This window comes from Paenibacillus sp. LPE1-1-1.1, from assembly GCF_040676435.1.
GTDB lineage: Bacteria > Bacillota > Bacilli > Paenibacillales > Paenibacillaceae > Pristimantibacillus.
Window position 1 is genome coordinate 1,262,003 of record NZ_JBEGHY010000023.1, and the last position, 57,671, is coordinate 1,319,673.

Below are 57,671 nucleotides of genomic sequence, written 5' to 3' on the forward strand. Positions count from 1 at the left end.
TTTTCCATACATCCGGAATTCATCCATGGCACCGTTAAAGTTCTGATCCCAGAAGTTCCCTCCGATAAAATGCTCGTTAAAGCCCTGCGTTGTTCTGATGTCGGAATCGGCTTGGGCTGCCTGTATTCCGTTTAAATATAGCGACGTTTTCCCGCCAGGCACTACCGTCATCGCCACATGGGCCCATTCGCCGACTGGCAACGGGTTGCTGGTTGTTGCTGCAGGCTGACTGATAAACAACTGGTTTGTACCGTTCAATCCTAAATTCAAATAATAATTCAAGGGACTGTTCGCAGCCACAAACGTATCGCTAAAATATATACTCGACCAGGCTTGCGCCCAGCTTTGTGCAGCGCCGTTCCATTTCACCCATGCCGCCACCGTGTATGCTTGATCGCCAGCAATGAGATTATCCGGCAGCTTTACCGGAATATTGTCAAATGCCGAACCGCTCTCCGCCTTCAAAAATTGAGCGGCTTGATTATTTGCCGAACGGCCGGCAACATATTCTACCCGATTATTTTTGACCACTGCGTTTTTGTTGTTTCCGCTGCTGTCGTTAACGTTACCGTCAAAATCCAGCTTGATGAGCAGGCCGTCTGCTTCATCGAAGCCTGACGAAGCTTCGGTTACCGTAATCGAAGCGGTCGCTTTTTGAGTGGAATCTGAAATCGAAGCAGCAGTAATTACGGCATTCCCGGCGGATACCGCGGTCACCGTTCCGTTAGAATCAACGGCAGCTACGGTCTCGTTGCTAGAGCCCCATGTAACAGGGCGATTCGCCGTTAAAGTTACTTGCTCGCCGACTTTCAGCGATTTTGCGTCAAGATTAAGCGAAACCATGTTACCGATTGAAAAATCAGCAGCCACCTGTTGAGCCGTGAGCGCCTTGTTGTAGATTTTCAGCTCATCCACTAAGCCTTTGTAAGGCGTATCCCAATAGTTAACACCGATCCCGAATACGCCGCTTTCATTCGTAAACACGTTCGGAAAACCCGTTCCGGAAAACTTTTGGATACCGTTGACATAGACCTTGGCCGTTCCGTTATTTACGGTAAACGCGACATGCGTCCACTGACCAAGATTGATCTTCAGCCCGGCGCTGGCGTCATACCAAGCAGTCCCCGACCAAAGCATCGTATCATTATTGCCCGGACCTCTCGGTACAAGGCTGATCCAGCTTTCGTTCGTGCGGGATCCAAAGAAAGCAGCCGCAAAGTTTGTTGCCTCAGCCGGGTTCAGCCACATGGATACGGAATATACATTCCCGTTGATAATTCCGTCCGGCAGCCGTATGCCCGAACTTCCGTCCAGTACGGCCGCCGCCCCCGCAATGCCGGTCTCGTATGTGATGTTCCCGCCCATGTTATTAATACGGTTGCCAGTTATCAATCCGGCTGTCGCGCGGTCCAACGAATCGGCGAGACTACTCTCGAAAGCGTAATGCGCCAAATCGCCATCGGTTACATGGACCGTATAGGAAGCGGTATGATGTCCGTCATCCGCTGCCGCAGCCGTAATTGTAGCCGTTCCAATCGCAACTCCCGTTACCTGTCCCGTTGCTTCATCAACGGCAGCTATGCCGGAATCATCCGATGACCAAATCACCGTTTTATTCGCGGCGTTCACAGGCAGAATAGTCGTTTCTGGCGTATAATTCGTGCCCACCGCTAACATCTTCTGGGGAACCCCAAATTGAATGTCATCAACGAACACGGAAGAATCCGGCTCACCAAATGCCAGCCAACCGATTTTTTCGGCATTCAACGCCATTTCATAAATACGAACTTCATCGATCATGCCTTTATAAGGCGTATCCCAATAATTGACGCCAAGCGCAAACACGCTTTGTTTGTTGTTAAATAGGTTTGTCATGCCTGTTCCGCTATATTTTTGAACGCCATTAATATATACCTTGGTTTCACCGTTCTGAACGGTAAAAGCGACATGCGTCCATTCGCCCAAGTTTATTTTCATGCCGGTCGAGGCATCAAACCATGCCGTACCTGCCCAGAGCATCGTATTATTTGTCGCGAAATCATGGCCTCTCGGCAAGAAGCTGATCCAGCTTTCCTCCGTTTGGGCGCCGAAGAAGGCCGGGGCAAGGTTTGCTGCCTCCGCCGGATTCAGCCACATAGACACCGTATATTCATTCGTAGAAATCAAGCCGTCCGGCAAACGCACGCCTGTCGAGCCGTTTAAGCTTACCGCCTTGCCTTTTCCGTCCGTTCCTTCAACATAAGCGATTTCCCCGCCCGTATTATTAATCCGATTGCCCGTTACCTCTCCGGTATCGGACCTGTCAGCAGCTTCATTCAAATTATCCTCAAAATCGTATTGCGCAACTAATCCGTCAGCTAAAGCATCACCGCTTTGCTGCTGTACGATAACCGTAAACGTCTTGGATGCTGTCGCGCTTCCTATATGAATAGTTGCCGTTAGTAGGATCTCAGCATTTCCGTCACCCGCATCCGGACGCGTGACCGATCCGCTTGAGCTTACCACAGCAGCATTGGAAGATTCCCAAGTAATCGGCCAATTGCTAGCAGCCTTTGCGGGAAGCACGATATCCTTATACACCCGGCTCGTATCGCCAATCGTCAATATATTGGCAGCATTCGTCACCATCTCTTGATCAGAAAGCTGTTCCAGCTGGCTGCCCCACACCGAAATGCCCTCGCCCGACAAAGCGCTGAAAGCCATGGCATAAGCTTCCGAGGTAGGATCCCATTGACGGATAAATACGCCTTTGTACGTCGTTTGCACTGCTTGGTTATCAACCGTTTCATTTACGGTAAGCTTGGCAAAATAATCGTCTTCGATTTCCCATGTTCCTGTCACGGCTCCCGCAATCGTACCGTCTGCCAGAAGCTTGACATAAACAGAAGGCTTAATATCCTTCGTAATCTCTTTTCCATGGCTAATATAGTGGTAAGCGCCTACGACATCGCTTTCCGTAATTTTAGCGATCGTCTCCCCGCCGTAACGGTGCGGAGCGACTACCGGCCAGCCGTCCTGATTCAAGAACATCTGATGCACGCGAACCTCATGACCCTCCCCGCGGAACGGGAATCTGCTGTGGAAAATGTTAAACCACTTGCCTGTCGCCTCGTCATAATAGGTCGAGTTATGCCCCGCAGATACATAACCGTAGGTTGGGAAGTTTGTTTCCCCGTTGAGGTTGCTGAAAATAAAGTTGCCGAAAGCCTTCACGCCGTAGGGCGCAATGGCCGTATCCTCAAAAAATGTGCCTGCTGCTCCATGGGCATCGATCATATCCTGCCCTTTATAGTCGACATAGGGTCCGTCTGGGTTCAAGGAACGGGATATCCGCATATTGTAGCCCCCGATCGCATCCAGGCCGCCAAACGTAACGAATAAATAATAGTAGCCGTTAGACGGATTATATTGAATGTACGGAGCTTCGATCCGGCTGTGGTTTTGTCCCATTAAACGTTTGCCATGGCCTTGATTCGCTAACGGGAAGCCCGTTTCCGGATCCATTTGAAGGATGAATATGCCTCCCGAGTAAGACCCGTATACCATCCACAGCTTGCCGTCTTTATCAAAGAAGGTATCCGGGTCCACCGTATTCGGATGCTGTGTGCCGTTGTAAGCTGTACCGTCTGCACTGATGCCCTTGCCTGACTTCAGGAAAATCCCTTTATTGACGTAAGGGCCTTCAATGTTATCCGCTACCGCCACGCCCAATGCGGAAAGCGGTTGATCCCCTTTACATGCGTTGTAGTACATGTAGAACTTGCCGTCAGCCAGCTGAATAACGTCAGCAGCCCACAGCGTATCGGTTTCTGCCCATCCGAGCGCTTCAGCCAATTCTTTTTTGACATCGCTCTCTGCGCTTTTAAACAATTTATTCGTTTCGGTCACGCCGGAATCAATTAATGACCAGCTCATAAGATCCGTCGATTTGGCAGCAGCCAAATGCGATCCGAATACATAAAATGTGCCGTCAACTTTTACGACCGACGGATCATGTACGGATACGTTCTGAAAGACGGGAGCCGGCGATGCCGTCGGTGCAGGCGTAGCCGTAGGAAGCGGCGTGGCTGTCGGCACGGCCGTAGGCGCCGGCGTTTGGTTAGGAACAACCGGTGTCGAATCGCGATCCAGCTTCATTCCGTTTTGCGAATCGCTGGACACCTTCCCGCTGCCCGTAACCTTGATTTTACCGTCCGCTTGAATGACGATATCCTTGATTTCAGCAGCTTCATCAACATGCAAGGAAGCCTTCTGCTTTAAGATCATTTTGCTGATGATGCCCTTTAATACTTGGATCGACGGAGAAGTTAACGCGGAAACTTCAACCTCATCAAAATTGCCTGAAAGCGCAATCGTTGCATTGTTACCCGCTGCTTGGTCGACAATGACCTTGCTGAAGCCCGTGCCGGCCGATGACGCTTCTTCCTCTAACTTAACGCCGGATAAGACGAATACTTGGCCAACGGCAGTCGTGCCTTGCGTCAGGATCCGCAGCTTCCCGTTTTTCTTATCTACAAACATCTGCGCGATATCCGAATCGTTAACTTTAATGCTGTTCTGTCCGCCCCCGTACACCTGAATGCTGCCTTTCACGGTTACATGGTCAAGAGTGACATCCCCCTCGGCAATGCCTTCGGTTAAGTACAGATTGCCTTCGATTACCGTATCCTTCAATGTAATATTGGCTTTGTTGATGATCATGTTTTTGCTTTTAAGGCCGGTATACGTTCCCTCTTGGGTCAATATCTCACCCGAGATGTTATTCACAAGCCGAAGCGCCTCCGCTCTTGTGATTTTATTGGCAGGCCTAAAGGTATGGTCGTCATAGCCTGTAATATATCCTTCGCTTACAAAGGATTCGACGGCCTCCTTGCTCCATGCCGGCAGGCCAGCTGTATCGGTAAGTACGATCTCATTTGTCCCTGACTCTTTCATTTGGAAGGCTCTAAATAAAATAACGGCAGCCTCCTGGCGGGTTATCGGCGCGTTCGGCCGAATGGTTCCGTCACTGTAGCCGGATAAATAACCTGCTGCAACCGCTTTCTTTACTTCCGTATAAAATGAGCTGGATGAGGCAAGATCAGAGAAAGATACCTCTTTTTCCTCCACGAAATTAAAAAGCCGATTGATCAGCGTCATAAACTCCGCACGGCTAATCGCTTGATTTGGCTTAAAATTCCCGTCTCCATAGCCTTTAATCAACTGCTTCTCATACCAGGAATTAAAATCTTTTTCCGCCCAGTGGCCATGTATATCCGACTTTATGATATTTTTCAATGTATTCTCTTTGATGGCAAGCTCGGATTCCGCGCTCCCGCCTGCAGCCATAACGAGCTGGCCTGGGACTAGCATGACAGCTGTGAGGGCCATTGCGACCCATTTGTTCAATGATTTATTCACTTCTTATAACCCCTTTCGTCTCCAATTAGCGTTGATAATTCTTATAAGTCTTTAAATCGTAAATCCTTTCTCTCTCTCCCACCTCATTTCACTGTGCCGAATGTTAAATAAGCGCTTTCATTTGTATCAAAAAAAATTTCAGTCTTACTAATAAGCTGAACATTAATAGCAACGATGAAAATATAATTATTAACCGATTACTAATAATGTTAACGATTATATTGTAACGACACCGCCTGCATAACGTCAATAGATAAATCTCAAAAAAACATCCGAAACTTAGCAGCATTAACTGATTTACCAGCATTCTCATGAGGGTTCATATTCTCAGAAACAGAAAAAAGGACCCGTTCGGCAAAAGCCGGCAGGATCCTTTTCAAGTCGTATCCTCGTTATTAATAGGATAAGAATAAATTAATATTTCCATTAACAAATTATGGGCTATGAAACAAAAAAGCTTTCCCTATTTGCATTCATTGCTAAGTTTTTATATTCCGCATTCATTACCTTAAGCCAGCTGTCCCTGCGGCCTTCGGAGTAAATACTATCCTTTCGTTTGCAAGCAACGCCCTCTAAATCGGAGTTTTTCACAAGCTCGTACAAAGCCGAGCCTTCCCGCTCGACATACAGCATCTTTTTGAAATAAGCATTGTCCTCCAAAATATAGCTAAGCAGCTGCTTGCGCTCGAGCAGCGGATGCTGTCTTAGATCCACGCCGTTGTAATATAAAAGGTCAAACACAAAAAATAATACGGGCATCGAACGTTTTGCATCACGGATTCTCGGTTCTTTTTTCATACGGTAGCGTTCTTGAAGGGTATGGAACTCAAAAGCACCCGTAACTGGATTTACATAAGCCACCTCGCCGTCGAACAAAACATCGGCTGGCTCTCGCAAAGGTACATTATGTAACTCAGGATATTGCCTGGTAACTTCATTGCTATGCCTGGTATATAGTTTCGGCTTGCCCCCAATAAAGGATAGCTGCAAACGGTGTCCGTCAATGATCGGCTCAAACAGATAATTGTCGTCGTCAAAAGGCTTACCGTGCTCGGTTAAAAGCATAGGCTTCACAAACATACCGGCACCTCCTTCCGTGTATCCATTTTAGCATGAACCTACTCCGAAAATCGGCGGTAAATTCAGGTGGATATGGTGAATAATCTCCTGGTTGCTTATGCATAATAATCTCAAGAAGGAGGCTGAGAAAAGATGGCAAACCGGACAAATCAACTTCTTGTACCCCAAGCGCGCGCAGCGCTGGAGCAGCTTAAATTTGAAGCTGCCCAAGAGCTTGGCATTCAACTTCCGCAAGACGGCTACTACGGCAATATGACTACGCGCGACATGGGCTCCATCGGCGGATTGATTACTCGCCGGCTCGTACAAATGGCAGAGCAGCAGATCTCAGGTCGTCGATAATTTCCGCATAAATAAGCGCCAAGAGAGCAAAAATGCTGTCTTGGCGCTTATTTGTTTATGGCAAATCAAATGATTCCAAGCAAATAAATGCTATTGCTGCAGGCCAAGAACTTCCCTTCTGCGGCAAAAGTCGGTAAAATGGGATAGAGTTGTCCCGTTACATAACGCATCATTGCAAATTCCATTAAAGAAAGGAATATTCTAATATGATTATTCAACCGAAAACACGCGGTTTCATTTGCACGACTGCTCATCCGGAGGGCTGCGCCCAACAGGTGCAGCGCCAAATTGATTACGTTAACGCGCAGCCGAGCATCACAGGGCCCCGCAACGTATTAGTAATCGGCGCCTCGACAGGCTACGGCCTTGCTTCACGTATCGTTTCCTCTTTCGCAGCTGGCGCTAACACGATTGGCGTCTACTTCGATAAAGCTGCTGAAGGCGCCCGTACTGCTTCTGCCGGCTGGTACAATTCCGCGGCATTTGAGGAAGCTGCCGCTGCTGCGGGCCGCAAATCCTTCAGCATCGTGGGAGATGCCTTCTCCGATGAGATCAAAGCAAAAACGATTGACCTGATTCGCACAGAGCTCGGTCAAATCGACCTTGTCGTGTACAGCGTCGCCTCCCCACGCCGTACGCATCCAAAAACGGGCGAGACCTTCTCATCCGTCATTAAACCGCTTGGCGGCACATATACGAACAAAACCGTTAACTTCCACAGCGGAGAGGTATCGCAAGCTACGATCGAGCCTGCAACCGAGGACGAACTTCGCCAGACGATTGCCGTTATGGGCGGCGAGGATTGGCAAATGTGGATCGATGAGCTGGAACAAGCGGGCGCGCTTGCTGAAGGCGCAACGACCGTTGCCTATTCCTATATCGGACCCGAAATTACGCATGCGGTATACCGTGAAGGGACGATCGGCGCCGCGAAAAATGATTTGGAAGCAACCGCTAAGCGCTTGAATGAGCAGCTCAGCACAAACGGCGGCCGCGCCTTCGTATCCGTCAACAAAGCACTGGTGACACAATCCAGCTCGGCTATTCCCGTTGTGCCGCTCTACATCTCCGCGCTTTACAAAGTGATGAAGGAAAAAGGCATTCACGAGGGCTGTATCGAGCAAATGTACCGTCTCTTCTCCGAGCGTCTGTACGGAAAGAACGAAACGCTCGTCGATGAAAAAGGGTTGATCCGTGTCGATGATTGGGAAATGAGACCAGAGATTCAGGCGGAGGTAGCGGAGGTTTGGGCTAAGCTTTCTACCGAAAATGTGTATGACCTCTCCGATCTTGAAGGTTACCGCAGGGAATTTTTCCAGCTGTTCGGCTTTGAAACCGACGGCATTGATTATGAAGCAGACGTTAATCCGGAAGTAAATATCACAAACCTACGTTAAAAATGAAAAAGGCCGTTGTATCGGATTTCCGAAACAACGGCCTTTTTGCTGTTTTTCATGATGTGCTTAGGAAATTAATTTACCAGGTTTTAGAGACTTCATGTCTTTATTCGAATTGTTTAACGAGATAAGCATCTTCTCGCTTCTGACCATGGCTGAATGACACTGAAAGCACGCAGGCACATGATCGAATGCAAAGTCATCGCGTATCCAGCCTGTACAGCTTTCGTTCTCGCAAGTCCAGATGATTGTGTTTTCTTGAGGATGATCTTCTAACGATTTTCTGCGAAAATACATTGATTAATCCTCCTTTGTAATAAAAAAGAGCCCTTAACAAGTGTTAAGGGCTCTCGAACTGTAAATACTACAGTTTTACAACGTTTTCTGCTTGTGGTCCACGGTTGCCTTGAGTTACGTTGAACTCAACGCGTTGACCTTCGTCAAGGGATTTGAAGCCTTCGCCTTGAATAGCGGAGAAATGAACGAATACGTCATTGCCGCCTTCTACTTCGATAAAACCAAAACCTTTTTCTGCGTTAAACCATTTCACTGTACCTTGTTCCATTATAAAAACCTCCAATAATTTTTTTAACATGTTTTTTCCAGAAAAACTAAAAATCACACATTGAGAAAAGTATCATTATACAAATGACAACCCTTTTCAATATGTGAATTCTATGTGAATTCAAGGTTAAAATTTGTTGTTTGTATTGATAATATACCATAGGCTTTTGGAATAAGCAAGTGATCAAGCAAAATCCATAAACATTTATTTTTACACGGGATAACAGCTAAGGTGTCGGGAGATTATAAAAGGCGTGGCAAGCACTTATCCTAATAACCGAGGTGTCCTTAAATGAAAAAGTACATTGCAATCGCGGCATTATTAGTTGTGACAGGCTGTTCGGCCGCCGATACGACTCCCAACACCGTGCACAAACAAAATGCCCTTGATTACAATCGAATCAAAACGCCAGTAGTTACCGCTGCGCCTCTAATTACTCGTGCTTCATCCATCACTACGCCGAATGCGGCAAAACCGTTATCATCGATGAGAGGTTCGCAATTCACTTTCCCGGATTGGATTTTTGGCGATATTCAAGTCCAAAATCCAGCAACGCGGTATCCGGTCGTTCAGCAGCCGCCGGCACAGAACCCAAATACGCAAAACCCTACAACTCAGAAACCGGCTCCTCAAAATCCGGCTAATCCAAATCCGGGCGGACAAAACGCTGCCGTCGGCGATTTCGAAAAACAGGTTCTCCAGCTCGTCAATGCCGAGCGGTCCAAAGCAGGCTTAGGAGCGTTAAGCATGGATGGCCCGCTTGCGAATATGGCTATGGTTAAGGCAAAGGATATGGCTAACAACAATTACTTTGACCATAATTCGCCGACTTACGGTTCCCCTTTCGATATGATGAAGCAATTTGGCATTACTTACAGCTATGCTGGCGAAAATATCGCCAAAGGTCAGCCGACTGCAGAGCGTGTCATGAGCGATTGGATGAACAGCCCGGGGCATAGAGCTAACATTTTGAACAATAGCTTCTCAAAAATCGGTGTCGCTCATTTTAACGGCTCATGGGTACAAGAATTTACCGGCTAAACAAATGTTAATAACGCAAGAAGCTGCATGGTAATCAAAGCAGCCTGTTCAGGATTTTTCCCGGACAGGCTGCTCTTTTTAAGCTATGGCTTCCAAAATATCGTTTAGCGCAGAAAGGAAATATTCATTCTCTTCGGGCGTTCCGATCGTAATCCGCAAATGCTGCGGCAATCCCCATGTTTTTCCGTGCCGGACGATAATGCCTCTAGCCATTAATTCTTCATAAATAATTTCCGACTTCTCCCCTGCTTCCATAAGCACAAAATTGCTCATGCTCTCCGTATAGCTGATGCCCATCGTATCAAAAGCCTTATACAATCGCTCCCGCTCCGTAAAAACAAGCGTTTGTGACCGCCGCACATGCTCTTCGTCACCCACCGCCGCTGCAGCCGCCGTTTGTGCCAATGCGTTAACGTTAAACGGCTCCTTAACCTTCAAAATGCTTTGGATGATCGTTCGCTGTGAAATACCGAAACCGATCCGTACGCCAGCTAGACCGTATATTTTGGAAAAGGTTTTTAATACAAGCAGCGGATAGCCTGCCCGGACAAATTCAATTCCGTCGGAATATTCTTCGGCTGTAACATAGTGACTGTATGCGGCATCTAGCACAACAAGCACCCGCTTGGGAAGCGAGTCGAGAATATGCTTCAGCTCCGTTTTCGGCAAAAAAGTACCCGTCGGATTGTTGGGCGAGCATAGATATACTATTTTTGTACGATCCGTCACGGCTGCCAGGATCGCCTCCGAATCGTATTGAAAGTCCGTTTTTAATGGCGCAACGACAATTTTGGCATTCATGATTTGAGCGCCGAATGCATATTCGCTAAATGTCGGGCTAGGGACGATAATTTCATCATCGGCATCCAAAAACGCTTCTGAAACGAGAGTGATGAGCTCATCTCCGCCATTCGTAACCAAAACTTGCTCCGGGCTTAGGTCATAATGAAGCGCAAGGGTTTGTTTTAAATCCAAGGTTTGAGCATCCGGATACCGGTGAAGCTCCGTTAACGCAGCCTGCATTGCCACTATGGCCTTGGGAGAAGGTCCCAATGGATTTTCATTGGAAGCAAGCTTGATTACCCGCTCCAAGCCCAGCTCGCGCTGCACCTCCCATATCGGCTTCCCGGGCGAGTACGGCTTTAGCTGCTCGATTGCTTTACGTGCGCGAACCTCGATATTCTCTTGCATAAATAGGATCACCTTCATCAACAGAATAAAAACCTTTATCACTATGATACATTAATCCTTTGTCGCGGTAAAGTCCTGATGTTATTTGCCATACATACAAATACAAAAGAGGCCCATCCTATATTGGGCCCCTTTTGCATGAAATTCTATACCGTTTCGTTACGAGCCAAAAAATCAATCATGGAACGAGCCTGTACCTTGCCGGCAGCAGTTGGTTTCCCTGCGGCTTCGCCTTCATTTCGGTGCGTGAACTGTACCGTCTTCGCCACACCCGGTATAAGATCAAAGAAGTTGTCTGAGAACTTGCCCTCATGTTCCGCTGTGACCCATACCTGCTTGGCGAGGGCATCCGCAGCAAACGTAAAGGCAGTGCCGTTGCTGCCCTCAACTTCCGTGATGCTAATGACACTGTCCGTTAGCTTCTGGTCTTTCGCTTTTGCGAAATAATAAGTCTTGTTATCCGTGAGCAGGCCGTTTTGCACGAGCTCAGCATACAACACAACGCTGCCTGCTTCGTATCCGTACAGCCATTCCTGCTCGTTGATCGAGCTGACTACGGCTGCATGATTGCCATCCATGGAAACAAGTGCGGAAGTTTCCTTAATAAGTGCGCCGGCAAAATCATAAAGCCTTAGGCTAAGCTCCCCTTTAATCGGCGTCAGCAAATCGGTAACCAAGTGTACGTTCACCAATCCGTCATCCGTGCGGTCAAATGAAAGCATCGTATCGGCGAAGCTTCTTTTCGCATAATATTGCATGGCTTTCCACTTGCCGTAATAATCCATGCCCGCCCAGGAAGCAACCGGCCAGCAATCGTTCATCTGCCAATATAGCGTCCCCATGCAATAAGGCATGTTGCGGCGATGGGCTTCAATGGCCATTTTCATCGCTTCCGCTTGCAGAACTTGGCTCATATAAAGAAATGCAGGGAAATCCTTCGGCTGATTCATGTAAATATCCATGTATTCTTTAATAAGCCGGTTTCCGTCGCCGTTCTTCTGATGGGCGCGCATCACTTTCGAATCCAGCGCCAAATCCTGCTCGGTAGCAAAGGTCATTACCGTATCGTATTCAGGGAAGGATTGAAAGCCGTATTCGCTCATGAAACGTCCGACTTTTACATTGTAATTCTCAAATGGCTCAACCGCGTGCCAAACACCCCAATAATGAATATCTCCTTCTGCGGAGAGCGGGTGGGCATGCTGATTAATGTCGCCCGTCAACGAGATAAGAGGCGATGACGGCCAATATTGCGTGCCGGGCGCAAATGCCGCAACCGCTTCAGGCAAGATGTCATGGAACACGGCTTCGTAATCAGACCAGATGACTTTACGCTGCTCCTTTGTATATTCCTTCTTCCAGCCCCAGCCGCCGTCTTCATCGTATTCGGCCCATGCCGAATCGATCTCGTTATTGCCGCACCAAAGCACGATAGAAGGATGATTGCGGAGACGCTTTACGTTCTCGATGGCTTCAAGCCGAACATTTTCCAAAAAGGCTTCGTCGCCCGGATACATGCTGCAAGCAAACATGAAGTCCTGCCATACCATGATGCCGTACTCGTCGCACAGCTCATAGAATACCGATTGCTCGTAGATCCCGCCGCCCCAAACGCGCAGCATATTCATGTTTGATTCTGCTGCCGCAGCGATTTCATGCCTGTAGCGTTCATCGGTCACATCCGTTATAAAGCTGTCATTTGGAATATGGTTCGCGCCCTTAGCGAAGACAGGCACGCCGTTCAGCTCGAAATAGAAGCTGGCACCCTTCTCATCTTTGTCGCGTACTAAGCGGACGGAACGCAAGCCGGTGCGAACGGATTTCGCCGCGACAGCCTTTTCTTCCTTGACCAGCTCTGCCGTAAAGGTATACCTATGGGCCTCGCCCAGCCCTCTGCTCCACCAAAGCTTGGGCTGCTCAATAACCGCCTTCACTTCTACAATGCTGCTTCCTTGCTCCAAAGCAGCCTCCTGCTCCCAAACTTGCCCGTCCGCGCTAATTTTTACGGTTCCGCTCCATGATTCCTCGGACTCGATTTCCACGCTGACAGATAAGCTGGCTTGCGCTGCAGTTACGCTGTCCTGCAGGACATGCACGTCTACGATCCTGCTCTCGGACCAGCCTACCAGTCTAGCTTCGCGCCAAATGCCGCTCGTAACAAATCTCGGACCCCAATCCCAGCCGTAATGATAAGGCGCTTTTCGTGCAAAAATACTAATCTTCTGCGCGCCTAATCCGCCCAGCTCGGATTGATCGTTTGAAGCCGGCAAATTATAACCCAGCTTATCGATCTTCGGCAGATCCTCCTGCACGGGCGAACGGAATTTAATCCTTAAATGATTATTTGCAGCCGTCACGATCGATTTAACGTCGGCTTTCCATGTTCTGAACATATTATCGGCTGAAAGCACATGCTGACCGTTCAAATAGACATCGGCATACGTGTCTAATCCGTCGAATACGAGCTCTAATGCAGAAGCTTGCAGCAGCTCCCCAGCGACGTCAAATTGTGTTTCATATTCCCAGTCTATTTTGTCGATCCATTGCAAATCATGCTCGTTCGTTGCATAAAAAGGATCCTTGATAATGCCATTCCGCAGTAAGTCCGTATGTACGCAGCCCGGAACGGCCGCCTCCATCCATTCCTTTTCCTGACAAGCTTTAAATTTCCAATTATCCAGCACTAGTTGTGTTTCTCTCATTTTGTCCTCCTAAAAATATGTGTCTTCCTATCGCTTATCAATCTTCTTTATCTGCTTCTTTTTTCATTCCGAATAAGTCTGGCAATTCATCCAGCGTAGTGACCTCTGGATGGTTATAAATTTTCTTTAATAGATCTTGGCTGTTATGCTTTCCATCGGTTAGATATTCATCTTGCCAGGTCACGAACCAGCTCCAGTTCGCGCCATAGGCCTTCATTAAGTCCGGGTCAGGAATAGAACCGTTTTCAGTTAAAGCGACCAGCTTTTTGTCCTTTACTAGAGCTGCGAGGTTCTCATAATGATTAATGACCGGTGAATGATCTCCCGGGGCAGGATAGCTGTCTACGCTTACGATATCCACGACATCATCTCCCGGATACCATTCGGGCAGCACAGAATTCCAAATCCAAATGAGATTGTTCAATTCATGCTTGTTAACCAAACGGTCGTATACGATTCGGTACAGCTGCTTGGCAGGTTCCGGCCCCCTTGCTCCCCACCAGAACCATCCCCCCTCTGCTTCGTGCAGCGGCCTGAACAGTACCGGGATATGGGCATTCCTCAATCGCTTGAGCTGCTCGGCGATCACATCGATATCGGAGATCAGAAGCTGATAGGGTTCCGATTCGGGATCGTCCAAAGCTTTTTCCAAATCAAAGGTTACGGAATCCGCATAGAAACCCCGCCACCACTCTTTTCCCGTCTCGTCAATCAGGCCGGAAGGAGCGTTCCAATGCCACAAAAAGGTCGTAATGCCTCCCTGCTTATGCCAGCCAATTGCTTTTTCCACTTCATACGATACTGCTCCGTGCTCCGCTCTGGTGGGGGAATAATCGATAAGATCAAAGCCGACAATGGCAGGCTTCTTGCCGGTAACCTTGTCAATCCAGGAAACGTTATCGAGCCCGGTTTGACCCGATAACATCGACTTGCCATAGTTTTTCACCAAATATTTCATTAGTTTTTTCGCTTCTGCAGAAGCGTTCGGATTAACTAATTGATCGGTGACCTGATGTTTGACTTCAGGCTTCGTTTTCTGCAGCTTGATATAGTCGATATCAAAATAACCCCAGCCGCGAGTCAAGCTAATCGTATTAGAACCTTCTCTCAAAAGCATTTTCCCTGCTTTGAGCTCCGTGAATTTTCCAATTGGCTGTAAAACCAATTCTCCATGCGGCTCGTCATTTAAGGTGAGACCAGCCACTTTATTTCCATTTGGAGCACGGTAGCTCACCCACATATTGTATAATGCCGTTCTGGGCACTTCAACCTGCATCGTTAACTGGTCCTGCTCATTGGTAAAATCGGTGACAAATCCAGTGCCGGAGAATCCCTCTGCTTCTTGAGAAACCACGGTTCCCGTAAGCTGCCCAGCCTCCCCCTCATAGAGCAAAACGGGCTCTTGCTTCTTTTGCGGAGCAGGAAGCCCTAACGCTGCAGCTGTGCCTAACAGCGCTATACCTGCAGCGACCGTGATGCCGATTACGATTCGCTTGTTCTTCACAGCGGTCACTTTATTATCCCTACCTTCGCGAGACGAAAGTTGGCGCCTGTACAATCGGGGCGGTTGCCATGAATCACCTCAAGCTCGAAGCGGTGCTGGCCAAGAGTCCATTCATCTCCGAAAAAGCTAAGGAGATACCAGCCGTCGTCTCCAACCCATGACGGCCTTTCCCGCTCCGTCAATTGCCATTCCCCATCGTTCATTCGATATCGGAATTCTGCGGAGCTTCTTCCAAAATCGAACCCAAGCACGAGGCCTCTGCCCTCAAACGAGAAGGAAAGCTTTGCCCCGACTGCCGATGTCTCAAGCACTTGATCGATCCATTCCAGATGCGGCCATCTCCGAATCGTCCAAGGACCATTCGTTCGGATATGCTCGAAAGGCAGTGCAGAAACCTTATCCCAGCACAGGACATCAAGCGGCACCGGTAGCAGGCGCGAAACCTGGTCAGCCTGTGTGGCGTGTTTTCCTTCCGATAATTCCTTCGCGAGAAAGGAAATGACGCTTTGACCATAGCTCAAGCTGCCTCTGCTCGTCGGATGAAGTCCGTCGGGCAGCCATTCTTCAAAGCGGAGCTTGCCTTTCCTCACTTCCTTCAGAGCATATAACCCCATCCATATCGAGCCGATTTGATAATGTTCGGCTAAACGTTCGAATTCGCTAATCGTATCCGGCACCAAGCCATCCTGAATCGAGACGTACATGCTCTGTGAATACGTGTATACAATTACAACATCGCGATGACCATCAGCAAGCAGCTGTCTGATCAGTCCCTCTCTCGAACGGTTGCGCTTCGAAGTAGGCTCGCCTTCATCATTAACCGCATATTCGATAAAAACCAAATCGCAACGGGTATCGATTAAGTCCCGCTTGGCGCGAAAGACGGCTAAATCGCTGCCCGTTGCTCCGATTGCCGCATTTTCGACCGTCATGCGCGTTTCAGGAAATTCCTCCGTGAGCCAGGCAATGACCGGCTCCGGCCAGTTGTGGCGCGGCCTTGCATCGGTGATCGAGCCGCCGATAAAACCCACTGTTAAGCTTCCCTCTAGGATTCTTCTCCGCGTGTGATGCAGCTTGCTCCTGTGATTCCATATCGACAAAGTCATCAATGACAAACTCCTCAAGAAGTATTAGTCCTTACCGTACCATGCCGCCGTACGCTAATCCCGCAGCGGGTAGTTTTGAAGATCTGGCAGCTTGTCCTTCGTTAAGGAGAACGGGTGATGGTAAAATTTAATAAGCTGATCCCGCTCCGTATGCTTCTCGGCATACACTCTGCGGCCATCCACCGTATCGTAGACAAAAGTGCCGTACCACGTGCAATTCCATGACCAAAGGGCTTGATCCCGCAGCATGAGATCCGGATCAGGAATCGGCCCGTTTTCGGACAAAGCGATGATTTTGTTCATCTTCGTGTAAGAAAGAGCCGTCTGAAAACGCTCGAGCTGCGACTCGTAATTTCGATCAGGAGGATAAATATCTTCACCAATAATGTCGACGAATTCGTCGCCCGGATACCAATCCGCATGTTGGCCGTTCCACACCCAAATCAAATGATTCAGCTTATGCATGTTCGTCATCCGGTCATACATCAGCTTCCACAGCCGAACGCATGGGTCCGCCCCCTTCGCCCCCCACCAAAACCAGCCTCCCGATGCCTCATGCAGCGGTCTCCACAGCACTGGCACGCCTGCATCCTGCAGCCTTTTCAGCTGGGTGGAAATCGCGTCAATATCCCTTATGAGCAGCTTATACTCCTCGGAATCATCATCAGCCATCGCCTTCTGAACGTCAAACGTCGTTGCTTTCGTATAAAAGCCGCTGCCCCATGTTCTGTCCGGCGGCAAATCAATTAAATCCTTAGGCGCATTCCAATGCCAGCAAAAGGTGACAATGCCTCCGCTTTGCCACCAATCGATAGCGATATCGGTATCGGAGCATTCTGCCCCGCGCTCTGTGCGCGAAGGTGAATAATTCATGAAATCGAAGCCGTATACGGCTGGATATTTCCCCGTAACTTCATGCAAGATTTCGAGCTCCGGTGTAGACACTACCCCGATTTGCTGGCCGGTCAGTATGCGGCTTCCGTAAATGTCGCACAAATACGTCATCAGCCTTTTGGCATTTTCATCAGCATTCGGATTTATAAGCTCTGGCTCTACCTTAAAACGAGATTGTCTCTCCGCATTCAGCATTTATGGTTTCTCACCTTTCTCGTTGTCTTCTATTCATGTTAATCATTCTATGCACAGCAAGCGATGCGCTAACCGATAATGCCGCTGCGCTCGACACTCTCAACAAAATAACGCTGAACGACCAAATACAGGATGATGAGCGGAATAATGGCTAGTAAAATGCCCGTATCAATAATCATCGCCACATGGTTTGGATCGGCCTTAACGTTAGCGCCGCTTCCGACACCTATCAATCCTGGAATCAATGCATTTGCTTGGGCAGATAACGTCGATATTTTAATCGGCATGAGAGCAGATTCACTCATGAATAAGGAAGTGAAAAAGGTATCGTTATATTGCCAAACGAAGCAAAACAAAACGACCGTAATAATCGGCGGCACTGCGTTTGGCAGCATGATTTTTAAAAATGTTTTCACGCCGCCGGCACCGTCGATCAATGCGGCTTCCTCGATCTCCTTAGGCATCCCTTTAAAAAACTGACGGAAAATATAAATGAACAATCCTGCTTTCAGTCCGATCGCAGTCGCTGAAGTAATGATCGAAGGCCAATACGTATTCAGCAAATTAACGCCTTCCTTGCCGGTAAATAAATGTAGCAAGCCAAGAATGTCAAAACTTCTAAAATGAAGATACATTGGTACCATCAGAGTGCTTGTTGGAACAAGTATCGTTAGGATGACCAAAGCGAACAACACGTTGCTGCCCGGGAAGGAAAACCGGGCAAAGCCGTAACCTGCCAGTGCGCAGGAAGCAGCAGTTAGCAGCGTGGTCACGATGACGAACACCAATGTATTCCCAATCAGTGGAAAATAGTTCAGGATTTCCATGGCTATCTTTATGTTGTCGAGTGTAAAGTTGACGGGTACCATGTAAATCGTTGGGTTGTAAATATCGATTTTGTCTTTGAAAGCTACAGAAAACTTCATAAGCAGCGGGTAAATAATGATGAACGATATTCCGATAACAAGCGCATAACGAAAAATGGCGTACAAAGTATCGATCGTCTTATTTTTTATTTTCATCAGCCGATATTTATTGTCCTCGGTGCGAACAGCTTGTGAAGCCTCCATATGCAGCTTCCTCCTTTGCAATTAACTCAGTTGTAATGCACTCTTCTCGATAGCAGCACGCCGATTATGACCAAAATGACGCTTATGATTATCGTGTAAATCCAAGACATTGCCGCGCTGAGTCCGAAGTTTTGCGTCGTGAATGCCGTGGAGAAAATCATATCGGTCACTGCGCTGCCCGTAAATGAATCAATAATTGTATAGATGACATTCGTCAGAATGAGCGGGCTCACTAACGGGAAAGTAATTTTCCAAAACGATTCGTAGGCTGTTGCCCCTTCCATTTTGGCTACCTCATACATCGCCCCTGGAACGGATTGCAGGGCAGCTAGGAAAATAAGAATCTGAACGCCCGAGCTCGTAATAATGTCATATATTCTTGTAATGGCTTGAACGATATAGTCTACGAAAGAAAGCGGCAGACCGATATCGCTGAGGATCATGACCATTGACATGATATTGTAAGTAGAAGAGGTTTCCCCCATTTCGTTGACGACGGTTGAATCGCCAACCAAATTGATTAATCCCGCCGTCTCGGCTGCCGATATCGCATTGGAGGCGAGTATGACCGGCAAAAAAAATATGGCTCGGGCGAGTACTCTGCCCCGGAACTTCTGATTTAGAAGCGTAGCAGAGAATAGGCTGAAAAATAGGATCATCGGCACGTTTAGCACCATTTCCGAAACCGATTGCGTCAAAATCCGATTAAAGGTAGCATCCACGAACAAGGCTTCTTTAAAGTTAGCCCAGCCCACCGGCTCCAACATAAAACCGCTTGGATCTACCGTTAATTTGCTGAAGCTAAATCGGATGGATTGGATCAGCGGCGTTGCGAACATGAATACGAATCCAAGCAGCCATGGGAAAATAAATGCCACTCCTAGAAGTGAGCGCTTGTGTCGTAAAGCTAGCTTAACTCCGTTCATGAACGCTCACCCCCTACCCAATAGTTTTGAGCTTCGATCGTATTGCCATTTACGATGACTTTTTTGTCGGTGTAATTAATGATAATCGATTTCCCATTGCTGTATTGCACCTCAACCACGCCTTCTTGATGGCGGATATGGTTCACCATTCGTTCGGCTTCTACTCCGGAGAGGACGTCATTCACTTTCTGGTACATCGACACTGCTTGCTCGTACCAGTCTTTGTAATAGGTAGAGAACATCGTGTCAAAATGAGTAAATTTCAATTTAGAAGACGATTCATAGCTCCATGCAAAATGCGGTGCTGAACCAAGCTCAATAGACCGAAGCAGCTGGCGTTGCAGATCCTGTTCGTCATCCAGATTAACCGCGCCGCCGGAATAGTCCAAATAACCGTGAATAACCATTTGATAAAAAGGAACTTCCTCATCCGTAATGACGAAACCGCTCGATGCTGTCGGCACATTAATCAGATGATCTGCGAATGGCCAAGCATAAGCATTACCTCCGGACAGCATCGTCTGGTCGATACGTTCTTCGACGTTTCTAAGCTGATCCTCAACAATTTTTTTGGCCGTTTCGCGTTGAATCACTCTGCTTGAGCGATAATCCGAGCTTAGCAGACTTCCGAGGTCGCGAAGCGCTAATCCTTGCATGCCAAGCGATTCATACTTATTCATAAAAGTATCCACGTAATATGGAAGCTTTGCCGGCGATAACAAATAGTAGGAGCCTAGCATCCTGTCCATTCGGCTCAGCGCCCTATTGTATGGATATAGCTCCGCTTCTTCGCGCGTAACGAATCTTGAAGCATCGGAAGAAGGCGCAAACCCGCCGTCGTCATGATAAATTTGTTGGAAAGCGACATCCGGGAACAACATCCCGCCCGACTGTTCCAGCTGCTTGGATAAATCGATGAAATCCGATTTGCTCCCTAGCTCGCGGTCTACCATCAGCTTAACAGGCGTTTGATGATTGACGCCGTTGCCGAACCACCCCGTATACCGCATCATCAGCCGGTCGATTCCGTCCGATTTCAATTGCTCAGCCATTTGAGAGGCTTGTTCAAAGGAGGTCATCGAAATGACGGAGCTGTAAGGCACGCCAAGAAAGGATTTTCTTTTGTCGACGGTTCCCAGAATATCCAAATAGAAAGGAAGTTTTTGATCTTCCTTAATTGGCTGAAGCTTATCCTCTTCTACGAGTCTGTCACGGTAAAGCTCTGCCATTCCCGAATAGCTCGCCTTGTCGCCCGAGAGAAAGCTATAGCGGATTTGAATATCGCCTTTATAAATCTCTTCATTCAGCAGTTGGATCTCTTGGATGGTAGAACCCGTATAAAGTTCCAGCTCGTCTTCACCGCGCAGCGCGTAGGTGCTGTGAATATAATTGTAGGAATTTTTTTTGCCGCTAATATCCGCCGATATGCTGGCGACCGCATCGCCTTCCTCAATAACGGCAAACCATGCCGAGCTGCCTGCTTTCATTCCGAATACAGGCATTCTGGCGCTCTCGCTCACTTGGCCCCGCCTAAAGCTGTTATCATTCGGGTCGAAGCCATACACCTTTTGCACGTATTGCTCTTCCTTCACTTTGCCGTTGTTTAAATGGATCAGACTGCCCGTACCGTCAGGCACGAACATGTAGCCTTCATTCTCTTTATCCGCGGCTCCAAAAAAGTTAAGCAGTTCTATGCTGCGAATTTGATATTCTCCGCTTTCCTTGACTTGATTGACCGGAACGGATGCAACCAGCGAGCCGCCGTCAATTCGGTATTCTAAAGGAATAACGAAATTCGGCTTCGACGATTCGCCCGCGCTTGCGCCGCCGTTTTCCTCATTGTCAAAAGCAAGGTCTTCCTCGGTATAGCCCGCCTTCGCAAAGGCAGCCGTCATTTTGCTCAGTACGAGCTGCTTCGAGACCTGCGCGTCCAAGCGCTCTAATATTTCCGGATTATCCTCTTTCGGATAATAGCGAAGCCCGACATATTTGGCCGTTGTTTTATCAAGCTTGGAGAGCACTTTCTCTTCCATTCTGGCTTTGCTTATATATTTCGGCAAAGCATCTACGCCGATTGAAGTATCGCCAATCGTATACGTAATACGAATCCCGTTCTCAATGCTTTCGGCCGTAAACTGCTTATTGCCGATGCTTTGCGAGAAGTTGGTGAAGGTATCCAATGTGCCGATGGCGTCTCGGAATAAAACCGTCAATTGCGACGATAATATCTCCTTCTCAAAGCCAGAAGCGACGGTATCCTCACTCCGATTAGGCGGATTGCTATACCAAACCTGGCCCTGCTGCTTATCCCTTACGGCCACCTCCGTCGTTTCGGCGTTAAAATACAACGATATTTCAGAGTTGTCCGCCACAAGCTTCATTCCCGGTAAGCCTTGCGATGAATCCGGCAATGCTTTTATCGTGCTTCCTGTCTCTAATTCGGTTGTCATTTTCATATAAGTGGCTGCTTCAACGGCTTTAACTCCACGACTCGCAAACCATATTGCGGAGCAGGCGGCAATACAAATGGCTGCGGTACAGGCCAGCACCGCAACCAGCATTTTACGATTTTTCACGGGTGCGGCCTCCTTTACGTACGGAAAATGAGTTCTCGATAAATGTTAATGAAAAAATCCGCCATTTGCTGGAGCATACTTAACACCAGCGTTCCTAGGAAGACGATGATTCCCATGACAATGACCGTCAGCGCCATCGTTATAATCGTTTTAAACGCGGAATACTGATGCACGGTCATCGTCCCCACAAACAGCAGCGCTAAAAACCATATGGTTGATATCGTCATCATTAAATAATAAAAAGCCGTTTCTTCCTTAACCATAAACCGGCTGGCAATCGTCATAGGCACGTATATGATCACTAGCGGAAATAGCGCATAGCCTGTTGCCATCACGATTTCCTTAAACTTTCCTTCCCCATCCATCAATGTGGTAATCGCCCAATTGGATATGCACCACAGAAAGAACGGAAATACGATCGTCACCAGCTGCGTCAAGCTGTTCAAATAACGCGGATCGTTATAGTTGACGAGAAACCCGGCAAACTGATTTCTCAAAATAACGGCGATGATGACCAGCAGCAAAAAAGTCAAGGCAACATTTACTTTTCCTTTGCTGTCATATTTCATATCCCAGAAACCGTCGAACGGATGCACAATGACGTGCAGCGGAAACTTGATGAAATCCTGCTTCATAGCGTTTTGCCCTCCTTAAGGGTTTGCGAAGCGAAGTTCGAAATGGCAAGCTTCCTCTTCTTCCTGCGAGAGTTTACCAATCTGAACGCCAGCCATGCTGCTGCTATGACTATCAATACCGTCAGAAATGTTCCAAAATGCTCCTTCATAACTTCCCTGCGATACCTTTTGTACGCAACAGAATAACTCTCACGGTCCATGCCAAGCTTGAAGTATTTCAGCGCTTCGCCGTTCTTTTTATCCATTAGCAGAGATTTGCCTATGCCTATATAGGCAATATCATAGTTGCTGTTTAATCGCAGCACTTCTTGCCAAACCGGTACCGCCTGCTTATCCTCGCCGTTGTAGTGCAGCTTCACGGCCTCATTTACGCTGGAGCCAAATTTCGTCGGTTCGAAGACGACGATGTTGCTTTTGCCTCGGTCAAGCACCAGCTGTTTTTCGCCCAAATGCTCGACAGCTACCGGGATTTTAAAGGTACCGGTCTGATTTCCTTTGCCGCCGTATATATAGAGCAAATCTCCCTCGTCATTATAGGTGAAGACTTTACCTTGATTCGCGTCAAGTACGCTGTACATGCCGTTCCCAAGCACCTTTACATCGATTAGCTTCGATGGGCCTACGGAAATACGGTAGCGAATATCGCCTACGACATCGAAGTAGCCAAACCGCTTCAGCACGTCTTCACCGGAAGGATTAAGCCTTTTTACCGGTTCTTTGGAATCCGGATCAATATTCGTTGCGTACACAAAACCTTTTGCATCAATGTCGATATTCGAAAACTCTGTTGGGATGAACAGCACCATTTGCGCTTTCTGGGCTTTGGTCGAAAGCAAGCGCCATAACACTTCCGTGTAGTCGCGCTGAACTTTGTTTGTACCGACATAGCCGATAAATTGACCTTTTTCATCAAACTGCATGATGCCTTCGTAGATGCCTTGGGCTACGACATAGACCCTTTTGGCTCGATCCACCGTTACCTTTAGCGGGATGAATTTAAAATCCTTTGGTAAAACATCGGACGTAGGCTGCTCAATGGTTCTTAACAGATTGCCGTCCTTCGAAAGCACGACAATACGGCCATTATCCGTATCTGCAATATAAAGATTTTCCTCGTCGTCAACAAACAGCCCCGACGGATTTTTAAAGCCTACCGTTTCCCCGTCTTTCTCGTACCCGTTAATCAAGCGTTGGACCTTCCACTGGTCATTTAAGCTGACGATGCGACCGTTACCGCTGTCTACGACATAGATCATGCCGCTTGAAGAGACCACCATATCGCTTGGCTCGACGAAGTCACCTATCCCAATATCTGCTCCGGAAATCGAAAGTATAGGTACGTATGCCGCAGGCGCCGGAACCGCTTCTTCCCAAAAGTTATAATTGTAGCTCTCATATGGCGTCGACGCAGCAGTCGCCGGCTCAGGCGCTGCATGAATGAACAATAGGGAAGCCGCCGCGATGACGAGAAACCATTTTTTCGCTGACATGTGCGTTTCCCCCTTTAATCTTTCATACCAGAAGTAGCCATCGTTTCGATGATTCGGCTTTGCGAGAAAACAAACAGCGTAATGGGAACGCTCATCAGAATAAGCGCTACCGCTGCTGCGGCTCCCGCGCGGGCAATGCCCCCGGCTACAACCTGATTAGCGGCAAAGTGAAGCGACTTCAGCTGCTCGCTGTAAATGAAACCATTGCCGTCGCTGCCCCAAAGGATTTGGAACAGCAAAATAATAAGCGTCAACCATGCCGGTTTTACATTTGGCATGACAATGGTCCAGAAAATGCGGTATTCGCTCGCTCCGTCGATTTTTGCCGCTTCAAGCAGCACATCGGGAATTTGTTCCATGAATTGCTTCATTAAATAAAGACCAAGCGAATAAGCGAATGCCGGTATGATGACTGCCCAATAGGTATCAATCAGGCCTAACCACGACATAATCATGTAGTTTGGTATAGCGGTAACGGCTGGCGTGAACATCAGTGATAGAACTACGACGCTGAACAAAAAGTTTTTACCCGGAAACTTATGCTTGGCAAGCGGATAAGCGGCAGCTGAAGCGAGCAGGACATGCCCGATTATTCCCATGCCCGTAATGAATACGGTATTGAAAATGTACCGCGAGAACGGAACCCATGAGTTGCCAAGCAAACCGAATAAATCAATGAAATTATTCATGGTCGGATTGCGGACAAACAGTGTTGGAGGGAACATAAAGATTTCATCCAACGGTTTGAAAGCATTGTTGATGGCGTAGATAAGCGGCACGATCATGAATGCCCCAAACGCGGTCAACAAAACGAATAACGAAAAGCTGCCCCAAAACGATCGATTGACCCGTTTCCTCGGAATTCGGAAAGAAAAGTTCATGAACTCATTCACCTACCCTGCGAAGAAGTTTTTGAACGATGAGATTCGATCCCACCATAATCATGAATAAGACAGATGCAATGGCAGAAGCGTAACCCATTTCAAAACGGGTAGTTCCGAAATCGATCAAATGAGTAACAATCGTTTCGGCCGCGTAGTTCACGCTTGGAAAACCTGCGAGAGCAATTGAAACGTCTGCGACCGCAAAGGCAGTCGTAATCTGAATAACGGCTCCGAACATGAGCTGCGGACGCATCGAAGGCAATGTGATATACCAAAGCTCTTGCCAGCGGTTTCTAACGCCGTCTACGGCCCCCGCCTCGTACAGCGTTCTATCGACCGTTTGCAATCCGGCAATAAAAGCGAGGAAGCCTGTTCCTAAGCTGAGCCACAGTTGGACAAGTATAATGATCGGCAATATATAATCCTCGGTTTTCAGCCACTGCAGCGGCTCCAGGATAAAGCCAAACTTGAGCAAAAGTCCGTTTGCAATGCCATAGCGGTCACCGGAGAAGATCATGAGCCATATGAAATATACGTTTCCGGAAATGGACGGCGCATAAAATACGAGTGTCATGACCGCCCTGAGCTTCGGTGACAGTTCATTAATAATCCATGCAAAAACAAAACAAGCGATGTAACTGATCGGCCCGGTAATGACGGCGAACAGCAGCGTGTTTTTCACTGCAATGAGAAACACGTCATCATCCAAAAATAATCGCGTATAATTTTGCCATCCGACGAATCTTGGAAACTCGAGCATATTGAAATACGTAAAGCTAAGTACAACCGACACCAAAACCGGCAGCACGGTGAACACGGCGAACAACACCATGTACGGCGCCAGCAAAATATAGGAATGCTTATTGGCTTTCACTTCCCGCAACTTCAGGTTCCACCAATTTTGCACGCTTGACCCTCCCCTCATTATTGCGGTAACCCGAACTCTTTCCGTTTCGTGCTGATCTCATCCTGCATATATTGGACATAGTCCATAATGGATTCGCGAGCTTCCACTTGCCCGACTACCGTTTTATAAAAGGCATTAAATAGATGCCGCCCCGTAAAATAACCGCCTGGCACTTCCGGAACGCCTTGTACCCATTCAAATTGCGCTTTCAAATTTTCATAGTCGTCCACTGGCCATGGCAAGCTGTCTAATGCTTTAATGTTCGCTGTCGGATAACGCGCAGCAGCGCCCATTAAACCTTCCATTTCCCGTCCAAACACCGTTTGCGTCGTTTCGCTTGTCCACCATTTCATGAACTCCCATGCCGCATCCTTGTCTTTGGCTTTTTTCATCATGACAACCGCGCTGCCGCCGCTTGGAACATCGCGATTAATAGAGCCGTCCTCTTGAATCGTTCCCGGTACGGGCGCGAAGCCCCACATGCCGCGAATCTCAGGGGCGAATACGGAAAGCTGGTTATACGTGGTATAATCCGCGATCCCAATCGGCATCTGCCCTGTACGGAAGCGATTCGAGAAATCATACTCACGCTCTAATTTGTAATCCGTATAAAATTCGGTCCATTGCTTGAACGTTTCGATTCCGATCCGCGAGTCGAGATCGGATTCTTTGCCGCCGTTGCGGTAAAGCTCTCCGCCGTTTTGATACAATAGCGTCGCGTACATCGAGTTAGGCGGAATATTTTGCCCCTGCACAGCAGCCTGCGCGACGACAGGCAAACCGAATTGCATATGGTTTTTACTAAGTACGGCAAGCAGGTTCGACACATCATCCCAGGTTTGGGGGATATCTAATTCCAGCTCGTCAAGCACGTCCTTGCGGTAAAAGAGCATGTTGAATGTTTGTGTTTCCGGCAATGCGTAAACTCCGCCATCATAGCTGTATGGAACGATAGCGCTAGAACGGAACCGTTCTTTTACTTCTTCGAAATCGGCAAATTGAGTCAAATCTGCCGAAGCATTGCGCATTGCAAAGTTGACCGGCAAATCATTTTCGATTTGCATTGCGATATCGGGTCCTTGGTTCGCCAGCGTAGCAGGCAGAAGCGTACCCATATTAACAAGCTTTAGATTGACATTGATGCCCGTCACCGAAGTGAAATTTTCATCAATCATCGCCTTCATGGTGTTGGCTTGATCTCGTCCGCTTCCAATCCAAACCGTAATCGATTTTTGCTCGTCATCTTCGGAAATATTTCCGATTTGGTTGTAATCGGTGAAAAAAGAGGATATAAAAGTCGATGTCTGATGCTTCAGTTTAGAAGTGAAGCCCATCCCTTTCTTCGGCATTTTTTTGCCGGGTGATGCTACATAAATCGAATCGATCTCAAGTGGCTGCTGCCTTGCCTGCTGAACCCATGTGCCAAGTCCGCCAGTATTTGTTTTGTAAGCCCCGAGCCTTCTCGGAACCGTCTCCGGCTTTTCAATCATTTCGTCCAATTGCACGGCCATCGTTTTGAGAAGGGCTTCTTGGTCGCTGGATTGTCCGGATAATTTGACAAGCTGTTTGGCAATGTCTTTAAGACGTATACTTTCTTCATCAAATACCTTAAGCAAGTCAGGAATTTTTTTGTCTATCTGATAATCTCGGTATTCATCTGGTTTCGTTCCTGTAATCATCAATATTTTGCGATACATTTCATTCAGGTTATAAAGACTGCCTTCGACTTCCCGGATTAATGGCGCAAATTCGCCAAGGCTAACCTCAAGCCGGAGCGTATGCTTGCCTTTTTCTAAATGATACATATAGGGAGAATCGCCGCCCATCACATCAAGCCGATAAGCGCTTTTATAGCGGAAGGCAACCTTCTCCATTTCCTTAAAAGGAGTTTCGCCGTCGATGGTCAATCTTCGAGTGGAATAAATGCCTCTGACGTAATTCTGTTGTGTCTTAAAAGCAATATTGTAAAGCCCCGTTTCAGGAACGTCGATTTCCCATTCCATCCATTGACCCGGAAGACGCCAATTAAGGCCGCCGATGGTATTGATTTTTATTTTCGAAGCGCTATACGGGGTTACAGCAGCACTTGAACGTTCGCTGAGAGGATATAAGGTTGGCGACGATTTCGCGATCGAGGCTTCCCCTTCAATCGTTATCAATTGGCCAACCGTCGCCTTTATGCCATCAGCTTCATATTGTTTAAGCACTTGATCGTAGGTTAAAGGCGAAGGCTGTTGAAATAATTTCAATTGTTTAACGACCATCGGTTCCCTTGTGGATTCAAGCGTAATCGTATGTTTGCCCTGTGAAAAATAAAACAGGAATGGCTCGTTCTCATAACCGTCTGAATCTTGAAACGACTTTTCGCTCCATCTGGGCTTTTCTACTTGCTTCGGTCTTAGTTCGTTGCCTTGGTTGTCTCTTACAACCTGAGACTTCTGATTGTTCCAAATACGGTCAAATTGTAAGAAGGCAGCTTCCCTGAAAGGACGTTCTCCATCAATGCTCAAATCCCGTTCGATGGCCGAGCTTTTCCCTTCAATAGGATAATAGAGCAAAGACAAATGGTATAATCCCGCTTCTTGCACATCGAAAGACCACTCCACTTTGCCTGATTCCCCTGTTAATAGCGAGGTTCCGTCCATCCCCTCGAAATCTTCTAGCTTCTTAAAATCAGTCCCTTCCACACGGGAATATTTTGCTGCTTCCAATACAATCTCCCGTTCTGGTCTCGCAGCCGCTTCATGTTGCGATAAATAATCATGATATTTTTGTTCATTATAGGACGATTCCTTGTTAGATTCAGAGCTGACTGTATCCTCCGTTAAAGCAAGATTCGGACTTCCGACTGCCTGTACCTTAGGTGCTGAAGGAAGTAAAATGAATACCGCCAAAACAAAAGGGACTATCTTCCTTGCCATATTGGTTAGCCGCAAATTGCTAATCACCAGAAGTCCTCCTTACAAGCGTAAACAGTTTCTCCGTCCTTAGGCGGGGAAGCTTACGTTTTATGGTGAAATATAAACCCATCTATCTTCATTCATTTATTTTCCGTGTATTCATACAAGCGGGGGAGGTCACGTAGACATCCCCCGGCCTGTACATTAGAACCACTGCGTATGATTACTTGCCAAGCTTGGCAATGGAAGCTTCTGCTTCCGGCTTATATTTCTCGGCAGTCGCTGTAACCGATTGATTATTTACGAGAATATCGGTAAGAAACTTCCCGGTAGGAAATTCAGGATAAGCGTCATCCAGCAAAATTTGCCCAGTGCCCGTGATATGATCACGCTGCATCGCTACGTCTTCCTCATGATTGTAAAGACCTTCCAGCCACTCTTGGCTAGGGAACTCTTCCGTTTGAGTGATGTCAAATGTTTCTTCATAAATTTGGTAAACCAGCTGCGCGTCCTTTACGCCTTTAGGAATAAATTTGGCTGCTTGTCCCGGGTTAGCATAGGTTACTTCCGGACTTCCTTGCGGACCGTTTGGAATTGGCACAACGCCGATATCAAAGGTTAATTCGCCGATGTTCCAAACCGGGGCTTGAAACATAGCTACGTCGCCGTCTTTAAATGTGTTAAATTCTTCATAATTCATTCTGTCGCCCGTTTTTACTTTAACAACGTTCTCCGTATTGTATAAACGATTTATGAATTCGGCTGCTTCGATCGTTTTGGGATCCGTTAAGCCTTGAACGCCAGTCGCTTCGTCAACGATTTTCCCGCCGTTTGCGGCAGTGAAGTTACGGAAAATATCAGTCGACCAGCCGGAAAAGCCATAAACGTCGATTTTACCGTCATTGTCTGTATCCTTTGTAGCCAGCTTGGCGATCTCTAAAAATTTATCCCAGTTCCAAAGCCCGCCTGTATAGAGTTCTTGAAGATCCGGAAGTCCAAGCTTTTTGAACAAATCCCGGTTGTAGTGCATGGCTGTTCCGCCTGAGCCCGGGTTATCGAATGCGTAAACCTCGCCGGCAATCGGTGGAGCTTTTGCCATTAGGTTCTCTTCGTTGTTGATGTTATTAGCTGTAGTCGTAAATTCGCTTAACGGAAGCAGTTGGCCTTTCAAAACTGCCGGCAGCGCTGCTTTATACTCCATTTGAACGATGTCGGCAAACGGCTCGCCTGTCAAAACGGTAGCCGTGAATTTCGGCATATATTCTTCAAAAGGAACGTTTACGAATTCAATTTTCACGTTATATTTTTTCTCTACTTCTTCAATCTTTGCCAGTCGTTCTTTCTCAGAGGTTGTTGTTCCAGCTGGCTTCAAATCCCACCATGCCGCGATTTTGATCACGCGGCCACCCATATCCACTGGCTCCGGCGTCGCGGTAGTTTCCTCAGGAGCTGACGTTGCTTCCGTTGTAGTGCTCTCTTTTGGGGCATTATTCGTTCCTTTATTTCCACTGTTTCCGCCGCTGCAGGCTGTAAGCATAAGCATGAAACATAACACCAAAATGGATAACCCTTGTATTTTTCTCATGACCGAACCTCCCGTTTTTACATTCATCAGTTGGTATAAAGTAATAACTTCCATTTTAAAGCGCTTGCATATAATGCAAAAAAAAATCTCTCACCTATCGCTCTACCTGCAACCACCTCTTTTTTTAGTTTTGTTTTTTTGTTTTGTTATTTTATTGCATAACAAATGTATCACCGAAAACAATTTCGGTCAATTGTTTTTTATTTGTTATTATAAATAACATTTTAGCTTCCGGTAAACCTGCTCGCCTTTTCTTTTAAAGCGCTTGTATTCTACAAAAAAACCCGTTATATTAGATCACATAACAAAATAACAAAACGAAAATCCGTTAATGTAATGAGATTAATTATTCATTGATATGGCTATCATTCCACAAACTCCGAAAAACAAAATAAGGTAGGATGACAATCATGAGGCGTAAAGTTACCATTCAATCTATTGCTGATTTTACTGGACTGTCAAAATTCGCAGTCTCAAGAGGATTATCCGGAAAATCAGGCGTAAGCCCTCAAACAAGAGAGCTAATATTAAGAGCGGCAGGACAGCTTGGATACTTTAAGGATGCACAAACTGCACCCGTTCCAAGTGAGCTTATGGACATTGAAGCGAGGAGCTGGTCAGGTACGATTCTTGTGCTTTTTCCGAATGTGCGGTATCAGAATACCGATTCTTTATATTGGGGTCCGATTTTTAACGGCATATCCCTAAGGCTTAACCAGAAAGGCATTAACATTTTAACCTTAACCGAGCCGACAGGTGACTCCATGTTCTCACTATTGAATCCAGAAGCGATCATGGGAATAATAACAGTCGGATCTATTTCCACTCCTGTTTTGTTAGACATCAAAAGATTAGGCATTCCAGTCGTGATGGTCGATCATCATGATCCTAGCTTTTATTGCGATTCGATCTTTACGGATAACCTGTCCAGCATGAGAGAGGTTATGAGTTCCGTTATTTCAAAAGGGTACAAAAGCTATCAGTTTTTGGGTAACATCAGAGACGCACAAAGCTTTTACGAACGTTATCTTGGATTCCGCTCTTCCCTTGAAGACCATGATATCGAATTAAAGCAGATCCCCTCGCTAATGGGACCAGAGATCGATACTTTCCATGATACATTTAAGGCTGCGATCTTAGAGCATGGCTTGCCTGAGGTATTTGTCTGCGCCAACGATATATTTGCATTATTCGCATTGGAGACCTTGAGGGATATGGGTATGGAAATACCTGAAAATCTTGTGTTTACCGGCTTCGACAATACGCATCCGCAAATTCCGTTCTTGGCAACCGTAAATGTCGATAAGGAGCTGCTAGGCAAACGGGCCGTGGATCAAATGCTTTGGCGAATTCTCAATCCAAGCACAAGCTATGAAAAAACGCTTATCCAGGCTGAGGTTATGGTAAGAAGTTAATGCATGTTAAAGAAGGTTCTCTTTAAAGCGATTGCGCCTTAAAGAAGAACCTTCTTTTATTGATTTCCCCCTACGATCCGTCAGCCTAATCCATTCGAAATGGAGAATAGGCAGCCTCGTTTTAGCCCACAGATTGGTTACGGAGGAAACCTTATTGCAGCACTAAGCTATCTACATAAACCGCAGATATACCGCTGGAGTTCGTTGGTGACAGGAACTGAACGCCTAATTCTCGCACATCACCCAAATTGGATACTCCGGAAAGACTTAATGTAAGCGTTGATGCCCCTGTTGAATTTATATTCACCGTTCCCGAATCGTACCAAGTGTAGCTGGAGCCTGTCTTAATAAACAGCTTCGCCTGCAGGCCGCTGCCTACGCTTCCCCAAGCGGCGTGCTTCACTTTGGCGGAAATCGAGGATTTGCCGCTGAAATTGTTCGAACCGGTATATTGCAGTGTAAATTGACCACCGCCTAACGTGACGTCAGCCTTTAACGAGCTGCTGCCGCTTGCGGCCCAATCGGTTACCGACCACGGGCCACCTGTAACATTAAGAGCCGTCCACCCCTCCGTATTACTACTTTCAAAATCATATAGAGCCGTGCTGCTGCCGTTAAATACAGTTGCCTTTGTGGATGTGGCCCAAATCCCGTTTGTTCCGTTAATAACGAGATTCCCCCAAGTTGTAAGCGTTTGCCAATCACTTGTCGACATATCCAGCCACGAATTGCTCGAATCGTTCCCGGTCCAAGACCAAGCCATATAACCGTTCCTTTAGCTTGGCTCTGATCCATAACCTCTTGAGCATTAACCTGACTGCCCAAATTATTGTTGCCGTTATTGTAGTTATATCCGAACTCTCCTACCATGACAGCTAAGCCTAGATTTTTAATCGCTTGGAGCTCGGTTCCGATTTTGTTTGAATCGTTCCATGAGCCATACATATGAATGGAGAACATGACGTTATGATCCGGGTCATGCGCGAGAAGCGCATTGCCGTATGCTTTTATAGGTGAAGCATTTTGTCCCCAGCCCGAGCCGTCAACGATAATCGTATTATGGATACCCGCATTTCGAATCGTCGAAATTGCTGTTTTATAGGCATCGCGCCATGCAATGTCCGAGAGATTGTTATCCCCCATTCATTCGCGATATTAACCAATACATACTTTTCATTGCTCGTCAAAATAGATTTCACCGCACTGCCGGCAAAATAATTGGCCATGTCATTTAAACCGGATGTGCTGTTTGAGCCTGTTACATCATGTAATTCAACGATTGCAATCATTCCGAGCTCTTTGCAGCGTTCGATAATTTGCTGTAAACGCGATGCCGAACCGCTTGTCGTCCATACGATTCTGACTGCATTCGTTTTTTTTGAGCTAATGGTGCTCAAAGCGTCATAAGCTTGCGTATCGAACCAAGCGTGAGCGTTATTTACTCATTATTTGTTATCTATTTATTGAACTTTGCAAGCTGGATGTCCGCAATTAACCAAAACAAAGAGGAACCGCTAGAACGATAATGATCGTTTTAGCGGTTCCCCACTTCCTATCTTTGCAAAAACGCATACATTGCGATTAAGATTAAGTCATGCTGTCTTCGCTTTTCATAAATGCCTGCAAGTCTTGATCCGCTTTGGATTGATTACAGGCATGACATGCGCAAACGCAATTCAAAGGCGTCGTATGCCCTCCCTTAGCGCGAGGCAGCATATGATCAATCGTATCACCAAACTCGCCGCAAAAATAACAGGTATGGTTATCTCTCTCCAAAATATAACGCCTGAACTCCTTATTGCTAAACAAGCGCCGAATCGTATGGCGGTTTACTAGAACGGCAGCATGCTCATCGACAAGCGTGACCGCAAGCTCCAGCTCTATTTCCTGATACCAGCGACGACCTTTATCCGTTTTGCCTCGCATCCAAACCGTGCCTTGACGCGTCTGCTTGAGCGCGGCAGAGTCATTCGGCAGCGGGATTGTCGGCATAGGCGGCTGCGAACGCGTTTTTTTGGCCCGCGCTGTTCTTTGTATCGCTTTATGTTCATGATCGACTAAAGCAGGTAAAGGGTCTGCCGCGGCCTTCGCCTTCCGGCAAACCCGGCAAGCGCCGCGGCGCGCCCCTGTGCTGGAGCGTCTGCCTGTCCGACGCAAAAAATCGGAGAGCGGCTTCGTTTCCTTACAGCTTGCGCAAAGCTTAACAGCAAGAGGTTCTGTTTCATCCATCGGTTTTCCGGGCATACCCTTACCAAGCGCCCGATTGCTTCCCCTCATGTTTTTTCTACCATTGTAGCATTTATTACGGCCTGGCGGGAGCTTCCCCAAAGCTATGACTCGAGTAGGCCGTATTTTCTCTTAAACCGATGCAAAATCGCGATCCAACTGCTGCCAAACACCGCAAGGAAAAACACATTGGACAAGGCATGCGCCAGATCAAAATAAAAGCTTTGTATATAGGCGATAACAATCAGCTTCCAGCTTAAGGCGTCCGGCAAGCCGATGATAAACCAAACATTCATGATCCAGCCAAACAAAAATCCCCAGACGAACCCAAACACGAGCAAGCCTGTTTTTGTTTTTATAAGCCATGTGTGCCGCAGCCAGCCAGCCGTGGCCCCTATCATACCCCAGCAGAACATTTGCCATGGCGTCCAAGGACCCTGCCCAAGAAAAATATTCGATACGACAGCTGCTATCGCACCGATGATAAAGCCCGACTCCGCGCCGAAAACAATCGCCGCGATTATGATAACGAAGGATGTTGGCTGAACGCTCGGCAGCGGCGCGAAAGGTACTCGGCTGACGGCTGCAATAGCGGCCAGCACCGCAAGGATAACAATCTCGCGCGCTTCGATGTTCCTTCTCTCGAACCGCGAAAAAAAAGGAAGCATGGTTACGAAGAGAAGCACGATGCTCAGCATGAGGTAATGCTCATCCGTAACAGCGGAGGACAGCGCCATCGCCGCAACGAACAATGCGATGCTGGTTAAAAACCAGAGCTTTATTTTACCCATTGATCCATCACATCCCCGGTCGTCAGCGCATCGGGCAGCCACTCGCGCACCGTGCGGTTAATTGCTGTCGTATAAAAATAATTGCTTCCAAAAAACAGAGCCGGAGCCGCCTCGGCTGAAATCGCGCCGTCAAACACCATCGCGCAGCGCGATGCATGCTCCGCCGCAAATTCGATATCATGGGTAACCATAACAATCGTTTTGCCTGATCGGCATAATTGCTGCAGCAGCTCGGCTGCCCGCTGCTTGGCTATGGGATCCATTCCTTTTGTCGGTTCATCCAAGCATAGGACATCCGGCTCTCCCAGCAGAACCAGCGCAAGCGCCGCTCTCTGCTGCTCCCCCCCGCTCAGGTCATATGGATGCTTGGGCAAAATATCGGCAATTTGCAGGGCTGCCACTATGCCTGCAATTTTATGCTCCCGTTCGGCAAGCTTCACATAATCAGCCATCTTCTGAAGCTCCTCCTCGACTGTGTCATAGCTAAAATACAGCAAGGGATTTTGAGCTAAATAGCCGACCTTTATATCTTTTTCCTTCTTCATCCTGCCGCGCTGCGGCTTCAGCAAGCCAGCCATCATTTGCAGCATCGTCGTCTTTCCTGCGCCGTTACCGCCCATCACCGCCAAAAACTCATTCTTATATACGTGAAGCGACAGCTTCTTCAACACCTCTGGGCCGTCTTTCTCATATTTAAACGTCATTTCCTCACAGGCCAGCAGCCGCTCCTGCTTGTCGTTCCGCGTGTCTCTCAGTGCCTCCGCTTGCATGGGAGGATGCGTTTGGATTCCGCCTAACCCGGCAAGCCACTGCTTCCCCTCGCGTACGGTCAGCGGGATTTCTTTCGCATAGCCTGACGGGCGTACCGGCTCTGCTGACAAATAAAGTTTGGTCACGCTCGGCAGATACGAAAGATCCGTTGACGCTTCGGCGGAGCCGATCAATTGGCACAGTTCTCTGGGTGCAGCATCGAATTTGACCCTTCCGCCGTCAAGCATAACGATTCGGTCGGCAAGCGGAATCACGTCCTCGAGCCGATGCTCGCTAATAATGACTGTCATCGACATCTCTTGATTCAAGCGGTATATAAGCTGCAAAAAATCACGCGCAGCTACCGGATCCAGCTGTGAGGTAGGCTCATCCAGCAGCAGCAGCTTCGGCTGCAGCAGCAGTACGGAAGCCAGGTTAATCAGCTGCTTCTGACCGCCTGATATTTCATGCACGGACTTATGCAGCAGATCTTCCAGTCCAAAAAAATGGCTCATTTCAGCCAGCCGCTTGCGCATAACCGCTTGGCCATAACCGACATTTTCCATCGAAAAAGCCAGCTCATGCCATACCCGGTCCATAACGATTTGATTTTCCGGGTTTTGAAAAACCATACCGATCTGCTCTGCTGCGGTTACCGCAGGCAGCTCCGCAAGCGGCAGGCTTTCAAAGAACACGGTGCCCGAGCGCTTTCCCGTCGGTTGCGCCTCTTGTTTCATATGACGGAGCAAGGTTGTTTTTCCGCAGCCGGATGCTCCGCATAAGACGACAAACTCCCCTTGCTTCACCGATAGGGATACGTTATCGAGCGCAGCCGCTAACGTATCGGGATAATAAAACGATAGTTGATCTATTCGAATGACTTCCATGTCCTTCTCTCCATTCCTTCAAGAAGCGCTGGCGTTAATAAAAAAGCACAATAGCAAGCAAAGATGAAGCCTTCTCCCCGATGCAAATGCATCGATTCCAGACGGGGATAGATCGTTAGTACCCCATAACCCTGCATCCAGCCCCAAGCGCAGGCGGCCCCCGCCGCTATCAAAAATCCGAGCACATACCAGTCCCTGCGATCCATCCGATAGATTACGTAGGAGCTTCGTTTGGCAGAGCCGTACCCTCTCGCTTTCATGGAATCGGCTGTCTGAAGCGCTTCTTCCAAAGACCAGGTCAGCAGCACGCGAACGAGCAGCATGCCGTCCTTGCTGCGTTTTTTTAGGCTGCCCTCGTGAATGGTTACCCCCTTCATCCGCTGCACGGTCGTAATTTGCTCCAGCCTGCGCATAAACAGCGGCACGAAGCGAATCGACATCGAGGTTAGGAGCGACGTGCGCGGCGCGACCCTCGAGAACAGATACATCCATTTGTCTGTGGTTACGATTTGCTGAAAGGAAACAAACGCCAGCATCATGCATATTAACGAGAGCATCATCGTCACCCCGTACAAAATCGCTTCCAGCGTTATCGGCTGATCCATGAAATAAAAGAGAATATGCCTCCCCCGATGGGAGAACAACGGGTTAAGAACGGCAACCGATCCGCCCATAAGCGCATAATAAGGAAGCAGCTTAAGCAGCCGCTTCCCTTCGCCATGAATGACAATAATAGCCGTAAGCGCCGCAATCGACGTCACGAGGAAAACAGGATGAAATAACAGCATGCCAAAGGCAATGACACCCGCATAATAGCAGAAGCTGGTAATGGGATGAGCGGAGAAGAAGGCATTGTTCATTCCGCCTCGGCTCCCAGATCCTCGCCGAGATCGATGGTATACAGCCATTCAATGACATCGCCGTCCTTGAGCTTAAAGGCACCCGCGCTTTTATTTGGAAACTCGCCGTTCACCCGGTACATCCATCCACTCTTTGCGCCGAGATCAAATTCATACAAATTATCAATGCCTTCAATGTAAGCAGCAGCCTTTACGCCTCTGTATTCCATTTGGATTTTGTTTTTGCGGGTCGTTCTCTTCAGCACTTCAAGCACGGTATCGTCTTTCTGCAGTTCGACGGCGGTAGCCGCGAGCACGGTGCCCGTTTTCTCGTCCGCCACGATCGATATCGTAACCGAACTAATCGGCTGCTTCGTTTCGGCCGGTGAGGCAGACGGAGACTGGACGGGCTTTTCTGACGCATTCGGCTTTGGCGAAGGCGTCACCTGCTGATCGCCCTGCACTGGGGATAGCGTCGGCTTCGCCGGTTTCACGGACGCAGCGGGTTTCTCGCTTGCGGCATCCTTTACCGGATTTTCATCTTCGTCTTTGTCCGCGACCGCAGAGGGCGTTGCCTTTGGTTCCGCAGTCGGAGATGAATTAGCAGGTTGCGCGCTCTCGCTTCCGCCTTTAGGCTCTATGCTGCCTTTATCATCCGTTACAGCTGTCTCTTGCGGAGCTTGGCTTGCTGGCGTTTGCTCGCTTGCCGTATTTCCGTTCGTTTCCGGATTCGCGCAGCCGACGATTGCTCCAATTACCAGCAGGCCTATCAATAAGCTGAATAACCATCGCTTGCTGTTCTTTGCCATCAATTCTTTCCTACTTCCTTTTTTCAATTCTTTTTGACCGGACAAGCTTCTTCGTTATGCCGCTGGGGGCTGCAAAACAAAAAAAAGATCCCCTGTTCAGAGGGGATCTTTTATCGAATTAAAGATTTGCAACTGCAAATAAAATAAACATCATGCGCATTGCATAACGTTCCGATCTCCATTCTTACCCCCGAAGAATGAGAAACAAAATAAGAAAAGGCAGGTCTCCTGGCTCGTGCGTCAACACGTTTCTCTACCTTCCCATCCCTACGACAGACAGTGGCATTTTGAGAGAAACGCTCTTCACATACAGTGGCGGGACCGCGCCGGCATGATACCGGACTTCCCTATTAAGCAAACAAAAACCCGTTCTGCTTGCACCTTCTCTTAACAAATATTCGGTTATTTTATCAATCATATCGGGATTAAGGGGGTTTGTCTATAAGCGATCAGACATAGCCATCCTGTTCGGCTTTGAGGTCATCATGTTTCGTAACTTTATTTTTTATTATTTTGCTTTTCTACATGAACCCGTTTAATGAAGAACGCAACAACTAGGCCAATGACCGCAACGACCATCGCGAAAATAAACGCATCCTGTATGCCCGCCGTCATAGCGAGAGGCGCATTCGCCGGGTCAGCCGGATCAGCGGCATTCTTCATGAAACTGTTCATCCCAGCGGTCATAATGCTAACCGCAACCGCCGTGCCAATGGCACCCGCCACCTGCTGCAGCGTGTTCATAATCGCTGTGCCGTCCGGATACAGTTCGCGCGGAAGCTGGTTCAGACCATTGGTCTGCGACGGCATCCATACCATCGAAATTCCGATCATCAAGCAGGAATGAAGCACGATGACAAGCGCCAGCGTCGACGCCGTCGTAATGCCGGAGAAAAACCAAAGCACGGCTGCTAAGATAACAAGTCCGGGAATAACGAGCCATTTTGGACCGAATTTATCAAACAAGCTGCCCATAACCGGGGACAAAATACCATTAATCAGTCCCCCCGGCAATAGGACGAGACCTGCCGTAAGCGCGCTAAGACCCAGCCCGCTGATCAAATACATCGGTAAAACGAGCATGGAGGCTAATATAACCATCATACAAATAAACACCATCAGCGTTCCCACTATGAACATCGGATGCTTAAAGGCGCGCAGGTTCATCATCGGCTGCTTCATCGTCAACTGACGGATAGCAAAAACGATAAGCGCGGCTATGCCGATAATCATAAAGGTAATAACTTTTGCGCTGCCCCAACCGCCTTCGCCTTCACCTGCGCTGCTGAACGCAAACACGATGCCGCCGAAGCCAAGGGTCGAGAATACAAGCGAGAAAACATCGATTTTCGGTTTTGTAATCGTGGAGACATTTTGCATATAGAAAATTCCAAAAACAAGGGCTATAACCAAGAACGGAAGCGACAGCCAGAAAATCCAGTGCCAGCTCAAATTTTCGATGAGAAGTCCGGCTATGGTAGGTCCTACCGCGGGTGCAACCATAATGACGAGCCCGATTATGCCCATCGCCGCTCCCCGCTTCTCGGCAGGAAAAATAATGAGTATCGTATTAAACATCAGGGGCAGAAGAAGCGCCGTACCAATGGCTTGAATGACGCGTGCCGCCATGAGCACATCAAAGCTCGGAGCGAGCGCCGCCACAAGCGTGCCAAGCACGGAGAAGCTTACCGCTGCTATAAACAGCTGCCTCGTTGAAAACCATTGCAGCAATAAGCCCGATACCGGAACCAAGATGCCAAGCGTGAGCAAATAGCCCGTTGTCAGCCATTGTACCGTTGGCGCAGTGATATTAAAAACTTGAATTAGATCGCTAAGCGCTACATTTAAAGCCGTTTCACTGAACATGCCGACGAAGCCGGCCAAAAGCAAAGAAATCATAATAGGAAATACTTTGTAGGTCTGCTCCGTTCGTTGCTGCGATTTTGCCATTGTTGCTTGCAAAAATTCCACTCTCCCATATCTATCTATATTTATTGATGCCTTCTCAGAAAGAAGGACAATGGTTTACGACGTAGGGTATGCACTTTGCCGCGCTTAACAGCGGCTGCTTATCCCGATTCGTCAACGTCAGGATCAGCGCGCCCTCCAGCAGCGAAATGATGACGACGCCAATCTCTTTTGCTTTGGCCTCATCCATGCCATAACTAACAAGCCTTTCCGAGATGACGGCCTGCCAAGCGGCAAAAACATCCTGTCCGGCAGCTCTAAGCGTATCGCTGATCGACGAGGTCTCCACCGCCATCCAGAAACTAAAGGGCATATACCCTTGGAAATCGAACTTCTCGGCATCCTCCGCCATATCGTGAACGAAATCCTGTATGGCTTCCGCCGGCTCTTCAAAAGCGGAAAATTTTTGATTCCACTTCTCGATGACGAGATCACGGGTGCAGTTGATGCACTCCAGCGCCAGCTCCTCCTTGCCGTTCGGGAAATAATAATACAAAGAGCCTTTCGGACAGCTGCTCTCTTTAATAATTTGGCTCAAACCGGTAGCATGGTATCCCTGCGTAAAAAAAAGCCTTGCCGCCGTTTCAAGAATGGCGCATCTGGTATTTTGTTTTTCTGACATCCATTCACTCCTCGATTATAACGATCGGTCTATATAATATAAACATTGATCCGCTTAAAGAGTCAATCATTTTTTATTTACAGAACGCCCAATGCAAAAAAAAGACAACCAGACGAATGTCTGGCTGTCTTGGCTTTACCGCTGAAATTAGAAGCTTGCAGCTACTTTTTTTGCTTGTTCAAGGCCGGCAGCAACAATCGCTTCCGCTTGATCAGGCAATTGGTTGTGGCCTTCGATAATGACGCTCTCCAGGTTTTTTACGCCGAAGAAGCCCATTACGTTGCGAATGAAGTTGAACGACATTTCAGCGCCGGCTGCTGGACCCTCGGAATAGATGCCTCCGCGTGCGTTAAGCAGCGCTACTTTTTTGTCTGTAATCAAGCCGACTGGACCTTCAGCCGAATAACTGAATGTTTTGCCTGCTTGCGAAAGGTAGTCGATGTAAGTGTGCAATACAGCCGGAACCGTGAAGTTCCAAAGCGGGAATGCGAATACGACTTTATCCGCTGCAAGAAATTGATTGATATATTTATCGGAAACCGCTACTGCCGCTTGCTCTGCCGGTGTCAGGTCGTAGCCGCGGGCCGCTTTAAAGTTACCGTTGATCATATCCGCATTCAAGTACGGCAATTCTTCTTTAAACAAATCTAGCTCAATAACGACATCCTCAGGATGGCTGGCTTTGTAGCTATCTAGAAAAGCGTGGTATAGCTTAACGCTTGTTCCCATTTCGATTCCGCGATCGTTTGCTTTAACAAATAAAACTGTACTCATGATTTGTTTCCCTCCACAATATATAATTTACTTTTTGTAAGTACCTTTATTGTATATAGTTTTGAGGAGGGAAGCATCGGTAAATAGACCGAAAAAAAGACGATATTGAACCGCCTAGGGCGGAGATTCAGTCTTACGACTATAGTCTTACGACGTTTTTTATTCGAGTTCTTTCATTAAATGCACCGCGTATAAAGCCGCTTGCGTGCGATCCGTCATATTAAGTTTGCTCAAAATACTGCTCACATGCGTTTTTACTGTTTTCTCCGCCACGGTCAGGTTTCGCGCAATATCTTTGTTGCTCATTCCTTTGGTAAGCTCCTGCAGCACTTCCAGCTCCCGCGGAGTCAATAGTTCGATTAATGCCCGGCTCGGCAGCTCCTTCACCGCAGCATTTTCCGGTACCACCTCGGCAAGCAGCGCGCTTGCGATGTCCGGGTGAAGCTGGATGTTCCCCTTATAAGCGCTGCGAATGGCTTCTGCAAGCTGATCCGGCTCTACATCCTTCAGCATATACCCGATTGCTCCGGACTGGAGCGCGGGAACAATATGGCTGCGGTCCGAGAAACTCGTCAGAACGAGCACTTTGATCTCCGGATTTTGCTTGGCGATCCGCGTACTCGCTTCAATCCCGTCCATGATCGGCATGTTCAAATCCATCAGTATGATATCCGGATTTAATTCGGCTGCCTTCTCGACGGCTTCCAGTCCATTATGGGCTTCCCCGACCAATTCGAAATCGGGCTGCATCGTGAGAAAAAACGAAATGCCCTTTAGCACGATTTGATGATCGTCTACCAATAATATTTTGATCTTCACGGCTGTTCCTCATTCCTCATTCCACATTTCCATATCTGTCGCGACCGGGATCGTAGCTTTTACGACAGTGGGCCGCCCCTTCGCGCTTTTGATCGACAGCTCGCCGCCCAGCGTCTCCGCCCGCTCCCGCATCGTCAGCATCCCCATCGTCAGCTTGCCTTTGCGTTTCTCTGGTGAAAACCCAATGCCCTGGTCTTTGATTTCAATGCTGGCAGCCTGCTCTGTTTTAATTAACCGCACGTACACCACATTGGTTTCCGCATGCTTCTTTACATTGTTCATGGCTTCTTGCCCGATCCGCCAAAACGCCTCTTCAATTGCCCGGGGCAGCTCCCTTACGCCTTCAACCTGTTCAAATACCGTTAAGCCCATGTTCTTGCCGTATTGCTTTAAAGCAGTCAGCAGTCCATGCTCTAAGCCTGCCGGGCGAAGCTGCCAGATGAGCGTTCGCATTTCCTTCAGCGTTTCTTGGGAGAGCTGCCTTATTTCTTGCAGGGACCGCTCGACGATCGGCTCTTTGCCCGCAAGAACCGTTTCAGCCCCTTTGGCGAGAAAGGATAATGAAAATATTTTTTGAATAACCGAATCATGCAGGTCTCTTGCCATCCGGTTTCTCTCTTCCATTCGAGCCAGCTCTCGCCGCTGCTCATACACCCGCAAATTTTCCACGCTTAGCGTAAAATGATCCCCTAACGAATACAAAAAATCCTCGAGATAATCATCAAATTGTCTGCCCAGCTGGCTGCTGATAAACAATACGCCGATCGGCTTGCTTCGAATACGAAGGGGAATCGCCACGGCTGAGGAGAACGGCGGAATTCCGATGGACGTCAACGATGAGCTGGGTACCTGATGGCAATCCGACAAGGTAACGATCCGATTCTCACGGAAAGCGGTGCTTACCGTTCCTCCTTGGTCAATCTCCATTGAAAGCCACTCTTTCTTGACACACTTATCCGTATAATGCGCGCGCAGCGATAATTGCTCCTGCTCGTACATAAACAACGAAACATGCTGCCAGTTGAAGGTATCGCCAATATAGCGAACGGCCTGGAGCGGCAAATTGTTAATATCCTGTATGGCATTTATTTTTTGAATGACATCACCGAGCTTGGCATAATGAAGGGCATGCTTCTCCTGAACCTGGTAGAGCCGGATTCGTTTAATCGCCGTGCCGATTTGATAGGCTACCGCTTGCAGCAGCGCCAGCTCCTCCTCCGAGAATTTCACCTTCCCGGACTCCGCGACGTTCAACAGGCCGAATCGGTCCGAGCCGGCATGAAGCGGCACGGTTGCATGATGGGAAACACCCTCCGTATCGCCGAGCTCATTGTTAACCGCATATGTAATTCTGGAGCATTCGATAATATTCACCGCTTGCTCCAGCTTATTTTGCTTGAATCTCTCTACGCACCAGCATGCTGATCCGCACATCAGTGCTTGGTTATTTGCCCGAAGCCCCTCCGGTAAATGATGTGTAGTCACGCTTAAATCTTCGTTATGATGATCGATCATAAAGATCCAGCCGGTCGTAAAGCCTGTTACTTGGAGCAGCTTGGCAAGCACGTCTTTCAGCATTTCTTCCATGTCGTTGGTACTGTTCAGCGTCTCGGCGATTTCCTTCAACGCGACCAACTCATAAGCCCTTATCTCCGCGGACATGCTCCCACCCCTTCTAAGCACACATTATACACCTAGGCAAGCAGCAAAAAAAGAGCCGCCCCCTCCTAGATTCCTCAATTTCAGATGGACAGCTTTTCATAAAGATTACCGTTTTTTGAACGGGTTTTTAATTATAAGAACATAACAGGCCACAGCCCCAAGCTCTGCGGCAGCAATCCAAATACCCATCGGAAGCGCGTTTGCGCTGCCGCCGAGGCCGATCAGCGGCGCCATCAAGCCTCCGAAAGTAAAAGAGAGGAGCCCTAGCAAGGCGGATGCGCTGCCTGCGGCGCTGCCGTGCTTTTGCATCGCCAGCGAGAAGCCTGTCGTGCTGATGATGCCTACGCTGGATACGACCAGAAATAACGGAACGAGAATATAGATCAGAGCCGCTTCGAGCAAAATCATGGTTAGCAGCGCCGTTCCTGCCGATGCTGCAATCGCGAGTCCGATGACGAACAACTTGTTCTCTCCCACCTTAGCCGCAAGCCGGCCAGTAAGCTGTCCGAATAATATAATACCTAAGCCATTTATTGCGAAAAACAAGCTGAAGCTTTGCGGCGTCACGCCGTAAATATTTTGCAGCACGAAGGGCGACCCTGCGATATAGGCGAACATCGCCGCCATCACGAGACCTTGCGCCAGCGCGTAGCCCATAAAGGAACGGTCGCGCAGCAGGATGCCGAAGGTCGATATCGTTTGACGAAATCCTCCGGTCATTCGCTTATCCGGCGCAAGCGTCTCGGGCATGCCAAATAGCACGGCAAAAAATATAAGCATGCCCCAAACGCCCAGCACGATGAATACGCCCTCCCAGGACGTTACTCTTAATAGTTGGCCGCCCGCAATGGGAGCAAATATGGGAGCCGCCCCGTTGACCAGCATCAGCATCGCAAAAAATCGGGTAAGCGACGGACCCTCATACAAATCACGGACGACCGCCCGGGATATAACGATGCCGGCTGAACCGGAAAAGCCTTGGATAAACCTGAGAATGATTAAAATTCCGATTGAAGGCGCCATCGCGCATAATACCGAGGATAGAGCGTATACGGCTAAAAAAATGAGCAGCGGCAGCCTTCTCCCCTTTATGTCACTCCAGGTTCCGGAGAAAAGCTGTCCGACAGACAGACCGATCATACAGGCCGTTAAGCTGAGCTGAACGAGCGAAGAGCTTGTTCCGAAGTCCTTTGCCAGCTGAGGCAGGGCAGGCAGGTACATGTCTAGCGACAACGGTCCGAACGCAGACAACGAGCCAAGCAGCAGAATGAGCCACACTCGCTTCGTGTCCTCCGAAGAACTGCCCTTTAAGGATTGTATTTGGCTGTGATTAGGCACGCATTGCAACTCCTTCTTCAATAAATACATCAAAACTCTACTTTATCATCTTTCATTATTTGTTCCAATACGATTATAGGCACAGCAAACATTTGTCCTCCTATGTTTTGTTTGTTATGATTGAGCAAAGAATGTCGCATAGAGATGAAATTTGCTTACGAAGTAGGTTTGCTTCGCAAACCTAAGCTCATGCTTACGAAGTAGGTTTGCTTCGCAAACCTAAGCTCATGCTTACGAAGTAGGTTTGCTTCGCAAACCTTTAAGGAGGAACAAATGCAAAAAGTTAAAATTTTTTCCGGCACTTCGAACCAACGACTGGCCGAGGAGCTGTGCAAAGAGCTTGAGCTTCCGCTCGGCAATGTCGCCATATCGAGGCAGCAAAGCGGAGAAATCCATGTATCCTACGGGGAGTCGATTCGCACCTGCGACGTTTTTATCATTCAATCGCTCTCGCATCCGGTTAACGAGCATTTGATCGAGACGCTGGTTATGATTGACGCCGCAAAACGCGCATCGGCCAAAACGATCAATATCGTCATGCCTTATTACGGCTATGCGAGACAAGAACGAAAATCAGCGCCGCGCGAACCGATTTCAGCTAAGATGGTTGCGGATGTGCTGACCACGGTTGGGGCTAACCGCATTATTACGGTCGACCTGCACGCTGATCCGATACAAGGCTTTTTCGATATTCCGGTCGATCATCTAACCGCGCTTGATTTGATCATTGAATATTTAAGAAACAAAAAGATTAAAAACCCGGTAGTTGTATCTCCCGATGCGGGACGCGCTACAACGGCCGAGAAGCTTGCCGGACTGCTCGATTGTCCTTTCGCCATCATGATCAAAAATCGGCCTGCTCATAACCAATCCGAGATTACGCATATCATCGGCGATGTCGAAGACATGACGCCAATCATTATCGAGGATTTGATCGATACGGGCAGCACGATCGTAAACGTTGTAGAGGCGCTTAAAAAAAGAGGCGCCCATGATTCTTACATATGCGCAACGCACGGGCTCTTCTCCGCCAACGCGCTCGAGAAGCTTGACCATCCAAACATTCGCGAGGTCGTCATTACGGATACTATCGCGATCGGCGAGGAACGCTCCGATAAATTTATCGTATTGCCGATGTCGCCTCTTCTTGCCACAGCAATCAAAATCATCACCGAAGGCGGATCCATCGCCACCTTATTTAAAGCCGGCACCTAGATTAAAAGGAACAGCAAAAGAAGCATACCCCCTTGCAAAAGAGCAAGGGGGTATTTTCTGTTACATGAATAACCATGGTAAACCGTGGCAAAATAAAAGCGATGCTTTGAATACACGAAGGAAAGGAGCCGCTTTCCCATGGATGAACAGCTCGACGATGTCTCTCCTCCCCTATCGGATCATATAGACGCTGAGCTGACGAAAATCTTGCCGCGAATCAACGACATTTTTTCCGAGACACCCGATTTAATTATCCGAAAATTAACAATCAAGCAGACGAACGAGCAAGCTGCTTTAATTTTTATAGACGGCCTGACGGATAGCACGATTATTAATCATGACGTTCTGCGCCCCCTTCAGCTTGAATCCGGCAGCGGGCAGCCTGGCGATGACCTTATCATGACCGTTAGTCATTTCGAACTTGAGACGAGCTGGGCGCGAATTGAAGCCTTGCTCCTGCACGGGTATAGCATATTATTTGTCAATGGGCGGACCGAAGCCTATTCACTGGGAACCATGGGTTGGCCGCAGCGGGATATTCAAGATTCTCAACTTGAGTCTTCTTTAAAAGGCTCACACCAAGGCTTCGTGGAAACAAGCGGGCAAAATATCGCATTGATTCGCCGTTATATTGCCAATCGAGAGCTGAAGATGAGGCGAATCACGGTCGGACGGCGCGGACAAACCCTCGTGACGATATTGTACTTGGCGGATGTCACGAACCTGGACCTATTGGAAGCATTGGAGAAAAGGATCCAAAACGTCGACATTGATGTCATTCTTACTGCAGGCGAACTGTCTGAATTGATTGAGGATCATCCTTTTTCTTTATTTCCGCAGTTCATTTCGACGGAACGTCCGGATTCAGCCGCATCGCAGCTGCTGCAGGGAAGATGCGTAGTCGTTGTCGACCGGTCACCGAATGTGCTCATTGCGCCCGTTACCTTCCTTTCTTTTTTTCAAAGCACGGATGACTACAGCATGCGCTGGCCTATCGCTACGTTTCTGAGATTGCTTAGGCTGTTTGCTTTCTTCACCGCGGCTTTTCTCCCTGCTTTTTATATCGCCGTCGTCAATTTTCATTTCGAGATCATTCCGATGAAGCTGCTGCTGACACTGGGGGAATCGCGCGGCCAGGTTCCTTTTCCGCCATTCGTGGAAGCCATTCTCATGGAAATCACGCTGGAGATGCTGCGCGAGGCCGGCATCAGGCTGCCTGCGCCCATTGGGCAAACGGTGGGCATAGTAGGCGGTATCGTCATAGGACAAGCCGTCGTTCAAGCCGGCTTGATAAGCAACGTTATGGTTATCGTTGTGGCATTCACGGCTATCTCCTCGTTTATTTTGCCCAACTACGATATGGTAGCCGCCGTAAGACTCATCCGATTTTTTTTGATGGTTCTTGCAACCACATTCGGATTTGTAGGCTTGGTTATCGGCTTGATGACAATGATTGCCCACCTGTTGACCTTGAAGTCGTTAGGGATGCCTTATAGCAGTCCGCTTGGTCCGATACGGTTTGCCGATTGGAAGGATACCCTCGTCAGAATACCGATATGGCTCCTTAAAAACCGTCCAACAAACAGCCTGCCCCAGCAAAGAAAAAGACAGGGCCCCCATACTCAGAAGGAGGAGGACCAATGAGTAGAAGCGAGAACACTCTCATTACACCTATGCAATTTACATTTATCATCTCAGGCATTCAAGTGAGCGTATCCATCCTCTCGCTTCCTAGACAACTTGCTGATGCAAGCGGAACCGACGGATGGATGGCGATCCCCATTGGATTTGCCTTTAGCCTGGCAGCAAGCTTTATCATCGTGAAGATCATGCAAAATATGCCTGATGGCACGATACTTGATCTGCTCTCCAAACATTTTGGCGCTTGGGCCGGCAAAAGCTTTGCTTTGCTGCTTTGTTTGTATTTTCTATCTTTTGTGTATGACAGCCTAGACCGGGGGATTCTCATAACGAAGGCATGGCTGATGCCAAACACGTCTTCTTATCTGTTCATGGTTTTATTTCTCGTGCCTGCTTATATCATCAGCAAGCATGGGCCTCAAACCATTGGGAGGTATTCCGAGCTCATCTTTTTCTTGTCCGGCTGGATACCGTTCATATATTTATTTACGCTTAAACACGCCCACTGGCTCTATCTGCTCCCCCTGTTCAAGGAGGGCTTGGCGCCTGTCCTGAAGGCTGTGCCTGCTATGCTTTACCCAAGTCTCGGCATGGTGGCTACCTTTATTTTATATCCGCATTTAAAAACGAAGGAGAAAGCCTTCCGAAGCCTCTTTCACTCCAACTTAATAACGATGCTTATCTATTTTTACATCACGATGATTTGTTTTATGTATTTCAGTCCCGACGAAATCGTTGAGTACAATGATCCCACCATCAGCATATTGAAAACCATCGAATTCCGTTTCATGGAACGGATCGAGGTTCCTTTTATCGCCTTTTATTTGTTTTTATTTTCATTGGCATGGATTCCTTCCACCTATATTTCCGCTTTCTGCTTAAGATGGATTTTCGGTTTGAAGGATACGACCCTGCCCATACAGCTATTTTGCATCGCGCTTGTTATAAGCTCCTATTTTTATTTGCCCACCTTTAATCAAAGCGACATTCTCGGCACTTGGATTGGTTGGTTCGGGATCGGTATAGAATATGTATTTCCATGTCTGCTGCTCGCCTTTATCGCCTCAAAAAAGGCTTGGATGAAAAGGAACCGAATATGAAACCACATCTGCGAAAATGCCTGATTATCTTGGCAGTCATTTGTCTTTCGGCCTGCGGCTGCAGTGATGAACTCTCTCTTGAAAATGCGGCGACGCCCCTTGCCTTAGGCATCGACCTAGATGAGAACGATAAATTCCAATATTACATTACAATACCGGTATTCAGCAAAAACATTAACAAAAAGAGCCAACAAGGCGGAGGCGAAGCGTTTACGCTCCGTCAATCCAAGTCACAGCAAGACGCCCAAACGGCCGGCTCCGTGCAGGGTCGGAATTACCAAGTCCTTTTGATCGGAAAACGTTTGCTGGAGCACGAGGATTGGTTCCGTATGCTTGATGTGCTATTTCGCGATCCAAGAAATACGGTCATGGACAGGGTTATCGTCATTGACAGCCCCGTATCGGAGATTATATACCTAAACAAAGATGACCAGCCTCAATTGCCTATTTTGCTCAGGGGAATGGTCGAGACCAAAAGCAAAAAATCGGAAACATATGCTACGACCGTGCAAGATCTGCATCAATTATTTTATGAAAAGGGAATTTCGCCTTATATGGCTGAAGTAAAAATAGTGAAAAAGGAAGTACGGTTGGAAGGTTCCGCCCTGCTTAACTCGAGAGGAAAATACGAAAAGTCTTTAGATGCCCAAGAAACCGCGCTGCTCCATGTCTTGCAGAAGAAGGCCAAGCCTGGCGTCAGCTTCTCCTATCGGATGCCAGGCGAGCCCAATATCGGACCATTCGCTACCGACATGCTGAGCTTCACGGCAAGCAAAATAAAAACGAAAATAGTAACCTCCTACCAAAACGGCCGTTTTGTTTTTGATTTTCATATCAAAATGACGATTGGCCTATCCGAGCATTTGTTTCCTTATGATGTTGCCAATGACGCAAATAAATTGGAAAAACAAGCCGCTGAGCAAATGAAAGCCCAAATGGAACAGGTCATCCGCTCGTTCCAAAAACATCAGATCGATCCGATCGGACTTGGCATCTACGCAAGGGCATTTGAGTATAAAGCGTTTAAAAAAGTGGAAGATCACTGGGGAGAAGCGTTTGAGGATGCGGACGTCCATGTGAAATTAGATCTCAAGATTGGAGCCATGGGGCCGATCAGATAAGGAAATGGCTAGAAAAAAGAGGATACCCCAGAAAATCCGAGGTATCCTTAAGCCAATCATTCGGTTTTTAACTTTTTTGGGGCTGAAACCGGAGCTTATGCTCCCGATGCTGCTCTCGGCGATATGCTTCTGCTATTCCATATTTAGAAATATCAACATGACTTACCTTCTTGTATGACAGAACCGTATCGATATCCCGGCAGAAAGGGAAAGGTTCGAGCTCGATCGTCGATTCATCCTTCCACTCGGCAAGCATTTTCGTTTGCCCCGTGCGATCGAACCAATAAGAAAATCCATTGGCAAACCATTCGTAATGCTCACGTAATGTTCCCGGCTTCTCCATGCAAGCGAACAGCGACAGTTCATCGCAAAGCAGCAATGCCTTCGCATGCTGCTGAAGCAGCTTCACGTCAAGCTGCAGCTGCTCGATTATGGCGCTTTGCCTTGTAAACTCACGTTCGACGAACGTTACCGTATCTTCGTTTCTAAACTGCTCGGCAAGCGTCGTATACAAAATACTGCCGAGCAGAGCGGCATACGGGCTGGTTTCCTGTACACGGTCAAGTCCTCTGGAGTAAAAGACGAAGCGAATGTTTCCCGGAAAATCCCGGAAAGAAAATGGAGCACCCGCCGCATCATTCCAAAGCGGAATACGATCCAAATCGATCCAGCTGCTATCATGTTCATAAGCGGCTAAGTTTAGCTCTTCCCTGCGCTCGGCACTAAGGAACAAAGCGTCCTTCCAAGCGGAAACGAGGTCTCCCGAAATACGGGCATGATCCTGCTGCGCAATGAAAATGAACGCGTCTTCCATTTTGTATACGATCATCGTTACCATCCCTTCCCTCTTGAAGTAAACGGTTGTTTAGTAGGCTTCTATTTGTCCAATTGGCGTATTTGTCTGTTGGGACAGCTTTATTTCTTTATGTCTGGCAATGACTAAATCCATTACGCATCTATAAATAACGGACGCATAATCCGGGTTTAAATCCGTATCCGCAGCTTGCTTCGCAATTTTTTCGAATTGTTGGGATTCACGGCCAGGATCCTGCGCAGTAAGCTTCTGGGCTGCTTTATAGACTCCCACCTCTTCCGTCAATTGAAACCTTTTTGCGAGCAAGGAAATAATCTCCTTATCCAAATGATCAATGTCTTGTCTTAATTCCTCTAGTTTGGAAGCCTTCATATGCCTCTCCCTTATCTGTCAGTTTTAATGTATTGTACCACTTCAGCGACCGAATCGGCTACGAGGTTTCATCAAACTCCTCTTCTACCCATACCCAAAAATGAAAGTTTAGATTCACTGTTAGAGTAACTAAACTGATCAAAACCATTGAAACCATTTTCAAGTTAAACAAAAAAAACCGGAAATCGCCGTTTGGACGGCAATGACCAGTCTTCCGTTTACATTATAGTTAAGCGAGCGTTACACAGTTCGCACAGCTGATTTCCGCAGCTCTCTGCGGACAACCGGCATCACCTTCGCCGCCAGCAGTTCGATCGATGCGGCTACCTTCGGGAAAGGAATTCCGCCGATATCGAACTGAGCCATAAAACGATGATGGCCAAAGAGCTCATGCTGTGCCAATATTTTCTCAACCAGCTGCTCCGGGCTTCCCACCGCCAAAGCGCTCATCGGGCTTGCCATCAGCTCGAATTGCTCGCGCGAAAGATGCTCGCCCCTGGCATTACCGCCCATAAACTGGCTCACATAATTCGCATAGTGAGGATAGTATTCTTGTTTCGCCTGCTCGGCGGTCTTCGCAATATAGCCATGGCTTGTTATAGCAATCTTTAAGGCATCAGGCTTGTGGCCCGCTTGTTTGCCGGCGGTCCGGTACACGTCGACAAGCGGCTTAAACCGCGCCGGATCGCCGCCTAAGATAGCGAGCGCCATGCCCGCGCCAAAGCTGCCAGCCAGCTCCGCGCTTTGCGGAGTGCCGCCGACTCCGACCCAAACCGGCAGTTCCGTTTGCACCGGACGGGGGGCAATTTCCGCATTTCGCAGCGACGTCCGGAAAGCGCCTTCCCAGGTTACCCGCTCGTTTTTGTTCAGATCCAGCAGCATGCCAAGCTTCTCCAGAAACAACGCCTTATAATCACTGAGTTCAAAACCAAACAAAGGAAAGGATTCTACATAAGCCCCGCGTCCCGCTATCATTTCCGCCCTGCCGTCCGACAACAGGTCCAAGGTCGAGAAATCTTCGAACACCCTCACCGGATCCGACGTGCCAAGCACAGTCGTCGCGCTCGTTAATCGAATGTTCGTTGTCGCTTGCGCAATTGCCGCCAAAACAACGGGTGGCGATGAAATGACAAAATCCAAACGATGATGCTCGCCAACGCCAAAAATATCAATACCGGCCTCATCGGCAAGCCGGGCAGCCGCTATGATCTCTTTCATACGTTCTCTCGCGTTTGGCATTTGCCCGCTAACGGGGCTAGGACATAGGTCGCCCAGCGTATATATGCCAAATTCAAAATCGCCAGGCTGCTTCTCTGAACGAAGTAAGCCTTCCGTATGCGTTGTTTCCTCTTTGATGACAAACACCACTTTCGTTCTATTCTATTCAAGCGCTGATTTCTAACGCTTCGATTATTATCTCAGTTACTTATCGTAAGTAATGATACATAAGTAATTTAATTTCGTCAAGTTACGCATCTGGACGCTCACGTTTCTTATGATCATTAGCATACGCAAATAAGGTTGAAGCAAGCCATGCCTGCTTCAACCTTATAGTTTTGCTACTCTTCGATAATAAGAAAGCTCCAAGGAGCCAGCTCCAAGTTTTCTCCGCTTGCAACGCTGCGGTCTGACAGCAGCTCCCTGCCGTTCTGGTGACGATAAGGAACGGAAGTCTCTTGTCCCGAATAATTAAAATAATACCGAATGGTTTGCCCATTGCCGTTGACGCCCGTTTTCACGATTACAGGGAATGCAAGCTCTTGATTCGAACCCCATAATCCTGCGTCCCGAACGGCGCCGCTAAGCACTCTGCTCACCACTTCTGCGCTTGGCATGCAGCCGATATAGGTTGCTGTTCCTTTCCCGTATTCATTTCGGGTAATCGCCGCATACTCGCCCCACTGCGCATGCTCATAATAAGCCAATACCTCGGCCGTCGTAGGCGTAATAAGCTCCATCCACATCCCAACTTGGCTAAGCCCATCGCTTTCCTTGATCAGCTTCCCTTTCAAGCCCACTTGATTAGGCTGCACGAACAAGCTGTAAGTGATTCCGCATGCCTCGTTAATAATGCCCGGCTGCACGGTGTCGCGAACCTTTACCACTTCATCCGTAAAGCCGCTTTTGAACGTATAGACCACATGGCCGCCACCGCTCACATAAGCGTTAAGCCGTTCCAAATCCGCGGTGGCTGCCGCGTAAAGCGCCGGAACGATAATCAGCTTGTACTCATCCAAACGGTCGAATGACGGCTGAATAAAATCAACCTCGACATTTAACTTATACAGTTCATCATATAAAGCGCGCACGATGTCATTGTAGATTTTCCCGTCTGGCAGCTTAAACCACTCCATAGCGGACAATGCTTCATTGCTCACCATTACGGCAACCTGATTCCGTTTCTTCAGGTTCACGAGCTTATCACTCAGCCTCGCAAAATCGGCTCCAACCGTGATGGCCTCGTTATATACCGGATTCGGCTTAAGGTCATGGCTTAGCAAACCTTTCCAATACGTTTCGAATGAATTATGGATGGAATGCCAGTGCCAATAAGCGACCATATTCGCTCCCGATGCGAGATGGCTGAACGCCTGCAGCCGCAATTGCCCGGGATACGGCGTCCAATGCGGAAAAGCCTGCGCTTGCGTCTCGAGAACCAAGTAGTTGCTGTTTTTCAGCGAACGCGTCATATCGCCGCCGAATGAAATTTCGATGCCGGTTAAATCATCCTGTGAGGGATGGTAAATGTCTACGCCCGCGATATCAAAGGGCTCAGAAGCGGCAAAATGATCTACGGAAGGTTGAACGCCGAAGGAATATCCCCGCCATTCAAAATCAAAGTTTTGCGTAACGAATTGTCCCGGCTGCTTATACTCGTTCACTAGAGAGACCTGCCATGCCAGGAATTCATTCACGAGCTTGCGCTGGAACTTAGCGAACTCCGCGCCAAGGCTGCCATTGATCGTCCCGATAACCGAAGGGAATTCCTCCCAGCTGTTAATACGGTTGCTCCAATAATCAAGTCCGAACAATTGATTCACCCGCTCAAGCGTACCGTAGTTCTCCCGCATATATTTCACGAATTGCAGCTGGACATTCGGCCCCGCCGTATCATAATGCTTCGTTTCATTGTCCGTTTGATAACCAATAACGGCTGGATGAGTGCATACGCGGCTAATCAGCTTCCGAATAATCCGTTCCGAATAAAAGAGGTAGGCCGGATTCGTGATGTCCATAATTTGCCGGGCGCCGTATTTGCCGGGGCCTCTAGCGGTAACCGCGAGTACGTCCGGATGCTCTTTTACCATCCAAGCCGGCACGGCATAGGTCGGCGTACCGACAATCACCGCGATGCCGGCCTTATGCATGGCGTCCAGTACCTTGTCGACGGAAGAGAAGTCAAACACGCCGTTTTGCGGCTCATGCGTACTCCAAGTCGATTCCGCAATCCGGACGACGTTGATGCCTGCTTCTTTCATCATCCGAATATCTTCATCTAACCGCTCATAAGGCATATATTCGTCGTAATAAGCAACGCCGTACAACAATTTTTCCATCATAAGAGCTCCTTCTTCAGCTGGGTTTGACTCAGATTAACCTTTTACGGCACCTTCGGCAATACCGTGCATAATAAATTTTTGGAAGAACGAATAAATGATAATGACTGGAATTGCCGTCAGCACAAGCGCGGCCAAGATGAGCGACCATTCTTTGTTATACTCGCCGAACAGCGTGTTCGTAGACAAGATCAGCGTGTAATCGTCTACGTCCGTCAGCATCAGCAGCGGAAGCAGGAAATCATTCCAAATCCAAAGGAAATCAAGTATCGCAATCGTTACCGTAATCGGAACTAACAGCGGGAAGATGATTTTGAAAAAGGTTTGATATTCGTTGCAGCCATCGATTTGAGCGGCTTCCTCCAGCTCTCTCGGAATCGATTTCACAAAACCGTGATAGAGGAATATTGCCATATTGACGCCGAGACCAATATATATAATTGCAAGACCATACGTGCTGCCTTGAACAGACAAGACCTTGGCCATTCTTGTCAACGGAATCATAATGGAATGAAAAGGTACGAGCATCGATGAAATGAACAAGAAGAAAATAATGCCGCTGATTTTCCCGCTAGTCCGGGAAAGCTTATAGCCGGCTAATGCCGAGCATAGGATGATTCCCCCGATGCCGAGCACAGAAATGATAACCGAGTTGAGCGTGCTGTTCAGCAGATTCAGCTGGCGGAAAGCGTTCACGTAATTATCGAATTGAAAGCTCGTGGGAAACGAAACAAATGATTCAAACATTTCACCCTGCGTCTTGAACGAATTGATGACAGCAAGATAAATCGGAAAGAACGAGATGGCTGCACCTATGGACAGCAGAAACGTAATAAGAATTGAGGTTGATTTTTTCTGATTCATGCTTCTACCTCTTTTCTCTTCATGACTTGAATTTGGATCAAAGTAAAGACGAGTATGATAATAAACAGGATGACTGATTTGGCGCTCGCATACCCATACCGGAAGTTATTCGAGAAAGCTTCCTCGTAAATATTCATCGTAATAACCTGCGTGCTTCGTCCAGGACCGCCGCCTGTTAAGCCGTATACGACCTCGAACACTTTAAACGCTCCGTTTAAGGTAAGGAAGAAACAGATGGTAATTGCATGCGTAATCATCGGAAGCGTTACATTGCGGAACGTTTGGAACGCGGTTGCGCCGTCAATGACCGCTGCTTCCTTCAAGCTCTGCGGTACGCCCTGCAAACCGGCCAAATAGATAATCATCATATAGCCAACGCCATTCCAAAGCGATACGGTCAATATGGAGAAGAAACTGATTTTCGGATCGCCAATCCAGGCTTGGTCAAGAAATGTAATCGCTGTCTTTTCTGCCAGCTGAGGCAGCACCTGCGCGAATACAAACGTCCACATGAACGCGCTTATGATTGTACTGATCATGTTTGGCATAAAGAAGATGGTACGGAAGAAGCCTTTGGTCTTTTTGCGCGATTCAATAAAGACGGCGATCAGCAAAGCGAATACATTTTGCAGCACCACCATAAACAGCACATACTTTAATGTAAATAGGATGGATCCAACAAAATCCGGATCTTCTTTTAGCGCTTCGATAAAATTGCCGATACCAATAAAGCTGTAATTTTGATTTAAGCCATTCCAATCCGTAAAGCTGTAGTACATACCTCCAAGCGTCGGAATGAGCAAGAAGATGGCATATAATATAAATGCAGGCCCGACGAATGTTAACAGCGAGATGTATTTTTTGTAGCTCTTGATCGGCACAGTATCCGCCCCTCTCCTATGTGTCTCTAAAAATAAGGGATGAAGAGAAGACGATATTCTTTCTCCTCTTCATCCTAAGGCCCAACGATTACTTATTTACTTTGTTAAACGATTTCCAAGCTTTGTCTAACGCTTTAATGACGTCATCTTGTGAAATTTGACCCGCATAATAAGCTTGAAGACCTTTACCTACTTCATCTTTAACCGATTGCGGAATCGCTGGATCTTGATACGATTTTCCTTCTTTTACGTATCCCGTTGCGTCATTTACCCAAGGATAGCTCTCATACGTGTGGATGGTTGCAATCGGGTTGAACTTCAGCGCTTGGAAGAATGCGTTAGAAGCAGTGTCATCCAATACGTAGTTAATAAAATCAAGAGCAACTTCTTTGTTTTTAGTCGTTTTTGATACAGCCAGCGAAGTCGAAGCGCTTAGATTGATCAGCGTTGCATTCGGATCGTCATTAATTGGCAATGGTGCCACGCCGAAATCAAGATCCGGGTTGGATTTGAGAATCGTTTCCGCGTACCATGGACCTTGCAGCCACATTGCGCCTTTTCCGGCAGCAAACGCTGCAGCGCCGTCATCGCCGCCCACTTCCGTTGCTTTTTCCGTGCCGTTTGCGTTTATCAGATCAAAGACGTCGAACATCGATTTCATTTCAGAGAATGAGCCTTCATCCTTGTTCATGCGCTCGATGAAATCAGCATTCTCCGTGTTGATGATTGCGCCTGCAGCAAGCGGCAGGAGCAGCTGCGGAATCCATGCTTCTTTATAGGAAAGAACGAATGGCGTGATGTTTTTCGTTTTCAGCT

At 47.9% G+C, this 57,671-nt stretch carries 46 protein-coding genes, 1 pseudogene and 1 riboswitch (2 of these 48 running past the window's edge); of the genes and pseudogenes, 8 read left to right on the forward strand and 39 right to left on the reverse strand.

Annotated features, from left to right (window positions below; translation table 11 throughout):
• Window positions 1–5,400, reverse strand: partial view of a LamG-like jellyroll fold domain-containing protein gene (locus MRBLPE1_RS22720; protein WP_364149592.1) — the 5' portion only. Its footprint begins 48 nt before the window's first position; the window shows 5,400 of its 5,448 coding nt (coding positions 1–5,400); its start codon is at window positions 5,398–5,400; the stop codon falls past the left edge of the window.
• Window positions 5,401–5,841: 441 nt separating this feature from the next.
• The gene (locus MRBLPE1_RS22725) at window positions 5,842–6,480 is read right to left on the reverse strand and encodes an ATP-dependent DNA ligase (RefSeq protein WP_364149593.1); all 639 of its coding nucleotides are present in this window, start codon (window positions 6,478–6,480) and stop codon (window positions 5,842–5,844) included.
• 132 nt (window positions 6,481–6,612) lie between these two features.
• On the opposite strand from MRBLPE1_RS22725, the gene MRBLPE1_RS22730 reads away from it, so the two are divergent.
• Together MRBLPE1_RS22730 and fabV are read left to right on the forward strand one after the other, a co-directional pair.
• Window positions 6,613–6,822, forward strand: coding sequence for an alpha/beta-type small acid-soluble spore protein (locus MRBLPE1_RS22730; protein ID WP_364149595.1), 210 nt, complete (start codon window positions 6,613–6,615; stop codon window positions 6,820–6,822).
• Between the two features lie 206 nt (window positions 6,823–7,028).
• Window positions 7,029–8,219 (forward strand): enoyl-ACP reductase FabV, encoded by a 1,191-nt coding sequence (gene fabV / locus MRBLPE1_RS22735; protein ID WP_364149596.1) that lies wholly within the window; start codon window positions 7,029–7,031, stop codon window positions 8,217–8,219.
• A gap of 66 nt (window positions 8,220–8,285) precedes the next feature.
• Here the strand turns inward: fabV and MRBLPE1_RS22740 are convergent, their stop codons facing one another.
• A complete protein-coding gene (locus tag MRBLPE1_RS22740) occupies window positions 8,286–8,516 on the reverse strand; it encodes a cold-shock protein (protein ID WP_364149597.1) in 231 nt (76 codons plus the stop codon).
• A gap of 67 nt (window positions 8,517–8,583) precedes the next feature.
• Window positions 8,584–8,784 (reverse strand): cold-shock protein, encoded by a 201-nt coding sequence (locus tag MRBLPE1_RS22745; protein WP_053377054.1) that lies wholly within the window; start codon window positions 8,782–8,784, stop codon window positions 8,584–8,586.
• 291 nt (window positions 8,785–9,075) lie between these two features.
• On the opposite strand from MRBLPE1_RS22745, the gene MRBLPE1_RS22750 reads away from it, so the two are divergent.
• Window positions 9,076–9,825, forward strand: a complete 750-nt coding sequence (locus MRBLPE1_RS22750; protein WP_364149599.1) for a CAP domain-containing protein — start codon at window positions 9,076–9,078, stop codon at window positions 9,823–9,825.
• 78 nt (window positions 9,826–9,903) lie between these two features.
• Here the strand turns inward: MRBLPE1_RS22750 and hisC are convergent, their stop codons facing one another.
• The 14 genes from hisC to MRBLPE1_RS22820 all read right to left on the reverse strand — a co-directional run bounded on the left by hisC (window position 9,904) and on the right by MRBLPE1_RS22820 (window position 30,390).
• Window positions 9,904–11,016, reverse strand: coding sequence for a histidinol-phosphate transaminase (gene hisC / locus MRBLPE1_RS22755; protein ID WP_364149600.1), 1,113 nt, complete (start codon window positions 11,014–11,016; stop codon window positions 9,904–9,906).
• A 146-nt stretch (window positions 11,017–11,162) separates the two neighbouring features.
• Window positions 11,163–13,718: a beta-mannosidase gene (locus MRBLPE1_RS22760; protein WP_364149601.1), complete on the reverse strand. Its 2,556-nt coding sequence runs from the start codon at window positions 13,716–13,718 to the stop codon at window positions 11,163–11,165.
• Between the two features lie 37 nt (window positions 13,719–13,755).
• On the reverse strand, window positions 13,756–15,231 hold the full coding sequence (locus MRBLPE1_RS22765; RefSeq protein WP_364149603.1) for a glycosyl hydrolase: 1,476 nt from the start codon (window positions 15,229–15,231) through the stop codon (window positions 13,756–13,758).
• Entirely contained in the window at window positions 15,228–16,328 is a 1,101-nt protein-coding gene (locus MRBLPE1_RS22770) for an SGNH/GDSL hydrolase family protein (RefSeq protein ID WP_364149605.1), read from the reverse strand. The genes MRBLPE1_RS22765 and MRBLPE1_RS22770 overlap by 4 nt, the downstream gene beginning before the upstream one ends.
• 54 nt (window positions 16,329–16,382) lie before the next feature.
• Window positions 16,383–17,417 carry a glycosyl hydrolase gene (locus MRBLPE1_RS22775; RefSeq protein ID WP_364149607.1) on the reverse strand — a complete coding sequence of 345 codons (1,035 nt, stop codon included), beginning with the start codon at window positions 17,415–17,417 and terminating at the stop codon, window positions 16,383–16,385.
• Between the two features lie 68 nt (window positions 17,418–17,485).
• Entirely contained in the window at window positions 17,486–18,487 is a 1,002-nt protein-coding gene (locus MRBLPE1_RS22780; protein ID WP_364149609.1) for a carbohydrate ABC transporter permease, read from the reverse strand.
• A 26-nt stretch (window positions 18,488–18,513) separates the two neighbouring features.
• Window positions 18,514–19,413: a carbohydrate ABC transporter permease gene (locus MRBLPE1_RS22785; RefSeq protein ID WP_364149611.1), complete on the reverse strand. Its 900-nt coding sequence runs from the start codon at window positions 19,411–19,413 to the stop codon at window positions 18,514–18,516.
• On the reverse strand, window positions 19,410–21,989 hold the full coding sequence (locus MRBLPE1_RS22790) for a DUF5696 domain-containing protein (protein WP_364149613.1): 2,580 nt from the start codon (window positions 21,987–21,989) through the stop codon (window positions 19,410–19,412). Before MRBLPE1_RS22790 ends, MRBLPE1_RS22785 begins: the two co-directional genes overlap by 4 nt.
• 14 nt (window positions 21,990–22,003) lie before the next feature.
• The gene (locus tag MRBLPE1_RS22795) at window positions 22,004–22,624 is read right to left on the reverse strand and encodes a Yip1 family protein (RefSeq protein ID WP_364149615.1); all 621 of its coding nucleotides are present in this window, start codon (window positions 22,622–22,624) and stop codon (window positions 22,004–22,006) included.
• On the reverse strand, window positions 22,621–24,114 hold the full coding sequence (locus MRBLPE1_RS22800) for an NHL repeat-containing protein (RefSeq protein WP_364149616.1): 1,494 nt from the start codon (window positions 24,112–24,114) through the stop codon (window positions 22,621–22,623). Before MRBLPE1_RS22800 ends, MRBLPE1_RS22795 begins: the two co-directional genes overlap by 4 nt.
• A 14-nt stretch (window positions 24,115–24,128) precedes the next feature.
• Window positions 24,129–24,995: a carbohydrate ABC transporter permease gene (locus MRBLPE1_RS22805; RefSeq protein ID WP_364149618.1), complete on the reverse strand. Its 867-nt coding sequence runs from the start codon at window positions 24,993–24,995 to the stop codon at window positions 24,129–24,131.
• Between the two features lie 4 nt (window positions 24,996–24,999).
• Window positions 25,000–25,923, reverse strand: a complete 924-nt coding sequence (locus MRBLPE1_RS22810; RefSeq protein WP_414698907.1) for a carbohydrate ABC transporter permease — start codon at window positions 25,921–25,923, stop codon at window positions 25,000–25,002.
• Complete coding sequence (locus tag MRBLPE1_RS22815) at window positions 25,923–28,826, reverse strand: extracellular solute-binding protein (RefSeq protein ID WP_364149786.1); 2,904 nt, start codon at window positions 28,824–28,826, stop codon at window positions 25,923–25,925. The genes MRBLPE1_RS22810 and MRBLPE1_RS22815 overlap by 1 nt, the downstream gene beginning before the upstream one ends.
• Window positions 28,827–29,028: 202 nt before the next feature.
• Window positions 29,029–30,390 carry an ABC transporter substrate-binding protein gene (locus MRBLPE1_RS22820; protein WP_364149622.1) on the reverse strand — a complete coding sequence of 454 codons (1,362 nt, stop codon included), beginning with the start codon at window positions 30,388–30,390 and terminating at the stop codon, window positions 29,029–29,031.
• Window positions 30,391–30,800: 410 nt separating this feature from the next.
• Here MRBLPE1_RS22820 and MRBLPE1_RS22825 point away from each other — a divergent pair, with 410 nt between their 5' ends.
• Window positions 30,801–31,805: a LacI family DNA-binding transcriptional regulator gene (locus MRBLPE1_RS22825; protein ID WP_364149623.1), complete on the forward strand. Its 1,005-nt coding sequence runs from the start codon at window positions 30,801–30,803 to the stop codon at window positions 31,803–31,805.
• A 151-nt stretch (window positions 31,806–31,956) separates the two neighbouring features.
• On the opposite strand, the gene MRBLPE1_RS22830 is transcribed toward MRBLPE1_RS22825, so the two are convergent.
• From MRBLPE1_RS22830 to MRBLPE1_RS22895, 14 genes and pseudogenes are all read right to left on the reverse strand, one after another.
• The gene (locus MRBLPE1_RS22830) at window positions 31,957–32,568 is read right to left on the reverse strand and encodes a hypothetical protein (protein WP_364149624.1); all 612 of its coding nucleotides are present in this window, start codon (window positions 32,566–32,568) and stop codon (window positions 31,957–31,959) included.
• Between the two features lie 80 nt (window positions 32,569–32,648).
• A pseudogene (locus tag MRBLPE1_RS22835) lies at window positions 32,649–32,924 on the reverse strand (cellulase family glycosylhydrolase); the annotation flags it as partial.
• Window positions 32,813–33,202, reverse strand: a complete 390-nt coding sequence (locus MRBLPE1_RS22840; RefSeq protein WP_364149625.1) for a cellulase family glycosylhydrolase — start codon at window positions 33,200–33,202, stop codon at window positions 32,813–32,815. The gene MRBLPE1_RS22840 and the pseudogene MRBLPE1_RS22835, both read right to left, overlap by 112 nt.
• Before the next feature lie 190 nt (window positions 33,203–33,392).
• Entirely contained in the window at window positions 33,393–34,082 is a 690-nt protein-coding gene (locus tag MRBLPE1_RS22845; RefSeq protein WP_364149627.1) for an HNH endonuclease, read from the reverse strand.
• 53 nt (window positions 34,083–34,135) lie between these two features.
• Window positions 34,136–34,822 carry an ECF transporter S component gene (locus MRBLPE1_RS22850; protein ID WP_364149629.1) on the reverse strand — a complete coding sequence of 229 codons (687 nt, stop codon included), beginning with the start codon at window positions 34,820–34,822 and terminating at the stop codon, window positions 34,136–34,138.
• Entirely contained in the window at window positions 34,810–36,459 is a 1,650-nt protein-coding gene (locus tag MRBLPE1_RS22855; RefSeq protein WP_364149630.1) for an ABC transporter ATP-binding protein, read from the reverse strand. Before MRBLPE1_RS22855 ends, MRBLPE1_RS22850 begins: the two co-directional genes overlap by 13 nt.
• A complete protein-coding gene (locus MRBLPE1_RS22860; RefSeq protein ID WP_364149631.1) occupies window positions 36,441–37,319 on the reverse strand; it encodes an energy-coupling factor transporter transmembrane component T in 879 nt (292 codons plus the stop codon). The genes MRBLPE1_RS22855 and MRBLPE1_RS22860 overlap by 19 nt, the downstream gene beginning before the upstream one ends.
• A complete protein-coding gene (locus tag MRBLPE1_RS22865; RefSeq protein WP_364149788.1) occupies window positions 37,316–38,107 on the reverse strand; it encodes a DUF4430 domain-containing protein in 792 nt (263 codons plus the stop codon). Before MRBLPE1_RS22865 ends, MRBLPE1_RS22860 begins: the two co-directional genes overlap by 4 nt.
• Before the next feature lie 201 nt (window positions 38,108–38,308).
• A riboswitch (cobalamin riboswitch) is annotated at window positions 38,309–38,507 on the reverse strand.
• 98 nt (window positions 38,508–38,605) lie between these two features.
• On the reverse strand, window positions 38,606–40,057 hold the full coding sequence (locus MRBLPE1_RS22870) for a DHA2 family efflux MFS transporter permease subunit (protein WP_364149790.1): 1,452 nt from the start codon (window positions 40,055–40,057) through the stop codon (window positions 38,606–38,608).
• Window positions 40,058–40,112: 55 nt separating this feature from the next.
• Window positions 40,113–40,697 carry a TetR/AcrR family transcriptional regulator gene (locus MRBLPE1_RS22875; RefSeq protein WP_364149632.1) on the reverse strand — a complete coding sequence of 195 codons (585 nt, stop codon included), beginning with the start codon at window positions 40,695–40,697 and terminating at the stop codon, window positions 40,113–40,115.
• Between the two features lie 147 nt (window positions 40,698–40,844).
• Entirely contained in the window at window positions 40,845–41,471 is a 627-nt protein-coding gene (locus MRBLPE1_RS22880) for an FMN-dependent NADH-azoreductase (RefSeq protein WP_364149634.1), read from the reverse strand.
• 159 nt (window positions 41,472–41,630) lie between these two features.
• On the reverse strand, window positions 41,631–42,290 hold the full coding sequence (locus MRBLPE1_RS22885; protein WP_364149635.1) for a response regulator transcription factor: 660 nt from the start codon (window positions 42,288–42,290) through the stop codon (window positions 41,631–41,633).
• 9 nt (window positions 42,291–42,299) lie between these two features.
• Window positions 42,300–43,952 (reverse strand): GAF domain-containing sensor histidine kinase, encoded by a 1,653-nt coding sequence (locus tag MRBLPE1_RS22890; RefSeq protein ID WP_364149637.1) that lies wholly within the window; start codon window positions 43,950–43,952, stop codon window positions 42,300–42,302.
• Between the two features lie 105 nt (window positions 43,953–44,057).
• Window positions 44,058–45,290 (reverse strand): multidrug effflux MFS transporter, encoded by a 1,233-nt coding sequence (locus MRBLPE1_RS22895; protein WP_364149639.1) that lies wholly within the window; start codon window positions 45,288–45,290, stop codon window positions 44,058–44,060.
• A 273-nt stretch (window positions 45,291–45,563) separates the two neighbouring features.
• Between MRBLPE1_RS22895 and MRBLPE1_RS22900 the strand changes: the two genes are divergently transcribed.
• The 4 genes from MRBLPE1_RS22900 (at window position 45,564) to MRBLPE1_RS22915 (ending at window position 50,367) form a co-directional block, all read left to right on the forward strand.
• Entirely contained in the window at window positions 45,564–46,505 is a 942-nt protein-coding gene (locus MRBLPE1_RS22900) for a ribose-phosphate diphosphokinase (protein ID WP_364149641.1), read from the forward strand.
• 138 nt (window positions 46,506–46,643) lie between these two features.
• Window positions 46,644–48,149: a spore germination protein gene (locus MRBLPE1_RS22905; protein WP_364149643.1), complete on the forward strand. Its 1,506-nt coding sequence runs from the start codon at window positions 46,644–46,646 to the stop codon at window positions 48,147–48,149.
• Window positions 48,146–49,246: a GerAB/ArcD/ProY family transporter gene (locus MRBLPE1_RS22910; protein WP_364149645.1), complete on the forward strand. Its 1,101-nt coding sequence runs from the start codon at window positions 48,146–48,148 to the stop codon at window positions 49,244–49,246. Before MRBLPE1_RS22905 ends, MRBLPE1_RS22910 begins: the two co-directional genes overlap by 4 nt.
• The gene (locus MRBLPE1_RS22915; RefSeq protein WP_364149646.1) at window positions 49,243–50,367 is read left to right on the forward strand and encodes a Ger(x)C family spore germination protein; all 1,125 of its coding nucleotides are present in this window, start codon (window positions 49,243–49,245) and stop codon (window positions 50,365–50,367) included. The genes MRBLPE1_RS22910 and MRBLPE1_RS22915 overlap by 4 nt, the downstream gene beginning before the upstream one ends.
• A gap of 67 nt (window positions 50,368–50,434) precedes the next feature.
• On the opposite strand, the gene MRBLPE1_RS22920 is transcribed toward MRBLPE1_RS22915, so the two are convergent.
• From MRBLPE1_RS22920 to MRBLPE1_RS22950, 7 genes are all read right to left on the reverse strand, one after another.
• Window positions 50,435–51,205 (reverse strand): DUF3891 family protein, encoded by a 771-nt coding sequence (locus MRBLPE1_RS22920; protein ID WP_364149648.1) that lies wholly within the window; start codon window positions 51,203–51,205, stop codon window positions 50,435–50,437.
• A gap of 27 nt (window positions 51,206–51,232) precedes the next feature.
• Complete coding sequence (locus MRBLPE1_RS22925) at window positions 51,233–51,553, reverse strand: chorismate mutase (protein ID WP_364149649.1); 321 nt, start codon at window positions 51,551–51,553, stop codon at window positions 51,233–51,235.
• A 240-nt stretch (window positions 51,554–51,793) separates the two neighbouring features.
• Window positions 51,794–52,909: an LLM class flavin-dependent oxidoreductase gene (locus MRBLPE1_RS22930; protein ID WP_364149792.1), complete on the reverse strand. Its 1,116-nt coding sequence runs from the start codon at window positions 52,907–52,909 to the stop codon at window positions 51,794–51,796.
• Between the two features lie 203 nt (window positions 52,910–53,112).
• On the reverse strand, window positions 53,113–55,110 hold the full coding sequence (locus MRBLPE1_RS22935; RefSeq protein WP_364149650.1) for a beta-galactosidase: 1,998 nt from the start codon (window positions 55,108–55,110) through the stop codon (window positions 53,113–53,115).
• Between the two features lie 36 nt (window positions 55,111–55,146).
• Window positions 55,147–55,974, reverse strand: a complete 828-nt coding sequence (locus tag MRBLPE1_RS22940) for a carbohydrate ABC transporter permease (RefSeq protein ID WP_364149652.1) — start codon at window positions 55,972–55,974, stop codon at window positions 55,147–55,149.
• Window positions 55,971–56,855, reverse strand: a complete 885-nt coding sequence (locus MRBLPE1_RS22945; RefSeq protein ID WP_364149654.1) for a carbohydrate ABC transporter permease — start codon at window positions 56,853–56,855, stop codon at window positions 55,971–55,973. Before MRBLPE1_RS22945 ends, MRBLPE1_RS22940 begins: the two co-directional genes overlap by 4 nt.
• A gap of 88 nt (window positions 56,856–56,943) precedes the next feature.
• Window positions 56,944–57,671: the 3' portion of an ABC transporter substrate-binding protein gene (locus MRBLPE1_RS22950; protein ID WP_364149655.1), read on the reverse strand. 568 nt of this gene lie beyond the right edge of the window; only the last 728 of its 1,296 coding nucleotides appear in the window; the start codon falls outside the window, past its right edge — the gene reads right to left on this strand; its stop codon occupies window positions 56,944–56,946.

Excerpts from the sequence above, each read along its gene's own strand:
- MRBLPE1_RS22725 (WP_364149593.1), bottom strand. The coding sequence starts at position 6,480 with ATGTTTGTGAAGCCTATGCTTTTAACCGAGCACGGTAAGCCTTTTGAC.
- MRBLPE1_RS22730 (WP_364149595.1), top strand. The coding sequence starts at position 6,613 with ATGGCAAACCGGACAAATCAACTTCTTGTACCCCAAGCGCGCGCAGCG.
- fabV (WP_364149596.1), top strand. The coding sequence starts at position 7,029 with ATGATTATTCAACCGAAAACACGCGGTTTCATTTGCACGACTGCTCAT.
- MRBLPE1_RS22740 (WP_364149597.1), bottom strand. The coding sequence starts at position 8,516 with ATGTATTTTCGCAGAAAATCGTTAGAAGATCATCCTCAAGAAAACACA.
- MRBLPE1_RS22745 (WP_053377054.1), bottom strand. The coding sequence starts at position 8,784 with ATGGAACAAGGTACAGTGAAATGGTTTAACGCAGAAAAAGGTTTTGGT.
- MRBLPE1_RS22750 (WP_364149599.1), top strand. The coding sequence starts at position 9,076 with ATGAAAAAGTACATTGCAATCGCGGCATTATTAGTTGTGACAGGCTGT.
- hisC (WP_364149600.1), bottom strand. The coding sequence starts at position 11,016 with ATGCAAGAGAATATCGAGGTTCGCGCACGTAAAGCAATCGAGCAGCTA.
- MRBLPE1_RS22760 (WP_364149601.1), bottom strand. The coding sequence starts at position 13,718 with ATGAGAGAAACACAACTAGTGCTGGATAATTGGAAATTTAAAGCTTGT.
- MRBLPE1_RS22770 (WP_364149605.1), bottom strand. The coding sequence starts at position 16,328 with ATGACTTTGTCGATATGGAATCACAGGAGCAAGCTGCATCACACGCGG.
- MRBLPE1_RS22775 (WP_364149607.1), bottom strand. The coding sequence starts at position 17,417 with ATGCTGAATGCGGAGAGACAATCTCGTTTTAAGGTAGAGCCAGAGCTT.
- MRBLPE1_RS22780 (WP_364149609.1), bottom strand. The coding sequence starts at position 18,487 with ATGGAGGCTTCACAAGCTGTTCGCACCGAGGACAATAAATATCGGCTG.
- MRBLPE1_RS22785 (WP_364149611.1), bottom strand. The coding sequence starts at position 19,413 with ATGAACGGAGTTAAGCTAGCTTTACGACACAAGCGCTCACTTCTAGGA.
- MRBLPE1_RS22795 (WP_364149615.1), bottom strand. The coding sequence starts at position 22,624 with ATGAAGCAGGATTTCATCAAGTTTCCGCTGCACGTCATTGTGCATCCG.
- MRBLPE1_RS22800 (WP_364149616.1), bottom strand. The coding sequence starts at position 24,114 with ATGTCAGCGAAAAAATGGTTTCTCGTCATCGCGGCGGCTTCCCTATTG.
- MRBLPE1_RS22805 (WP_364149618.1), bottom strand. The coding sequence starts at position 24,995 with ATGAACTTTTCTTTCCGAATTCCGAGGAAACGGGTCAATCGATCGTTT.
- MRBLPE1_RS22810 (WP_414698907.1), bottom strand. The coding sequence starts at position 25,923 with ATGAGGGGAGGGTCAAGCGTGCAAAATTGGTGGAACCTGAAGTTGCGG.
- MRBLPE1_RS22815 (WP_364149786.1), bottom strand. The coding sequence starts at position 28,826 with ATGGCAAGGAAGATAGTCCCTTTTGTTTTGGCGGTATTCATTTTACTT.
- MRBLPE1_RS22820 (WP_364149622.1), bottom strand. The coding sequence starts at position 30,390 with ATGAGAAAAATACAAGGGTTATCCATTTTGGTGTTATGTTTCATGCTT.
- MRBLPE1_RS22825 (WP_364149623.1), top strand. The coding sequence starts at position 30,801 with ATGAGGCGTAAAGTTACCATTCAATCTATTGCTGATTTTACTGGACTG.
- MRBLPE1_RS22830 (WP_364149624.1), bottom strand. The coding sequence starts at position 32,568 with ATGGCTTGGTCTTGGACCGGGAACGATTCGAGCAATTCGTGGCTGGAT.
- MRBLPE1_RS22845 (WP_364149627.1), bottom strand. The coding sequence starts at position 34,082 with ATGAGGGGAAGCAATCGGGCGCTTGGTAAGGGTATGCCCGGAAAACCG.
- MRBLPE1_RS22850 (WP_364149629.1), bottom strand. The coding sequence starts at position 34,822 with ATGGGTAAAATAAAGCTCTGGTTTTTAACCAGCATCGCATTGTTCGTT.
- MRBLPE1_RS22855 (WP_364149630.1), bottom strand. The coding sequence starts at position 36,459 with ATGGAAGTCATTCGAATAGATCAACTATCGTTTTATTATCCCGATACG.
- MRBLPE1_RS22860 (WP_364149631.1), bottom strand. The coding sequence starts at position 37,319 with ATGAACAATGCCTTCTTCTCCGCTCATCCCATTACCAGCTTCTGCTAT.
- MRBLPE1_RS22865 (WP_364149788.1), bottom strand. The coding sequence starts at position 38,107 with ATGGCAAAGAACAGCAAGCGATGGTTATTCAGCTTATTGATAGGCCTG.
- MRBLPE1_RS22870 (WP_364149790.1), bottom strand. The coding sequence starts at position 40,057 with ATGGCAAAATCGCAGCAACGAACGGAGCAGACCTACAAAGTATTTCCT.
- MRBLPE1_RS22875 (WP_364149632.1), bottom strand. The coding sequence starts at position 40,697 with ATGTCAGAAAAACAAAATACCAGATGCGCCATTCTTGAAACGGCGGCA.
- MRBLPE1_RS22880 (WP_364149634.1), bottom strand. The coding sequence starts at position 41,471 with ATGAGTACAGTTTTATTTGTTAAAGCAAACGATCGCGGAATCGAAATG.
- MRBLPE1_RS22890 (WP_364149637.1), bottom strand. The coding sequence starts at position 43,952 with ATGTCCGCGGAGATAAGGGCTTATGAGTTGGTCGCGTTGAAGGAAATC.
- MRBLPE1_RS22900 (WP_364149641.1), top strand. The coding sequence starts at position 45,564 with ATGCAAAAAGTTAAAATTTTTTCCGGCACTTCGAACCAACGACTGGCC.
- MRBLPE1_RS22905 (WP_364149643.1), top strand. The coding sequence starts at position 46,644 with ATGGATGAACAGCTCGACGATGTCTCTCCTCCCCTATCGGATCATATA.
- MRBLPE1_RS22910 (WP_364149645.1), top strand. The coding sequence starts at position 48,146 with ATGAGTAGAAGCGAGAACACTCTCATTACACCTATGCAATTTACATTT.
- MRBLPE1_RS22915 (WP_364149646.1), top strand. The coding sequence starts at position 49,243 with ATGAAACCACATCTGCGAAAATGCCTGATTATCTTGGCAGTCATTTGT.
- MRBLPE1_RS22920 (WP_364149648.1), bottom strand. The coding sequence starts at position 51,205 with ATGGTAACGATGATCGTATACAAAATGGAAGACGCGTTCATTTTCATT.
- MRBLPE1_RS22925 (WP_364149649.1), bottom strand. The coding sequence starts at position 51,553 with ATGAAGGCTTCCAAACTAGAGGAATTAAGACAAGACATTGATCATTTG.
- MRBLPE1_RS22935 (WP_364149650.1), bottom strand. The coding sequence starts at position 55,110 with ATGGAAAAATTGTTGTACGGCGTTGCTTATTACGACGAATATATGCCT.
- MRBLPE1_RS22940 (WP_364149652.1), bottom strand. The coding sequence starts at position 55,974 with ATGAATCAGAAAAAATCAACCTCAATTCTTATTACGTTTCTGCTGTCC.